Genomic DNA, 56,871 nt, shown 5'->3' with positions numbered 1-56,871 from the left:
TCGCCGACGCCCTCGCCGAGCAGGGCGAGGCCGCCACCCGCCTGCGCACCGACGCCGACCGCGCCTACGACGACGCCATCGCCGCGATCGTCGCCGCCTCGGCCGACGGCACCCTGCTGCGCGGCGAGGTGCTCGCCCGCTGGCAGGAGTTCGTCGGCACCGGCGAGCTGCTCAAGTCCCTGGAGGACAAGGTCGGCTGGTTCCGCGACCGGGTCGTCAACGCGATCAAGGGCAAGCCGCAGCAGGCCGAGCGGGTCACCGTCGCGGTCGAGTCGGGTCTGGAGACCCTGATCCTCGAGCACGCCGAGGCCGCCGCCGAGCGCGCCGAGGCCTCCTGGCAGCAGCTGGCCGCCGGCCAGGGGCTGCTCGCGCAGGCCGACCAGGACCTGGGCCGCGCCTCGCGCGACCTGCGCCGCCGCGCCGAGCGCGCCGTCCGCGACTGGCAGCAGGACGTCCTCGAGATGGTCCGCACCGAGGGCGCCGACAAGCGCACCACCGCCCGCTTCCTCGCCTTCGGCGTCAATGGTCTGTCGGTGGCGCTGATGGTCGTGGTGTTCGCCCACACGGCCGGGGTCACGGGCGCGGAGGCCGGCATCGCCGGTGGCTCCGCCGTGCTGGGCCAGAAGCTCCTGGAGGCCGTCTTCGGCGACCAGGCCGTGCGCAGCCTCGCCGAGCGCGCGCGCCGCTCGCTCGAGCAGCGCATCACCGACCTCTTCCGGGCCGAGCGCGACCGCTACGTCGTGCTCGTGGAGTCCCTGGGCGTCAAGCCCGGGGTGCCCGACCAGCTGCGCGACGCCACGCGTCGCATCGATGACCTCAGGTACGCCGAGTCGAAGAGAGGGGCAGTGTGACCTCCCTGCTCGAAGGAGCCAAGAAGCTGGTCACGCGAGGCACCGACATCGGCGCCCGCATCACCGCGCTCGAGGCCGCCGCCCACGCCGCCCGCGGACGTCTCGACGACGCCCTCGTCGACGAGGCCGCGTCCGCGTCCGGCCGCGCCGCCGGGCGCCTGCGGCTGTCCGCGCGGCACACGGTGGTCGGCATCGCCGGCGCGACCGGCTCGGGCAAGTCGTCGACCTTCAACGCGCTGACCGGCCTGGAGCTCTCGGCCGTCGGCGTACGCCGCCCGACGACGTCGTGGGCCAGCGCCTGCGTCTGGGGCACCGAGGGTGCCGACGAGCTCCTGGAGTGGCTCGGCATCCCGCCTCGCCACCAGACCACCCGCGACTCCATGCTCGACACCCGTCGCGAGGACACCGCGATGGACGGGGTCGTGCTGCTCGACCTGCCCGACCACGACTCGACCGAGCTCAGCCACCACCTCGAGGTCGACCGGCTGGTGCAGCTCGTCGACATGCTGGTCTGGGTGCTCGACCCGCAGAAGTACGCCGACGCCGCGATCCACGACCGCTACCTCAAGCCGCTGCAGACCCACGCCGCGGTGATGGTGGTCGTCCTCAACCAGATCGACACCGTGCCCGAGGACCGCCGCGAGTCGATGGTCGCCGACGTCCGCCGCCTGCTCGACCAGGACGGCCTCGGGCAGGTCCCGATCATCGCGGTCAGCGCCCGGCACGGCATCGGCATGGACGAGCTGCGCGGCGAGATCTCGCGCCGTGTCGCCGACAAGCAGGCCACCCGCCAGCGGCTCGAGGCCGACCTGCGCGGCATCGCCGCGCGCATGCAGGAGGCGTCGGGCTCGGGCAAGACGCGGTCGCTCTCCGACGAGCGGATCGCCGACCTCGAGGACACCCTCGCGGACGCGGCCGGGGTCCCCACCGTGGTCGACGCCGTCGAGCGCTCCACCCGGATGCGAGCGGGCCGGGCGACCGGCTGGCCGGTCGTCGCGTGGTTCTCCCGCCTCAAGCCGGACCCGCTCAAGCGGCTCCACCTCGACCTGGGCGACGCCGCCGGGCAGCTCTCCGGCCGCTCCCGCACCTCGCTGCCCGCCACCACGCCCATCCAGCGCGCCCGCGTCGACACCGAGGTGCGCGCGCTCGCCGACGACGCCTCGGCCGGACTGGGCCGGCCCTGGGCCGAGGCCGTCCGCCGGGCCTCGACCTCGCGCCTGCCCGACCTCAACGACCGGCTCGACCGGGCCGTCGGCGGCACCGACCTGGGCGTCGAGAAGATGCCCTGGTGGGCCGGCGCGGTCCGCGCCGTCCAGTGGGTGCTGATCATCGCGGCCCTGCTCGGCGGCGTGTGGCTGGCCGCGCTGGCGGTCCTGGGCTACCTGAGGGTGTCCGAGCCGGGCACCCCCGACGTCGGGCCGCTGGCACTGCCCACGCTGCTGCTGCTCGGCGGGATCCTGCTCGGGGTGCTGCTCGCCCTCGGGTGCCGGTGGCTGGTCGCGGTCACCGCGCGCCGCAAGGCGCACGCCGCCGACCAGCGACTGCGGGCCGCGGTGCACGAGGTGGCCGACGAGCTGGTCGTCCGGCCCGTCGCGGCCGAGCTGGCGGCGTACACGGAGACGCGCACGCACCTCGCGACCGCGCTGAAGTAGCCAGGGCCCGGGCGACTCCGCGCCACTTCCTGTCCACAGGTAGTTGCTCGGGCAGGCCGCGTGCACAGGGGTACGCCGGTCGCGCCCCGGATGTCGGCGGCGGGGCCCAGCGTCGGGAGGGTCCACAACGGACCCGACCGAGGGAGAGACCGACATGATCAACGAGACCGTGGTGACCCTGCAGGGCTGGCTCGGCGCCGACCCGCAGCTGCGCGAGGCCGGCGGCGCCGTCGTCGCCAGCTTCCGCGTCGCCAGCACCCCGCGCCGCTTCCGGCGCAGCACCAACGAGTGGGTCGACGGCAGCACCCAGTGGTACACCGTCAACGCCTGGCGGGCGCTGGGCGAGCACTGCGGCAGCTCGCTGCACCGCGGCGACCCGGTCATCGTGCACGGCCGGCTCAACGCCCACACCTACGTCAACAAGGCCGGCCAGGAGGTGACCTCCTTCGAGGTCGAGGCCGATGCCGTGGGCCACGACCTGACCAGGGGGGTGACCCGCTTCGCACGGGCTCCCCGGGCCGGTGAGGGCGCCGCGGGAGAGCCCGCAGCGACGCCCGCGGAGGCGACGCCGACGACCGACAACGCCGTCGACGCCGAGGGGGCCGCCGCCTGAGCCGCGCGGGCCCGCGCCCGCGCACCCGTTTGGGCTTCTGCGCCCGCCGCGCCGTAGGCTCGGTGGCATGGCGGAGTATGTGTTCACCCTGCGCAATGTGCGCAAGGCCCATGGCGACAAGGTCGTCCTCGACAACGTGACGCTGTCGTTCCTGCACGGCGCGAAGATCGGCATCGTCGGTCCCAACGGCACCGGCAAGTCGACGCTGCTCAAGATCATGGCCGGCCTCGAGCACGCCAACAACGGCGACGCGATCCTCGACCCCAACGCCACGGTCGGGATGCTCCAGCAGGAGCCCCCGCTGACCGAGGGCAAGACGGTCCTGGAGAACGTCGAGGAGGCCGTCAGCGAGATCAAGGGCAAGATGGCCCGTCTCGACGAGCTCTACATGCTGATGGGCGACCCCGACGCCGACCAGGACAAGGTCGCGACCGAGGCCGGCGACCTGCAGACCGAGCTCGACGCGGCCAACGTCTGGGACCTCGACAGCCGCCTCGACCAGGCCATGGACGCCCTGCGCTGCCCGCCGCCCGACATGCTGGTCGACAACCTCTCCGGTGGTGAGCGGCGCCGGGTGGCGCTGTGCAAGCTGCTGCTCCAGCAGCCGTCGCTGCTGCTGCTCGACGAGCCCACCAACCACCTGGACGCCGAGTCGGTGCAGTGGCTCGAGGGACACCTCAAGAGCTACCCCGGCGCCGTCCTGGCCATCACCCACGACCGGTACTTCCTCGACAACGTCGCCGAGTGGATCCTCGAGCTCGACCGTGGCTCGACGCACCCCTACGAGGGCAACTACTCGACGTACCTCCAGACGAAGAAGGAACGCCTCAAGATCGAGGGCCAGAAGGACGCCAAGCGCGCCAAGATGCTCGACCGTGAGCTCGAGTGGGTGCGCTCCAACGCCAAGGCCCGCCAGACCAAGAGCAAGTCCCGTCTCGCGCGCTACGAGGAGATGGCGGCCGAGGCCGACCGGATGCGCAAGATCGACACCTCGGAGATCAACATCCCCGCCGGCCCCCGGCTCGGCGACATCGTGCTCGAGGCCAAGAAGCTCACCAAGGGCTTCGACGGCCGCACCCTGATCGACGAGCTGTCCTTCTCGCTGCCCCGCGCCGGCATCGTCGGCGTCATCGGCCCCAACGGCGTCGGCAAGACCACGCTCTTCCGCATGATCACCGACCAGGAGGAGCCCGACGGCGGCGACCTGGTCGTCGGGCAGACGGTCAAGCTCTCCTACGTCGACCAGAGCCGCGGCGGCATCGACCCCCACAAGAACGTCTGGGAGGTCGTCTCCGACGGCCTGGACTTCATCAAGGTCGCCAACTTCGAGATGAACTCCCGCGCCTACGTCGCGTCGTTCGGCTTCAAGGGGCCTGACCAGCAGAAGAAGGCCGGCGTGCTGTCCGGTGGTGAGCGCAACCGCCTCAACCTCGCGCTGACGCTGAAGATGGGCGGCAACCTGCTGCTGCTCGACGAGCCCACCAACGACCTGGACGTGGAGACGCTGTCCTCGCTCGAGGACGCGCTGCTCGACTTCCCCGGCTGCGCCGTGGTCACCTCCCACGACCGGTGGTTCCTCGACCGGGTCGCGACCCACATCCTGGCCTGGGAGGGCGACGACGAGAACCCCGCCAAGTGGTTCTGGTTCGAGGGCAACTTCGACGCCTACGAGGAGAACAAGATCGAGCGCCTCGGCGTCGACGCGGCGCGCCCGCACCGGGTGACGCACCGCAGGCTCACGCGTGACTGACGCGTCGCTCGCGGTGCGCTACCCCACCCCGAGCCTGGCTCGGGGACTCGACATCTTCGCCAAGGGCACGATGCTGCTGCTCCTGGTGATGGCCACCATCAGCCCCGAGTGGGGCAACCTCGAGGGCAAGGGCGCCAACGCGCGCACGGTCGGCTACTCCGTGCTGGCGTTCAGCGTGCCGGCCGTCTGGTACTTCTTCTGGCGCGAGCGGGCGTCGTTCCCGTGGGTGGCCGACCTGCTCGTGACGATCACCTGCTTCAGCGACACCCTCGGCAACCGGCTCGACCTCTACGACGCCCTGTGGTGGTTCGACGACTGGATGCACTTCGTCAACACCGGCCTGCTCGCGGCGGCGTTCGTCCTCCTGACGCTGCACTGCAGCGCCACCCTGGGGCGCACGATCGAGCGTGCCCTCGCCTTCGGCGTCACCGCCGCGCTGGCCTGGGAGATCGCGGAGTACTTCGCGTTCGTGAGCAGGTCCTCCGAGCGTGCCGGCGCCTACGACGACACGCTCGGCGACCTCGCCCTGGGCACGCTCGGCGTCGTGATGGCCGCGATGGTCGTCCACCTGATGTGGCAGCAGGGCCGCCTGCGCGACACCGCCCCGCAGCTCGCGGCCGCCGGCCAGGTCGTCTGAGGGTCCCCGCCCGTCGGGGCCGGGGGAGCGTCGCCCGTCTGTAAAGTGCTTCACGTGAACTCTGGGTCCGAGCGCGGCGGCATCACGATCTACGACGTCGCCCGGGAGGCCGGCGTGAGCATCGCCACGGTGTCCAACGTGATGAACAAGCCCGAGCGGGTCGGCAAGGCCACCCGCCAGCGGGTCCTCGAGGTGGCCGACCAGCTCGGCTACGTGCCCAAGGCGCACGCCGCGAGCCAGGCCCGCAAGCACGTGGGACGCATCGGCGTCATCGCGCCGTTCACCGCCTACGCCAGCTTCATGCGGCGCCTCAGCGGCATCCTGACCGTGGCGTCCGCGCGCCACATCGACGTGTCCGTGTTCGACATGGAGTCGGCGGCGACCGCGGCCTCGCCCGTGCTGGAGACCCTGCCGATCCGCGGGTACGTCGACGGCCTCATCGTGATGGGGGAGCCGCTGGAGCCCGCGGTGGAGCGACGGCTGGCCGACCGGGGGATGCCGGTCGTCGTCGTGGACGCCGACAGCGAGCGGTTCAACGTGGTCAAGATCGACGACTACGGGGCCGGGCGCATGGCCGCGCGGCACCTGACCGACCTGGGGCACCGTCGGATCGGTTACCTCCTGGAGGGTCAGGTCTCCGACTACGAGTCCCAGGCCCGACGGCGGCTGGGCGGGTTCCGGGCCGAGCTGGAGCAGACCGCGGGAGTGGACCTGCAGGTGACGCAGGTGAGCGGAACCGTGCCCGCAGCGCGCGAGGCCGCCCGAGCCCTCCTGCAGGGACCGGAACGCCCGACCGCGGTGATGGCGCACTTCGACGACCTGGCCCTGGGAGCGATGCTGGCCGCCAGGGACCTGGGGCTCGCGGTCCCGCACGACCTCTCGGTCCTCGGCTTCGACGACGGCCCGGTGGCCGAGGCGGCCGACCTGTCGACGATCCGCCAGCCCTTCGAGGAGTCCGGCGCCCTGGCCATCCGACAGCTGCTGGAGGAGCTCGAGGCTCCGGCCCAGCGGCGGTTGAGCGTCCTCGAGTGCCACGTCGTCGTCCGCGCCTCGACGGGGTCGCCCGCCTGACCGGCTCTGCTTGTGAAGTGCTTTACAGAAAGTGCTTGACGAAGTGCGACGCCCGTAACTAACCTCACGTCGCCGCCCAGGACGTTTCGCAGGTGACGTCGCCATGAGCGTGCTGAGACCCGAACTAAGGAGAAGCTCGTGACGAAGAAGCTCATCCCGGCGCGACGCGGCCTGGTCGCCCTGGCCGTGCTGGCCACGATGACCGCGACGGCGTGCGGCGCCCCGGGGGAGGACGCCCCGGAGCAGGACGCGTCGTCCGGCGACGTCAGCACCGAGCTCACCGACGAGGACGTGAAGCTCGAGCTCTACCTCGAGACCGGCTTCCCCCTGGTCGAGGAGCTCGGCAAGGAGTTCACCAAGCAGCACCCCAACATCACCTTCGACATCCGCAGCGACCAGTTCGCGACGCTGACCGAGAACGCCTCGCGCGTCATGGCCAGCGACGACGCCCCGGACCTGATCCGCCTGCCCCAGGTGGTCGACGCCGCCAAGGACGGTCTGCTGCTGGACCTCGACCCCTACTACGACGCCTACGGGTGGGACGAGTTCCCCGCCTCCCAGCTCGAGCAGCTCCGGGTGTCCGACGAGGGCACGCGCGGCACGGGGCCGCTGTACGCACTCGGCGTGGGCTACTCGGTGACGGGCGTCTACTACAACAAGGAGATCGCCGCCGAGATCGGGATGGACGCCCCGCCCGCGACGATCGAGGAGCTGGAAGGCGCCATGGCCGACGCCAAGGCGGCCGGCGAGCAGCCGATCATGCAGTTCAACGACATCGGCGGCGTGGCCTTCCCCTTCCAGGCGCTGCTGAACCAGTACGCCGACCCGAGCACGACCGCCGACTGGATCTTCCAGAAGGAGGGCGCGACCATCGACACCCCTGAGGCGGTCGAGGCCGCGCAGCACATCGCCGACTGGGCCGAGAAGGGCTACTTCCCCGAGGACGCCAACAGCCTCGACTACACGGGCATGGTCGGCCGGTTCTCCAAGGGGGAGGGGCTCTTCTCCTTCAACGGCGACTGGGAGTCGGCCAACCTCGACAAGGCGATGGGCGACAAGGTCGGGTTCTTCCTGATGCCGCCGGCCGAGCAGGACGCGGAGCCCGTCGCGATGGGAGCCCCCAACACCTACGTCGTCCCGACGAAGGCCGAGCACGCCGACGAGATCGTCTACTTCCTGAACTGGATCCACACCGACGAGAAGGCGCGCGAGATCGTCGTGCAGCAGGGCGGCGCCGCCCCGGGTGGTCCGACCGACCTCCCGGTCCCCGAGGTCGCCGAGACGTCGCTGACGTTCGAGACGCTGGCGGGCGCCCAGACGATCGGTGAGTCCGGCGTCCTGCTGGACTTCATCGCCAACGCGACGTCGGGCATCTACGCCAACGCCATCCGCCCGGAGCTGCAGTCGCTCCTGGACGGGCGGACCTCCCCGGAGGACGCGGTGAAGGGCATCCAGTCGACGTACGAGGAGGAGCTCTCCTCGTGACCTCGGTCCACCAGGAGGTGGCCCGCCCCGGCGAGGGGCGGGTCACCGCTCCGTCCGGGCCGCGTGGCCGGTCCGGACGGCGGCGTACCAGGCGCTGGTCGCACCTGCTGTTCGTGGCGCCCGCCCTGGCGATGTACGGCTTCTTCGTCCTGCGGCCCCTGGCGACGTCGGTGCAGTACTCGCTCTACGACTGGAACGGGATCAGCGCCTCGACCTGGGTCGGCCTCGCCAACTACCGGAGAGTGCTGACCGACTCCGACCAGCTGCTGACGATCGCCCACGCCTTCGAGCTCATCGTGTTCTTCACCGTCATCCCGGTCTTCCTGGGGCTGGTCGCGGCGGCGCTGATGCACGGGCAGCCCCGAGGCTCCTTCGCCACCGTCTCGCGCACCGTCCTGTTCATCCCGCAGGTCATCCCGCTGGTGGCGGCCGGGATCGTGTGGGACTGGGTCTACTCCAGCAACGGCGTCGCCAACCAGATCCTCACCTGGGTGGGGCTCGGCGGGGTCACCCGCCCGTGGCTGGCCGACTTCGACACGGCCCTGCCGGCGGTGGGTCTCATCGGAGCCTGGGTGATGCTGGGCCTGTGCACGCTGCTGCTGCTCACGGGCATCGGCAAGATCGACCTGTCGCTCTACGAGGCCGCGCGCATCGACGGCGCGGGGCGCGTGCGGGAGTTCGTGCACGTGACGCTCCCCGGCCTGCGACGCGAGATCGGCGTCTGCGTCACCATCACGATGGTCGCCGCCCTGGCCAGCTTCGACATCATCTACATCTCCACCCAGGGCGGCCCCGGTCGCTCCACCATGGTGCCCGGGGTCGAGATCTACCGGCTGGCCTTCACCGAGCGTGAGATCGGGCAGGCCTCGGCCATGGCCGTGATCCTCATGGTGCTCGTGCTGGTCACCATCATCCCCGTGCAGCGACTGACCCAGAGGGCCGACGCATGACGCCCACCGACCGAGGTCCCCTGGCGGGCCGGCTGCTGCTGGTCGTCTTCATGGTGCTGACCGTGATCCCGTTCGTCACCCTCTTCTCGACCGCCCTGCAGCCCGCGGGCAGCATCCCGACCGGGGTGTCGTGGCCGTCAGACCCGCAGTGGGGCAACTTCGCCGATGCCTGGCGCCTGGCCAACCTCACCCCGTTGATCAAGTCCAGCCTGCTCATCGTCCTGGGTGTCGTCCCCGCCTCGTTGGTCCTCGCCACCCTCGCCGGCTACGGGCTCGCCTCGTTGCGGATCCCCTTCGGCAACGCGATCTTCGTGGTGTTCCTGCTCGGACTCACGATCCCCTTCGAGTCGCTCATCACGCCGCTGTACTACCAGGTGGAGGCACTGGGGCTGCTGAACACCCGGTGGGCACTGATCCTCCCGCTGATCGCGCTGTACATGCCGTTCGGCGTCTTCTGGATGCGGGCGCACTTCCTGACCGTCCCGCCGGAGCTGTCAGAGGCGGCCTACATCGACGGAGCCGGGCCCTGGCGGGCCTTCCGGCACATCCACCTCCCGCTCGCACGACCGGCGCTGTCGTCACTCGCGATCCTGCTGTTCCTGTGGACGTGGAACCAGTTCATCCTGGCCTTCGTGATGGTCGACGACCCGTTGAAGCGCACGATGGCGGGAGCCCTCGGCGCCTTCCAGGGTCGCTACGGCACCGACATCGTGCTGCTGTCGGCCGGGGCCCTGCTGATCATGGCGCCGACCGTCCTGGTGTTCGTGATCTTCCAACGGCAGTTCTCCCAGGCCCTGCTCCAGGGCGCCGTCAAGGGCTAGGCCGCCCTCCGCACCCCGGTCCCTGCCTCCTGGCGACCTCCCTCCCCCCTAGGAACCACACCCATGCCCCAGTACGACCTCCCCGAGCACCAGCTCGCCTCCTACCGCACCCGCGTGACCCCGCCGCCCGACCTGGACACGTTCTGGGACGACACGATCGCCGAGGCCCGCGCCGCGTCGTGGGCGCCCAAGACCGAGCTGGTCGACGCCGGCCTGGCGCTGGTGGAGGTCCACGACGTGACCTTCAGCGGCTTCGGCGGGGACCCGATCCGTGGGTGGTACCGGCGGCCGGCCGGTGCGAGCGAGGACCTCCCCGTCGTGGTGCGCTACCAGGGGTACTCCGGCGGTCGCGGGCTGCCGCACCAGGTGGGGGTGTTCCCGCTGGCGGGGTACGCCACGCTCGAGATCGACAGCCGCGGGCAGGGCACGGGCGCCGGCTACGTCGGCGACACGCCCGACCCGCACGGGCACGGGCCGACGTACCTCGGCGGCTACATGACGCGAGGGGTCACCGACCGGCACGACTACTACTTCCGGCGTCTCATCACCGACGCCGTCCTCGCCGTCGACGCCGCCCGGGCTCTGCCCGGGGTGCGCGGCGACCAGGTCGTCGTCCACGGTGCCAGCCAGGGTGGTGGCATCGCGCTCGCAGTGGCCTCCCTGCGCGACGACCTGACCGCCGTCATGGCGGACGTCCCGTTCCTGTCGGACTTCCCTCGGGCCCTGACGACCGCGGGCACCGGTCCCTACCTGGAGCTGGTCGCCTACCTCGCCAGCCACCGCGACCAGGTCGACCAGGTCATGGGCACGCTGGCCTACTTCGACGTGGCGGTGCTGGCCGCGCGGGCGCAGGCACCCGCGCTCGTCTCCGTCGCCCTGATGGACACCGTGTGCCCGCCCTCGACCGTCTACGCCGCCTACCACGCCTACGCCGGCCCCAAGCAGCTCGACGTCCACCCCTTCAACGACCACGAGGGCGGGCAGTTCCACCAGGAGGCGCGCCAGCTGCGCTGGCTCGCGGAGCTGCTCGGGTGAGGTCCGCCGAGCCTTCCGCCGCCGGTCCGCAGCTCATCGCCTACGCCGACCGGCTGGGGGGTGACCTGAGCGGGTTGGAGCGGGTCATGACCGACGAGCTCGGGGACGTCTTCGACGGCGTGCACGTGCTGCCGTTCTTCCGGCCCTTCGACGGCGCGGACGCCGGCTTCGACCCGGAGGACCACGGGCAGGTGGACCCCCGGCTGGGGGACTGGGACGACCTTCGTCGCCTCGCCACCGGTCGCCGGGTGATGGCCGACCTCATCGTCAACCACATGTCGACGGCGTCGGCGCAGTTCCGTCGCTACGTCGCCGAGGGCGACGACGCCGACGTCGCACCGCTCTTCCTGACGCTGTCCTCGATCTTCCCCGACGGCGCGTCCGAGGACGACCTCGCCCGCATCTACCGGCCACGTCCTGGGCTGCCGTTCACGCCCGTCACGATCGGCGGGCGCCGACGGCTGGTCTGGACGACGTTCACCTCGCAGCAGGTGGACCTCGACGTGCGCACGCCGCACTTCTGGGAGTACCTGACCGGCGTCATCGACGCGTTGCTCGCGGGTGGTGTCACGATGCTCCGGCTCGACGCGGTCGGCTACACGGGCAAGGTTGCCGGCACCGACTGCTTCATGACGCCGGAGTCCGGAGAGCTGGTGCGGCGGATCAGCGACTACGCGCACGCGCGCGGGGCGCAGGTGCTGCTGGAGGTCCACGGCCATCACGAGCTCCAGATCGAGCTCGCACGCTCGGTGGACCACGTCTACGACTTCGCCCTGCCGCCGCTGCTCCTGCACGCGCTGACCCGGGGGGACCTCGCTCCGCTCGTGCACTGGCTCGGCATCCGTCCGTCCAACTCGGTCAACGTGCTGGACACCCACGACGGCATCGGCGTCATCGACGTCGCGCGCAGCGACTCGACGCCCGCCCGGCCCGGTCTCCTGACCGACGAGCAGGTCGACCGTCTGGTCACCACCATCCACGCCAACAGCGGAGGGACGAGCCGGCTCGCGACAGGGGATGCCGCCTCCAACCTGGACCTGTACCAGGTCAACTGCACCTACTACGACGCGCTCGGGTGCGACGACGACGCGCTGATCGTCGCCCGACTGGTGCAGCTGTTCCTCCCCGGGATCCCGCAGGTCTACTACGTCGGGCTGCTGGCGGGGAGCAACGACGTGGGGCTGCTCGCGGCCACCGGCGTGGGACGAGACGTCAACCGGACCCACGTGGACCGGACCCGGCTCGACGCGGCGTTGGCCAGGCCGGTCGTACGGCGCCAGCTCGACGCTGTCCGGCTCCGCTCACGGCACCCCGCGTTCGGCGGTGCCTTCTCCTTCGACCACGACGGGGCGGTGCTGACGTTGCGATGGCGCCACGGCCCGGACCAGATCGTCCTCGAGGTCGACGTCGCCAGCCGACGGTACGCCCTGTCGGGACAGGGTGCGACGCCTATCCCGGACCTGCGTTGAGGTCCTCGTAGCCTGACGGGACGAGGTCGTAGAGCCTGACCTCGGAGGCGGGCGACCACGTGATGCGGCCGCCGAGGACGCTGCCGACGGTGGTCGCCCCGAGGTCGACGCGCACCCGGACCGCCAGGCGCCGCTGAGGATCGACGACATAGGTGTGCGTGGCCGACGGGTCGCCGGCCCCGATGGCCGATCCGGGGTCGCGGGTCGGTGCCGGCGTGACGTCGGGGACGAGCTCGAGGGTGAGGTTCCCGTCAGGCTGTGCGCGACCCGGGCTGGACGACGCGACCTGCCACCCGGTCGGGTCGAACAACGGACCCAGCAGGTCGGTCGCCACGAGGGCCCGGAGCCGGGCGGGCAGCCTTGACAGCACCTTGGGGGCCACGCGCCCGTCGTCGCTGGAGAGCCACACCCGGCGTGCGTGGTCCACGAAGGTCGCCCGCCGGGGCTCTCCGGGCGCACCCTGCTCGGCGTAGGTGTAGCGCCCGGTGGTCAGGACGAGGGAGTCTCGGCTGACGGCGATCGTGGTCCGCTCGTCGAAGCCACTGACCACCCTGACCGTGGCGGTCAACGGCTCGGGCCCGTCGACCGCCGTCCGGTGCACCTCGTCGAGGACCCCGTCGGCCGGCAGCTCCTCCAGCGGCGTCGTGGCCGCGGGCGCAGGCGGCGCCTCCTGGCGGTCCGTGAGCTGCGAGACACCCAGGACGCCGACGACGACGGCGGCCACGGCCGCGGCCGCCACCAGCGCGGTCCAGCGCGGCGAGTGGTGGTGGCCGGTCTCGCCTTCCTGTGCCCGGTCGGCGGCGACGCGCTGCAGGGTGTCGCGGCGCAGGGCCGCCCAGTCCGGCTCGCGGTCGGCCGGCGCCAGGGTCTCGCGGGCCTGCTCGAAGGGGTCGGTCATCACGAGGTCCGTTCGGGTCGGGGAGTGGTGGGCGCTGCCGGCTCGGTGGCCGCCAGGGCGGTGCGCAGGCGCTGCCGGGCGCGGTGGACGCGGACGGCGGCCGCCCGGGGGGAGCAGCCCAGGGCCGCCCCGAGCTGCTCGGGGGTCAGCGGGGCCGCCGCCAGCATGGCGACGACCTCCTGGTCGCGTGGCGACAGCGTCGCGACGGCGGCGCGCAGCGCGTCGAGCCGCACGAGCCACGGCGCGTGGTCCGGCTCGCTGGGTCGCGCGGCCAGCTCCGCGCGGGCGACCAGCGCCCGCCGCCGCCGCAGGCTGCGCACCTGGTTGGCCACGACGTTGCGGGCCACCCCGAGCAGCCAGGCCGACGGGTCGAGATCTGCCGGCGGCGTACGGCGTGCGGCGACGACGAACACCTCGGAGACCACGTCCTCGGCGTCCTGCTGCTCCAGGCGGGCACGCGCGTAGCGGTAGACCATGCGGCTGTGACGCTCGAACAGCTCACCGGCGTCGGGGGAGTCCCCGGGGCGGTGCGGCGGCGCGTCCACGAGCGTGAGCTGTCCTTCCATCTCTCCCGACCACACGGACTGGCAGTGTCCGGCTCCGTCGATCCGTTACACCCTCTCGCGTGTGACCTGGCTCATGCGGCCGGGCGGTGACGTGGAGCCGGCTCCGGACACTCCGCTCCTGGACGCCCTGACGGGCAGGAGAGGAAGTCACAGCATGCGAGTACGACACCAGCGGTGGCTCGTCGGGGCGGTGGTCGGCGCCGGCCTGGCCGCGCTCGGCGGCTGCGCCTCGACCGAGGCCGCGGCCACCGACCCGGCGCCCCAGCCGCCGTCCCCCTCCTCAGCCGCGCCGGGGGTGCCCCCCGTGGCTGACGCGGGTGGGACGAGCGGCACGAGCGCGGCGCCGTTCGACCTGACCGCCCACTCCACGACCGACCCGCGCAGCATCTGGGTGGTGGTCAACAAGCAGCTGCCGATCTCGCCGCCCGACTACCGTCCCGACCCGATGGCTCTCGTCGAGGGCTACCAGGTCAGCCCTGCGGCCGCCCCGGCGCTGGAGGAGATGCTCGCCGCGGCGAGCGCCGACGGCGTACCGATGCGGATCACCAGCGCCTTCCGGTCGCGCGACTACCAGGAGGGGGTCCACGAGGCCACGGTCGCGCGGCTGGGGCGGGCCGCGGCGGAGCGGATCTCGGCGCGGCCGGGACACAGCGAGCACCAGACCGGCCTGTCGGTCGACCTCGGCAGCCTGTCCGAGCCGGGGTGCAACTTCGACGCCTGCTTCGCCGACACCGGTGAGGGCAGGTGGCTGGCGCGCCACGCGGTCGAGCACGGCTTCGTGATCCGCTACACCGAGGCGACGACCGAGATCACGGGCTACCAGCCCGAGCCATGGCACCTCCGCTTTGTCGGCCGACCGCTGGCCGCCGAGCTGGCGCGCACCGGCGCCACCCTCGAGGAGACCTTCGGCCTGCCGGGTGGTGACTACCCGCGCTGACGGCCGGTCCAGACTGGGGCCGTGCCACGCGTCCACCCGCCCCGCTCGCGGCGGATGATCACGCTGCAGGTCCTGCGCCGCGAGCCCGTCAGCCCCCACTTCGTCAGGCTGACCCTCACGGGCTCCGGTCTGGAGCACCTCGAGCGCTCCGGCCCCGACCAGGCGGTGCGGCTGTTCTTCCCGCGGTCCGGGCAGTCCCGGCTGGAGATGCCGACCACCTCCAGCCTCGCCTGGATGCCCCAGCTCCGGCTCCTGCCCCAGGCGCGGCGACCGTGGGTCCGGATGTACACCGTGCGTGCCGTGCGCCCCGAGCTGCACGAGCTCGACGTCGAGCTGGCGCTGCACGACCCCGCCGCGCCGGCGGCGGCTTGGGCGCTCGCGGCGCGGCCCGGTGACCCGGTCGGCATCTTCGACGAGGGCTTCACCTACGTCCCCCGACCGCACGCCGAGTGGCAGCTGCTCGTGGGTGACGAGAGCGCGCTGCCCGCGATCTCGGCGATCCTCGAGCGGGCGCCCTCGTCCCTGGTGGCCCGGGTGTTCCTGGAGGTGCCGGAGGCGGCCGACGTCCGGCCCGACGTCGTACGCCCCGACGGGGTCGAGATCCTGTGGGTGACGCGGGAGGGACGCGACGGCCCGCCGGGCGCCGCGGTGCTCGACGCGGTCATGCGGGCGGACCTGCCACCTGGGCCGTCGTACACCTGGGTCGCGGGCGAGTCCCGCCTGCCCACAGGTCTGCGCCGACACCTGGTCGAGGAGCGAGGCGTCGCCAAGTCCGACATCACGTTCGTCGGCTACTGGCGCGAGGGGCGTGCGGCGCCGGGCTGACTCAGCCGTCCCGACGCGGCGCCGCGCGGAGGTGGGCGCGCTCGCCCTGCCTGCCGATGAGGCTGAGGAACTCCACCGGCCCGGCGCTGGTCGCGCCGAACCAGTGGGGAGTGCGGGTGTCGAACTCGGCGGCCTCGCCCGGCCCCAGCAGCAGGTCGTGCTCGCCGAGCACCAGGCGCAGCGTGCCGTCGAGGACGTAGGCCCAGTCGTAGCCCTCGTGGGTGCGCAGCTCCGGCACGGCGTCGTCGTCACCTCGCGGCAGGACGAACTTATAGGCCTGGATGCCTCCGGCGCGACGCGTGAGCGGCAGGACCGTCGAGCCGTCGCCGCCGGGGATCGGGCGCAGGTTGATGCGCGGGTCGCCGGTGGGCGGGGCGTCCACGAGCTCGTCGAGCGTGACGCCGTGCGCGCGGGCGAGGGGGAGCAGCTGCTCGAGCGTGGGGCGACGGAGCCCGGCCTCCAGGCGCGACAGGGTGCTGGTGGAGATCCCGGTCTCCGCGGCGAGGTCGGCGAGGGTGACGTCGCGGCGCACGCGCAGCTGCTTGAGGCGCGGGCCGACGGCGTCCAGCGTGCGGTCGATGGTGTCGTCCATGGACTCAGTTTGCCATTCGGCAACAAAGGTTGCTGATCGGGCGCGGCTGGCGCACGCTCGGGGACATGGACGACGACGCGCAGGCAAGCACGACTCACGACTTCGACAAGGACTACTGGGAGCGCCGCTGGGGTGGCGGGGAGGACGGGGAGGCTGCGGTGATGGGGACCCATCCCGCGAACCCGTACGTCGCGGTCGAGACCGCCGACCTCACCCCGGCGGTCGCGCTGGACGCCGGCTGCGGCGGCGGCGCCGAGGCGGTCTGGCTCGCCACCCGCGGCTGGGAGGTGACCGGCGCCGACATCTCGGCCGAGGCGCTGGCGCGCGCCGCGGAGCTGGCCTCGGATGAGGGCGTCGGCGAGCGGGTGCGCTGGGTCGAGGCGGACCTGGCCACCTGGGATCCCGGCGAGCAGTTCGACCTGGTGATGACCCACTACGCCCACGCGGCGATCCCGCAGCTCGAGCTGTACGACCGGATCGCCGCGTGGGTCGCCCCCGGCGGCACGCTGCTCGTCGTCGGCCACCTGCACACCCACCACAGCGGTCACGACGACCATCACCCCCCGGCGGAGGCCTCGGCCACTGCTGCCGCGGTCACCGCCCGCCTCGACCCGTCGCGCTGGGAGGTCGTCACCGCCGAGGAGTGCGAGCGCGCGATGCCGGGTCGCGCCGGGCACGCCGCCACGCTGCACGACGTCGTCGTACGCGCCGTCCGGCGGAGCTGAGCTCGGCGCGCGAGGCGACAGTTTCCCCAAGGTATGCAGGCCTGGTGTCACTTCCCTAGCGCTGCAACCCGAGGGAAGTGCAGCTTCCCCTGCATACCTTGGGGAAACTGCGCCCCGCGCCAGCGCCCCGACACTCTCGACTTGCACTTCCTATTCATATTGATAATCATTCTCGATTGTGACCACCACGTCGAGCCCCGTCGCCACCTCAGTGACGCCGGGGGAGCCGGCCGCGCTCGTCGCCGTCCGCGCCCTGCGTCGTCGTCAGGGCAGCCTCAACCTGGCGTTGCTGGCGCTGCTGCTCGCGACGGCCACCGTCGCGCTCGGCATCGGACCGGTCGGCGTCGCACCGGGTGACGTGCTCGGCGTCCTCGGGCACCACCTGCTCGGCACGCCGTACGACGGCGGCTGGACCCGCACCGAGGACGTCATCGTCTGGGGGACCCGGGCGCCGCGCGTCGCGATGGCCGTCGTGGCCGGCGCGGCGCTCGGCGTGGCCGGTGCGGTCCTGCAGGCGCTCGTGCGCAACCCGTTGGCCGACCCGTACCTGCTCGGCCTCAACGCCGGTGCGTCCGCCGGTGCGGCGGTGGCGGTCCTGGTCATCGGTGCCGGCAGCGCGCTCGCGCTGTCGGGCTCCGCGCTGATCGGTGCGGTGGGCGCGATCGTCCTGGTCCTGATGCTGGGCGGGGTCGCGGGCCAGCGGGGGCCGCTGCGGCTGGTGCTGGCCGGGCTGGCCGTGGGCTACGCGCTGCACGCCGTCACCAACTTCCTGCTCTTCTGGTCCGACTCGCCGGAGGCGGCCCGCTCGGTGCTGTTCTGGCTACTGGGCTCGCTGGCCGCCGTGCAGCCCGTGATGCTGCTCGCCGCCACCGTCGCGACCGTGCTCGGGACCGCCGCGCTGGTCCTGGTCGCGCCCGTCGTCGACGCGCTCGGCTCCGGCGACGACTCCGCACGCTCGGCCGGCCTGCACCCCGAGCGGGCGCGGTTCGCCGTGATGGCCGGGACCTCCGCGATGGTCGGCGTTGTGGTCGCCGCCGTCGGAGGGGTCGGCTTCGTCGGCCTCGTCGTGCCGCACCTCGCGCGCCGCCTCGTCGGCGGCCGGCACCGTGCCGTCGTCCCCGCCTCGGCGCTGCTCGGCGCGCTCGTCCTGGTCGTCGCCGACACCGTCGCCCGCACCGCCCTCGACCCGCGCGAGATCCCCGTCGGGGTCGTCACCGGGATCGTCGGCGCTCCCCTCCTGCTCGTGCTCCTGCGCCGCTCGGGCGCGCAGTCGCTGTGAGAACCACCCGCCCGTCATCACCCACCGCCCGTCAAGGAGCCACCGTGCTGTCCCACCTCCGCCTGCCCGCCCTCGCCCTCGCGCTCGCGCTGCCCCTCGCCGGGTGCGCCGCGGACGCCGACGACGGCGACGGGTCCGGGTCCTCCGGCCCGGCCACCGCCGTCGAGATCGAGAACTGCGGTCATACCGTCACCGTCGAGGCGCCGCCCGAGCGCGTCGTCCTGGTCAACAACGACCCGGTCGCCAACCTCGAGGCCCTCGGCGCCGTCGACCGCGTCGTCGCGATCACCGCCGACCTCCAGCAGGGGCTCTACGACGAGGCGACCTACGACGCGCTCGGCTCGCTCGACCTGCTCTCGACCGAGACCAACGCGACCGGCGGGTCGGTGGTCTCTCAGGAGGCGCTGCTCGGCGCCGAGCCCGACCTCGTCATCGCCCCCGAGAACGCCGTCGACCGCGCCGCCCTCGCGCGTGCCGGCGTCCCGCTCTACGTGCCGACCGCCTACTGCAACGACCCCGGCCCCGAGCTCAGCGAGACCGCGACCTTCGACCGCGTCTGGAGCGAGGTGCGTGACCTCGGGACGATCCTCGGGGAGTCCGAGCGCGCCGAGGAGGTCGTCGCCGACGGCGAGGCCGGACTGGCCGCGGAGACCGCTCCCGATGCCGGCAGTGCGGCGGCCCTCTACGTCTCCTCCGGCGGCAGCGTGCTCTCGCCGTACGGCGGACCGAGCATGGTCACCCCCGTCTTCGAGGCCGCAGGCCTGACCAACGTCTACGCCGACGCCGACGAGCGCGTCTTCGACGTCAACGTCGAGGACGTGCTGTCGCGCGACCCGGGCACGATCGTGCTGCTCTACTCCGGCGGCGACCCCCAGGAGACGCTCGACGCCTTCGCCTCCGCGCCCGGCGTCGACGACCTCGCCGCCGTCCGAGACGGCCGCGTCGTCGCCCTGCCCTTCTCCTACACCGACCCGCCGTCGGTGCTGAGCCTCCAGGGACCCGCGCAGCTGCGCGAGCTCCTCGCCGGCCTCGGGTGATCGAGCTCCGCGGCCTCACCGTCCGGGCTGGCGCGACGGTGCTGCTGCACCCGACCGACCTCACCGTCCCGACGGGCGCGCTGGTCGCCGTCGTCGGCCCCAACGGCAGCGGCAAGTCGACCCTGCTGCGCGCCGTGGTCCGCGCCGGGCAGCGGTACGGCGGTCGGGTGCTGGTCGACGGCACCGATGTGACGTCCCTGTCGCGCCGGTGCCTCGCCCGGCGGGTCGGGCTCGTCGCCCAGCGCGGCGACGCCGACCCGTCGCTCACGGTCGCCGAGGAGGCCGGCCTCGGGGCGCTGGCCCGCGTCGGCGGACTGGTCAGCCGTCCGCGGCGTACCGACGAGCTCGTCGCGGAGGCCCTCGACCGCGTCGGGCTCGCCGACCGGGCCACCTCGCGGGTCGGGGTGCTGTCGGGCGGCGAGCTGCAGCGGCTCGCGATCGCCCGCGTGCTCGTGCAGGCGCCCGGGCACGCCCTCCTGGACGAGCCCACCAACCACCTCGACCCGCGGCACCAGCTGGAGGTCCTGGGCCTCGTGCGCGACATCGCCCCGACCGCGGTCGTGGTCCTGCACGACCTCGACGCCGCCGCGCGCTGGGCCGACGTCGTGGTGGTCATGGACCACGGCCGGGTCGTCGCAGACGGACCGCCGGAGGACGTGCTGGTGCCGTCCGTGCTCGACCCCGTCTACGGCGTCACCACCGCGGTGCACGCCGGTCACCACCCGCACTTCGAGTTCACCCTCCCCACGAAAGGAACGACATGACCACCACCATCGACACCACGAGGCTCGACACCGCCCGCGACCTGGAGCGCCGCTGGTCGGCCCAGCAGACCGCCTACATCCGCCACCGCTCCGAGCGGTTCGCCACCATCGCCCGCGTCGTCGCCGACGTGTGCGCCGACGTGGCGCAGCCGCGGGTCCTCGACCTCGCGGGCGGTACCGGCTCGCTGGCCGCGGCCGTCCTCGCCGAGGTCCCCGAGGCGCAGGTCGTCGTGGTCGACAAGGACCCGCTGCTCACCGCGATCGCCGAGGACCTCGTCCCCGACCGACCCGGCTCCAGCGTCGCGTGCCTCGACCTGGACGACCCGGCCTGGGTGAGCGACGCCCGGGTCGCCGGTGCGCCGTACGACGCGGTCGTGAGCTCCACCGCCCTGCACTGGCTCCAGCCCGGCGCCCTCGCCCACGTCTACTTCGAGCTCGCCGACCTCGTGCGTCCCGGCGGCATCGTCCTCAACGGCGACCACCTCCTCTACGACGAGGTCACCGAGTCGACGCTCCTCGGGATCGCCGCCCGCGACGACGAGCGCGTGCAGGCCGCCGCCTTCGGCTCCGGCGACGTCGACACCTGGGACGCCTGGTGGGACGCCGCCGAGTCGGTCCCGCACTACGCCGAGGCCGCCGCCCGCCGCCGCGAGACCTGGGGCCAGGAGCTGCACACCCCGCCGCCCAAGGTCACCCTCGGCTTCCACCTCGAGACCCTTCGCAGCGCCGGCTTCCGCGAGACCGGCACCGTCTGGCGCTACCTGGACGACGTGGTGCTGTACGCCGTGCGATGACCGCACCGGCTTTGTTCCTCAACTGTGGACGACCCGTGGAGTGCGCGTTGCCCGCGGCCGCATAGTGTCTTCCTCAGACCCGCCTACGGACCCGAGACCGTAGGCGGGTCTTTCCATTTCCATTAGCTTCTCGGGCGCTGCCCTGGGCGGCTCCGCCGGGACGTAGGGTCACGTGGTCCCCGCCACCCGAGCCGACGACGAGGTCCCGCATGCGCCTGCGCACGATCGCGGCGGGACTGCTGCTGCTCCTCGGCATGGTGGTGACGGTCTCCGGCGTCTCCGAGCTGACCACCGGCTTCGCGATGGCGAGGGCGCCGGTCTGCGCGGAGTCCGAGCCCACGGACGGGTGCCTGCGCTCCTTGCCGGGCACGCTCGACTTCGACCGGCACCAGAGCCGGGGAGGGGCCGACCTCTGGACGCTGACCCTTCCCCGCCGGCCCGCGACGACCGTGACGGTGCTGGACTCCGGTGACCTCGGCGACGGTCCGGTGACCGCCTACCTGTGGGACGGGTCGGTGGTGCAGCTGCAGAGCGACAGGGAGCGGGTCCCGACGCTCGACTGGGGTCCGCGTCGTGCCACCGGCCCGCTGGGCGTGGGGATCGCCGCTCTCGGGGGCGCCCTGCTCCTGGGCTCCCCGCACCGATGGGTACGGCGCACGCGTCCGGTCGGCCTCGGACTCGCCATCGCCGGCGGGACCCTCGGCCTGCTGGGTCTGGCCGGCCGCTGGTGGCCGGCCGCGGTCATGGCCGCGATCGCAGGGCTGGCGGTGGGGTTCGGCTGGGCGCTCGCCCACCCCGCAGGGATCCGCGCGTCGGACGCCGAGGGCGCCGGACCCGCCGCTCGAGCCTGATCCGCCACGACAGGTCAAGATTTCGCGATTCCTGTCCCGCGCACCATCGATGACCCCTAGCCTCGCGAACGACCCGCTGTCACCCGGCGGAACGAACGACGCGAAGGCGAGTCTCACGTGCGCAACAGCTGGGGTGCCGCGCTGGTCCTCTCCGTCGTCACCGCAGTGATGACGCCGGCGGCGGCGGTGCCGCCTCCCGAGCTCACCTCCGCGGTGGCGCAGCCGGAGGTGAGTCGAGCGGCGCCGTCCCCCAAGGCGAGGTGCACGATCCGCGGCACCCGCCGCAACGACGTCCTGGTCGGCACCCGCCGCAACGACGTCATCTGCGGGCTCGGTGGCAGGGACGTGCTCAAGGGTCTCGGCGGCAACGACGTCCTGCGCGGCGGCCCCGGCAACGACGTCCTGAAGGGCGCCGGCGGTAGCGACGTCCTGGTCGGCGAGGCCGGCAACGACCGCCTGGAGGGCGGCCCCGGCGCCGACCGTCTGCTCGCGACCGGGGACCGGGGCTACCGCGACCTGCTCGTCTGCGGCGGCGGCAAGGACCGGGCCGACGCGGACCTCGCCGACACGGTCAAGGCCGGGTGCGAGACGCTGCGCCAGCCGAAGCCGCCCACCCCTCCGGCCCCGCCCTCGCCCCACCACGCCCCGTCCGGCGCCGACCGCACGGTCACCGTCATCGAGGACGGCGCGTACTCCTTCGCTGCGGCGGACTTCGGCTTCACCGACCCGGCCGATGGCGACGGGCTCCTCGCAGTCGTCATCGACTCGGTCCCCTCCGCGGGCTCCGGCGCCCTGGCGCTCGACGGCACGCCCGTCGTCCCCGGTCAGCCGGTCCTGGCCACCCGCATCCCAGGCCTGGTCTTCACGCCGGCCGCTGACGCCCACGGCTCGGCGCTCGCGTCGTTCGCCTTCCGGGTGCGCGACGACGGTGGTACGACGGGCGGCGGGGTCGACACGGACCCGACCGCCGACACGCTCACGGTCGACGTCACCCCGGTCAACGACGCACCCGGCTTCGTCAAGGGCGCCGACCAGGAGGGCGTCGCCAACCAGGCGGCCGGCGGTCAGCCGAAGGCCTACACGCTGGAGGGCTGGGCATCCGACATCTCCGCTGGCCCCGGCGAGGGTGCCCAGGCCCTGACCTTCGAGGTCAGCACCGGCGAGGAGTCCTTGTTCCAGGTGCAGCCGGCTGTCTCCTCCGGCGGCGCACTCACGTTCACCCCCGCCACGGACCAGGTCGGCACGGCCGAGGTCACCGTGCGGCTGAAGGACGACGGTGGGACCGCCGACGGCGGCGACGACACGTCCGACGAGCAGACCTTCAGCATCACGACGGTGGTGCCCGGCCCGGCCCTCACGTCGGTCAGCCCGTCCGCCCTCGTGCCCGGTGCGACCGCCACGCTGACCGGCCGGGAGCTGAGCCCCACCCCGGCCGACAACACCGTCACCATCGGGGGCGCCCCCGCGCCGGTGACGGCGGCGACGGCGACGTCGTTGACCGTCACCGTGCCCTGCGTGCCCTCGGGGGACGTCGCCGTCCAGGCGACGGTCAACGGGACCACCACCAACGCCGTCACCCACCCGCTGCAGGTCGCACAGCGCGACCTCGAGGTCGGCGAGGCCACCGTCGTCGATCCCTCCGAGGCGGCCTGCAACGAGATCGCGTCGGCGGACGGCGCCGCGCGGTACGTCGTGGCGGCGTTCAACACCGCCACGGACCCCGGGTCCTCGTCGGGGATCCGGTTCTCCTCTGACCCCGTCGCCGGGGAGCCGGCGTCGGCGCACCCGCAGCCGCTCGCGCTGGACGGCGACGCTGACGCGCCCGATGAGCTGGGGCAGGCGGAGGACGGCGAAGCCCACCTGGAGCTGCTGAGGCAGAACCGTCGGCAGTACGAGGTGCTGCGCCAGGAGTTCGGGACCGACGGCCTCCCGCGCAAGGGCGTCCAGCCCGACGTCGTGGCGGCGGACCTGCCGATGACGCGCAGCTTCCGCGTCTCCAACATCAACGCCAACAACATCTGCAACAGCTACTACGTCCGCAGCGCGACCCGGGTCTACGCCGAGGGCAAGCTCGTCATCTACGAGGACGACGCGACGCCGGCGGGGCTCAAGGCGGCCAACAACGCGGCCATGGCGGGCTACTACGACAAGATCGGTGACCAGTTCAACGCGGACATGGAGCCGATCATCCGCAACAACTTCGGCGACATCCTGCTCCGCGACGCCGTGACCGACGCCAACGGCGTGATGGTGGCCGTCTCCACGCCACTCATCAACAGCGCGTTCGGCGGAGTGGCGGGGTTCGTCGTCAGCTGCGACCAGTTCCCCAACGACGACGCGAACGCGCCCGCGGTGGGTGGGCCATACACCGGCTCGGGCGTCAACGGCGCCAGCAACTTCGGCGAGTACTTCTACGTCTACCAGCCCACGACCGTCGGCTCCGGCTACAACACCGACACCCCCGACAACTGGTACCGCACGGTGCGCTCGACGTTCATCCACGAGAGCAAGCACGTCGCGTCGATGGCGGCGCGCACCCTTCACAACGCGCCGTACGAGGCGGCCTGGCTGGAGGAAGGGACGGCGCGCATCTCGGAGGAGCTGTGGGCGCGGCAGTCGGTCTACCAGGTGCCGTGGAAGGGCAACACCGGCTACGGCAGCGCGGCGGCGCCGAACAGCCTCTGGTGCGACCCGAGGCCGACCTGGGGCGAGTGCACCGCACACCCGCTGCGCCCGTCGGTGAACATGAGCCGTCACTTCGGCTCGCTCTACACCTACCTGATCGGTCAGAACTCGACCCTCCTGTCGCCGTTCGGCCGCACGCCGCAGGACAACGCCTCCTACTTCTACGCCACGAGCTGGTCGCTCATCCGCCACACGATCGACCGCTACGCCGGCTCCGACGCCGAGTTCCTCACGGCCCTGACGAGCTCGACGACCACCGGCGTCACGAACCTGTCGGACAGGTCCGGCGCCTCGACCTCGCAGCTGCTGGGGAGATGGGCGCTGGCCCTCTCCGTGGACGACTACCCGGGGCTCACCGGCGCGAGCGCCGACGTCCAGATGCCGACCTGGAACTTCCGCAGCATCTATGCCGGCCTCAACGCGGACATCCCGGGGAGCTACGCGCAGGCCTTCCCGAGCCAGCCGACCGGCTACTCGTTCGGCAGCTTCGGACCGGTCGACGTGGGGACGCTCTACGGCGGCGGCGTGAAGCTCTTCCAGCTCTCGGGCACCCAGACGCAGGCTCAGCTGCTGCGCCTGCAGGGGTCCGGCGGCGGCCAGCTCGGGTCGACCATCGGGCTCTCGATCGTCCGGGTGCAGTAGCGGCTCAGAGGGTCGACGTCAGGACGCCGCCGTCCGCTCGGACGGCGGCACCGTTGGTGGCGCTGGCCCGAGGGCTGGCGAGGTAGACCGTGAGGTCGGCGACCTCCTGCGGGTCGAGGAAGCGCTGGAGGAGCGAGGTCGCGTTGCCGGCGCCGATCGCCGCCTTCAGGTCCTCGGCAGGCACCGACTGCGCCTCGGCGACCTGCCTCACGGCCCGGGCGACCCCGTCGGAGTACGTCGGTCCGCCCAGGACGGTGTTGACGGTGACCTCGGTGCCGCGGGTGAGCTTCGCGAGGCCGTTGCTCACGGCGAGCGCCGCGGCCTTGGTCGCGCCGTAGTGGACCATGTCCGCCGGCACGTTGACGCTCGACTCGGTGCCGACGAACAGGATCCGGCCCCAGCCCCGCGCCAGCATGTGGGGGAGCGCGAGCCGGGACAGGCGCACCCCGCTCATGACGTTGACGTCGAAGTAGCGCTGCCAGTCGTCGTCCGTCACGTCCGCGAACGCCTTGACCTCGAAGTGGCCCACGTTGTTGACCAGCACGTCCACCTCGGCGAGGGAAGCCTCGAGCGCGCGGACCTGCGCCGCGTCGGAGAGGTCGGCGACAGCACCCGTCACGTCCGCGCCCGGGACGAGCGAGGTGAGCTCCTCGACCGCGGCGCCCACCCCCTGGGCGTCGCGTCCGTTGACGATGACCGCGGCCCCCTCCTCGAGCAGCCCGCGTGCGATCGCGAACCCGATCCCTCGCGTCGAGCCGCTCACGAAAGTGGTCTTGCCGGCCAGCTGCAGGTCCATGGTCGATCCTTCTCCATCATGTCGGCACTCGGCTGATCACTTGATCAGTCAAGTGAAACGTACGGTGCATGACTTTCCTGTTCAAGTCGAGGCGGTCCTTAGGAGTGACGGGAGGCCCTACTGTGGAGCCATGGCGACGACCCCCAGCGACTCCGGCTTCACTCCCGAGGACCTGGAGACGTGGTCCGCCGTGGCGACGGTGCTGGAGTGGCTGCCCTCCGCGCTGGATGCCCAGCTGCAGCGCGACTCCGACCTCACCCACTTCGAGTACGGCATCCTCTACGCGCTCGACTCCGCCCCCGACCGGGCGCTGCGGATGAGCGTGCTGGCGGGCTACGCCAACAGCTCGCTGTCGCGCCTGTCCCGCGCCGCCGCCCGGCTCGAGACCCGAGGCTGGGTCAGGCGCAGCCCCGACCCCACGGACGGCCGCTACACGATCGCCACCCTCACCGCCTCCGGCCGTCGCCGGGCCCGGCAGGCGACCCCCGGCCACGTCGAGACCGTCCACCGGCTCGTGCTCGACGTCCTCACCCAGCCCCAGCGACGCCAGCTGCGTGAGATCAGCCGGCGCATCACTCAGGCGATCCGCTCCGACGAGGGCTGGACGCCGCCCACGGAGCCGTCGGCCCGGAGGTAGACCGGGCAGACGAGCCCGTCGCGGGCGCTCGGTCTCAGCAGGACTGCCCGGCCGAGACCTTGAACGTCGCCATCACCGGCTTGTGGTCGGAGGGAAAGTCGTCCTGCTTGTCCTTGCCGGGTACGTCGGCGTAGACAGCGCGGGCGTGGGTGAAGAAGATGTAGTCGATCCGCTTCTTGTGGCCGCCGGTCTCGAAGCCGTTGGTGTAGCCGTTGCCCTGGGCGGCCTTGGTCTTCCAGACGTCGTTCATGCGGCTGGTCAGGACGTTGTAGGTCTTGCTGCCGGGCTCCCGGTTCATGTCGCCGGCCAGGAACGTCGCGCAGGACGGCCGCCGGATGACGTTCTTACGCAGGAACCGCGCCTGCTCGTAGGCGACGTCCAGGGTCGTGGGGGCTGCTCCGTCGTAGGGGCACTTCTGGCCCGGTGTCCGGATGTCCAGGTGCGTGGAGCCGACGACGATCCGCTTGCTGCCGATGCCGATCTTGGCCCCGATCACTCCCCGCTCGTAGCAGCTCACTCCCGCCCTCGGCTGGAGACGTGTCTTGCCCACCTTGCCGACGAAGTCGTAGTTCTTCTTGATCAGGATGGCGTTGCCCCTCCAGTGCTTCCCCTCCTTGTGCTCGATGGGGAAGTAGCTGGCCTTCATGCCGACCAGCTTGGCGAGGTAGGTGGCCTGGTTGCACTCCCCGCCCTTGCAGCCGGGCAGGCTCCGGTCGACCTCGTTGAGGAGCACGACGGAGGGCTTGTAGTGGTTGATCACCCCCGCGATCCTGCCCAGGTTCTCGCCCTCCTCCTTCTTGCCGCCGTACTGGATGTTGAAGGTCATCACCCGGACGGTTGTCGCGCTCGCCGCGGCCGCAGGTGCGGGCGCCGCTGCGCTGGTGGGAGTGGGCACGGCGCCGAGGGCCAGGGCCGGGAGTGCGAGAGCGAGGGCGGTCAGGGCGACGCGCAACGGGCGGTTCTTCACGAGCACTCCTCCGAGTCGGATGCGTGATGTGCGGGGTGTGTGAACCTTCTACCCACCTGCCCGCGCCTGAACCCCGTGTCCGCGCGGGGCCACCCGACCTCCCCTGAGCGCCGGGCCGCAGCCCTGCCCCCGGCCTGCGGCCGACGTATGTTTCACCCATGGTCGACGAGGCTCAGCACGAAGCAGGCGGCACGCTGACCCTGCTGAGCGAAGCCGCTGCCCAGGGGAGCTGGGAGCGCCTGGCGGCGATGGTCCCGCCGCCACCGGGGTCTGAGCGCCCCTGGGCCGATCCGCTCGACGGCGTACGCCGGCTGCTGGCCACGCGACTTGCCGAGGAGCCGGCCGACGCTGCTGACCTGGCGTCGGCCGTCGGATGGGGCCTGGCGGAGCAGGGTCGATGGGCGGAGGCGCACGAGTTCGTCCTGGTCGCGGCGCAGGCGTTCGACGGCGTGCGCGCCGAGAAGGGGAGTCCGCGCTCCAGCGCCTGGTTCGACACCATGGCGACGTCCACGCTGGTCGAGTGGCACACGCTCGGCACCACGCGCGCCTTCGACCGGCTCTCCCGCGAGCTCGCGGGGCCCCGGGCTGCCAACAGGATGACCTCCGTCCACGCTCGGGCACTGGTCGCACTGGGACGCGTGCACCTGGGACGGCAGGAGTCCGGGAGCGCCGTGGTCTCGTTCTCACGGGCGCTGCGTCTCTCCTTCGAGGGCACGCTCGACCGGGCGAACGTCGTGGCCGAGCTGGCGCTCGCGCGGTTCCGGCACGGCGACTGGCGAGGCGCCCGACAGGACTCCTCCCTCGCCGCGACGCAGGCGGGCTCGACCCCCTACGTCGCGGGCGCCAGCGCGGGGATGGCGGCCGACGCCATCTGGCCCGCGCTCTCCGGTGACGTGGGCACGGCGCGCGACCTCGTCGACCGGGCCCGGAGAGCCGTGACCGAACGACCGAGCGTGGCCGCGGACATCGTCATCCTCCATGCGCGCATCGCCCTCGCCATGAACGCCGGTGACTGGAAGGAGATGGTCCGGTGCCTCGCCGAGTTCGACGACTCCGGCTACCGCCGCATCTACGACCAGGACGAGTGGTTCGCGCTCAAGGCCATCGCGCTGCGTAACGCCGGATCGACCGACGAGCACCGTGAGCTCCTCCGGCGGTGGGAGGGCACCTCGCCGGGCACGAACGCGGCGTACTACTGGGCGCACCGGGGTCTGGCCGCCCACGACGCCGGGCGCGGCGCGGACGCGTTGTCCGCGGCGGCGCGGGCCGGCACGCTCGTCAACGACGAGCAGGACGCGCTCGGACGAGGGTGGACCCGCATCGTCATCGGGACGCTCACCTCGTTCCACGGGGACCCCACCGTCGGGATGGAGTACTACGAAGCCGCGAGGGAGGAGTTCCGCGGGCTCGGGGCGGACGGGTTCGTCAAGCGCTGCAACGAGATCCTGCTGGCGACGGCGGAGCACCTCGCCAGCCAGTCCACCGACCCGCTGGCTGCGCTCACCGCGAAGCAACGGGAGGTCGCTCGGCTGGTCGCCGAGGGCTACACCAGCGCCGAGATGGCGACCGTCCTGGGGCTCTCGAAGAAGACCGTCGACTTCCACGTGGCCAACATCCTCTCGCGGCTGAGGCTGTCCGGTCGCCGGGAGATCCGGCGTCTGCTCGCCTGACCTCGGGCGCACTGGGACGAAGTACCAGGGCCGTCCGCCTCCCATTCCTCACGTGTCCGGCACGGACCTAGCCTGGCTGGTCACTGCGTGTGGGCGCAGGGCTGAGCGATGAGGCGGAGCAGGGATGACGACGGTTCTCGGGGTGGCTTCCCGCTGGGTCTCGAGGGTAGGTGTGCTCATCCTGACGGCCGCCCTGATGCTGGGCGCAGTGGTCGGGTCGTCACCAGCGGCCCAGGCGCAAACCGCGGGAGTCTCGGTGGCTCTCGAGCAGGGCGATCAGGTCACCGCGTGGGGCACCAACGCCTACGGCCAGAACGACGTGCCGGCCTCCCTGGCCGGCAAGACCGTCACCGCCGTCAGTGGCAGCTACCACTCCCTGGCCCTGACCAGTGACGGCAAGGTCACGGCGTGGGGCATGGACGACGACGGACAGGCCACGGTCCCGGACTCGCTCACCGGCTCGACCGTGACGGCGGTGGTCGCCGGGGGCCGCCATTCTCTGGCGCTGACGAGCGAAGGGACGGTGACGGCCTGGGGCAACAGCACCTACGGGCAGAGCGACGTGCCGGACTCGCTGACCGGCAAGACGGTCACCGCCATCACTGCCGGCGCCTACCACTCCGTGGCGCTGACAAGCGACGGGAAGGTGACCGCTTGGGGGTACCACTACCCCGGGCAGCCCGACGTACCGGACTCCCTGGACGGGAAGGTCGTCACCCTCATCGCGGCCGGGCCCTACCACTCGCTGGCCCTGACCAGCGAGGGAGAGATCATCGGCTGGGGGAACATCGGTGACGGCCAGGCGGACGCGCCGGACTCACTCAGTGGGAAGACCGTGACGGCGCTCGCCGCCGGGCTCCACCACTCGCTGGCGCTCACGAGCGACGGGGTCGTCACCGCCTGGGGGGACGAGGGTTTCGGAGCGATCCAACCACCGGCGTCGCTGAGGGGGAAGACGGTCACCGCGATCGCCGCGGGGTGGTACCACTCGTTGGCCCTCACGAGTGAAGGTCAGGTCACAGGCTGGGGGACCGAATTCTACGGCGAGACCGACGTGCCGGGCTCGCTCGCCGGCAGGAGGGTCACCGCGATCGCGGCGGCCATCTTCCAGTCCCTGGCCGTCAGCTCGGTGTTCGCCGCCGACGCCGCACCGGCCATCGGGGGCGTGCCGCAGGTCGGTGGTGCGCTGACCGCCGTCCCGGGCACCCACAGCATCGAGCCCGACGGCTTCGACTTCGCCTGGAAGGTCGACGGCACCCCGGTCGGGACCGACACCGCGACGTACCGCCCCACGCGCTCGGACGTCGACAAGACGATCACGGTCACGGTGACCGCGCACCGGGACGGTTACCCCGACGTGGTGACCACCTCCGCCCCCACCGGGCCCGTCAGCGGGGGCGGCCAGGTCACGGCGTGGGGTAGCGACTTCTTCGGTCAGACCACGGTCCCGGACAGCCTCACGGGCAGGACGGTGACGACGGTGGCCGCCGGTGAGAGCCACTCGCTGGCACTGACCGCTGACGGGCAGGTCACCGCCTGGGGTGAGGACGGTGGGGGTCTGACGACGGTCCCACCCGGCCTGGCCGGGCGGACCGCGGTCGCGGTGGCCGCCGGAACGGACCACTCGTTGGCGTTGACCGCTGACGGGCAGGTCACCGGCTGGGGTGATGACGGTGGGGGGCAGGCGACGGTCCCACCCGGCCTGGCCGCGAAGACCGTGGTTGCGATCGCAGCCGGCGCCCGGCACTCCTTGGCGTTGACCGCTGACGGGCAGGTCACCGTCTGGGGTGCCAACAACTTCGGTCAGACCGCGGTCCCGCCGGGTCTGACCGGGAAGTCGGTGGTCGCGATCGCAGCCGGCGCCTACCACTCGTTGGCGCTGACCGCAGACGGCAAGGTCACGGCCTGGGGTTGGAACCTGTTCGGCGAGGCCACGGTCCCACCTGCTCTGGCGGGGAAGATCGTGACCGCGATCGCCACGGGCGAGCGGCACTCGATGGCGCTGACCGCGGACGGCGAGGTCATCGCCTGGGGTTTCGACCAGTTCGGTCAGGCCACGGTCCCTCCCGGCCTGGCCGGGAAGGACGTGACCGCGATCGCCGCCGGCGCCTACCACTCGCTCGCGTTGACCGCGGACGGCCATGTCACCGCCTGGGGCGTGAACTCCTCCGGCCAGAACAACGTCCCGGCAGGCCTGGCCGGGAAGAGCGTGACCGCGATCGCCGCCGGCACCTACCACTCGATGGCGCTGAGCGCCGCGCTGAACGCCGACGGCGTCCCCACGATCGCTGGGGACGCGCGGGTCGGCCAGGAGCTGAGCGTCACGGTGCCCGGCTACAACGCGGACCCGGATGCCGTCACCTTCCAGTGGTACGCCGACGGCACCGCGATCAGCGACGCGACCTCGGACACGCTCGCGCTGGGCGCCGCACAACTCGGCACGCACGTCACCGTGACGGTGGCCGCCACCAAGGACGGCTACACCTCGACGTCGACGACCTCGAAGCCCACGGAGCCCGTCGCCGTCGGCTCGTTCACCACCGGGCCCGAGGCCGGGATCAGCGGCACCGCGCAGGTGGGGCAGACGCTGACCGCGACGACGGGCACCCCCGTCCCGGACGCGGACTCCTTCACCTACCAGTGGCTCGCGGACGGTGAGCCGATCGACGGTGCCACCGGCGACAGCCTCGAGCTCACCCCCTCGCTGGTCGGGACCTCCGTCACGGTGGAGGTGACCGCGACGCGGACCGGCTACGCCGATGCGTCCGACCCTTCGGAGGCGGTCGGCCCAGTGGCCGCCGGCGCGTTCACGACGGGTCCGACGGCGGGCGTCACCGGCACCGCGCAGGTCGGGCGGACGCTGACCGCGACGACTGGCACCACCGTCCCGGCCGCAGGCTCCTTCTCCTATCAGTGGTTCGCGGACGGCCGGCCCATCGACGGCGCCACCGGCGACAGCCTCGAGCTCACGCCGGCGCTGGCCGGGACCTCGGTCACCGTGGAGGTGACCGCGACGCGCGTCGGCTACGCGGACGCGTCGGACACCTCGGAGGCGGTCGGCCCGGTGACCGCCGGAGAGTTCACGACCGGTCCGACGGCGGACATCACGGGATCCGCAGTGGTCGGAGGGACCTTGACCGCCGTCACCGGCACCACCTCGCCCGCCGCGGACTCGTTCTCCTACCGGTGGCTGGCTGACGGTGACCCGGTGCCGGGTGAGACCGGTGCCGAGCTCGAGGTGACCGCGGCGATGGTGGGAAAGATCATCAGGGTGGAGGTGAGGGCGATCCGGACCGGCTACGTCGATGCCGTCGATCTCTCCGCCACGGTCGCCGTGATCGGCCGAGCGCAGTTCGCGACCGGTCCGACGGCGGGCATCACCGGCACCGCGCAGGTGGGGAGGACGCTGACCGCGACCACCGGCACCCCCGAGCCGGCGGCGGAGTCCTTCCGCTACGCCTGGTCTGCCGACGGAGTCCCGGTCTTCGGTGCGGAAGGAGCCACGTTCGTGCTCTCGGCCGCGCAGCTGGGGGCGGTCATCACCGTCCGCGTCACGGCATTGCGCGCCGGCTACGTCGACTCCGCCGATGACTCCGACCCGACGGCTCCGGTGGTGAGCGGGGGGTTCACCACCGGACCGTCGGCGTCGGTCAACGGCACCGCCCAGGTGGGGCAGACGCTCACCGCAGGCACCGGGGCGCCGGTGCCCGACCCCGATGCCTACACGTTCGCCTGGTACGCCGACGACACCAGGGTCCCCGGTGCCGAGGCGCCAGAGCTGGTGCTCACGCCGGCGTACCGTGGGCGCCGGATCAGCGTGCAGGTCACCGCGTCTCGAGCAGGCTACGAGGACGCCAGCAGCCGGTCGGCGCCCACCGTCCCGGTGGTCACCGACAGCGCGCCGGGCCTGAGCCTGGTCATCTCGGTCCCGACAACAGGGCAGTACGGCGGTACCGGCGTCACCCCCGACGGCGACCCCACCGCGCGGCGAGGAGCCCGGATCACGATCGCCTGGACGAGTGACCGTGCGCAGGCGTTGCGGGCGAACGCCTCGTTGACCGAGGCCATCGCGGCGAAGTACGCCGGGCGCGCGATCCCCGCGTCCGGCCGGGTCTCGGTCCTTCTGGAGCGGGTCGGCTGGCACCGCTACGGGTTGCAGGCCACCAACGAGGCCGGGACCACGACGGCGACCGCAGGCATCGTCGCCGTGCGGCGACCCACCCGGCTCCACGTCGAGGCCCCCACGCGGGCTCGCGCAGGCAGAGCGGTCCGGATCCGCGTCACCGGACTGGGGTTCCTGGAGCGGTTCTACGTCACCGTCGACGGTGACCGGGTCCGCCTGGGCCAGGCCAACCGGGCGGGCGGCTTCATCCGCCGCATCGTCATCCCGGCCACGACCCGCCCGGGCCCGGCCAGGATCAGGGTCACCGGACGCTCCACCCAGCGCACCGGAGCCGCCACCGTGCGCGTCAGGTGACGACCTGGGCGTCGCCAGGAGAGGCCGCACTCGACGCCCTGGCTACGTCCTCTTCTTCTTGAGGATGGCGGTGCCCTTGGCGGCGGTGCGGTTGCCGGCCCTGTCGAGGCCCGTGGCGGTTCGTGCCCCGCGCTTTGACGATGGTCCCGCACGAGGCGACGCCGGAGTGGGCGTCTGCGGCCGTGCGGGTGACCTTCGGCACCTTCCGGTAGGTGCGGCCCTTCCTGATCCCCTTCACGGTCACCTTCGAGGCCGTGCGGTCGAGCCTCACGACGACCGTCGCCGATCCCGATCCGCCGGCGGCTGCGGCGATCGAGCGGGTGACGGTCGTGCTGCCGGCGGTGACCGTGGCCGCGGCGCCAGCCTCCGGCGTCGCCACGACCTGGGTGACACCGATCGAGGTCGCGGCGAGCAGCAGGGCGGCTGCACGTCGCAGGCGCGTGCTCGTACGGGTTCGGCGGACGCGTGCCATGAGGGCTCCGGGGGCGAGGTGCCGAGAGGGTCCGGCCACGGTGCACTCTCGCCCACGTGGCGGCCGGATGGGGCCGAATCTCCCGATCGCCTGGGTGGTCTGCTCCGTCAGAGGCGGGCTGGCGCGCCGAGCAGGTACCCAGCCGCGCCGGGTCATCGGCCCTCGAGGGACATGGCTCGACCGTCCAGGTAGCCCTGACGTCGTCACATCCTCCCCAGGAGTGTGGTTCATCCACAGATTGGTGTCGGGCCGTAGCGGAAGCGACGTGGCCGGGCTTACCTTCGGCGCAGGAACCTGACTCGGGAACGGGGACCGTCGTGGCGATGACGCAGGCTGATGCGCAGGGTGCTTTGGTCGATGAGCTGGACGAGCACGTGCGCGCGCTCGTCCGCCGCGAGGGCGTGGACCCGCAGCGCGACGCCGTCGTCGTACGGCGCATCGCCGAGGGCGTGGTGCGTGAGCACGACGAGCGGAGCCTGACCGGTCAGGTGGCGCCCGTCGCCGACGCGGGCGCGGTGGTCGGTGAGCTGGTCGCGCGGGTGTCGGGGTTCGGGCCGTTGCAGCCGTTCCTCGACGACCCCGCGGTGGAGGAGATCTGGATCAACGACCCCTCGCGGGTGTTCATCGCGCGGCACGGCCGGCACGAGCTCACCAACCTGATGCTCAGCCAGAGCCAGGTGAGCGAGCTGGTCGAGCGGATGCTCAAGTCCAGCGGGCGGCGCATCGACATCAGCCAGCCGTTCGTGGACGCGATGCTGCCGGAGGGTCACCGGCTCCACGTGGTGCTGGAGGGCATCAGCCGGGGCTTCTCGGCGGTCAACATCCGCAAGTTCGTGCTGCGCGCGGCGCGGCTCTCCGACCTCGTCGAGCTCGGCAGCCTCACGCCGCGGGCGGCGGCGTTCCTCGAGGCGTCGGTGCGCGCCGGCCTCAACGTGCTGGTCGCCGGCGGCACTCAGGCGGGCAAGACCACGATGCTCAACTGCCTGGCCGCGGCGATCCCCGGTGGCGACCGGGTGGTGTCGGCCGAGGAGGTCTTCGAGCTGCGCTTCCCGCACCCCGACTGGGTCCCGATGCAGACGCGCCAGTCCGGCCTCGAGGGGACCGGCGAGATCAAGCTGCGCGACCTGGTCAAGGAGAGCCTGCGCATGCGGCCCAGCCGGATCATCGTCGGGGAGGTCAGGTCCGAGGAGTGCCTGGACCTGTTGCTCGCGCTCAACGCCGGGCTTCCGGGGATGTGCACGCTGCACGCCAACAGTGCTCGTGAGGCATTGGTGAAGATGTGCACGCTGCCACTGCTGGCCGGCGAGAACATCTCGGCACGCTTCGTCGTGCCTACCGTGGCAGCGTCGGTCGACCTGGTGGTCCACCTCGGCATCGACCACCAGGGCGTACGCCGGGTCAACGAGGTGGTCGGCGTGCCCGGCCGGGTGGAGAACGACATCATCGAGACCGAGTCGATCTTCGAGCGCCGTGGCGGCGATCTGCAGCGCGCCAACGGGATGCCGCCGCGCATCGAGCTCTACGAGCGCGCCGGCATCGACGTCCACCGGATCCTGAGCCAGGACCGCTGATGGGCGCGCTGGTGGGGTTGGGCGTCGGCATCGGGCTGATGCTCATCTGGTCGGCTTTCTTCGTCCCCCGCCAGCCGCGGCGTGCGGCGCGGGTCGACGGGCGGGGCGCTCAGCTGCTCGCGCGCGCCGGTCTCGGCGAGGTGTCGCCGGCGGCGTTCGCCCTGCTCTGCCTGGTGTGTGGCGTGGTGGTCGCGTTGGTGATCCAGGTCGTGTCGCGTACGGCGCCGGTCGCCGTGGCGTTCGGGGCGATGGGCGCCTACCTGCCGATCGCGGTGGTGTCGGGTCGGGCGCGACGCCGGCAGCGCGAGTTCGCGGAGGTGTGGCCCGAGGCGGTGGACAACCTCGCGTCCGCCGTACGTGCGGGGATGTCGCTGCCCGATGCCCTGTCGGGGCTGGCGATCCGCGGGCCGGAGCCGTTGCGCGACGCCTTCGATGCGTTCGCCCTGGACTACCAGGTGACGGGGCGCTTCGGCGAGAGCCTGGACCGGCTCAAGGTGCGCCTGGCCGATCCCGTCGGCGACCGGGTCGTGGAGGGGCTGCGCATCGCGCGCGAGGTGGGTGGTGGCGAGCTGGGACGGTTGCTGCGCAACCTGTCGGGCTACCTCCGCGACGACGCGCGCACCCGCTCGGAGCTGGAGTCGCGGCAGGCGTGGACCGTCAACGGCGCCCGACTCGCGGTGGCCGCGCCGTGGCTGGTGCTGCTGTTCATGTCGTTCCAGTCCGAGGTGATCCGGCGCTACTCCTCCCCGGAGGGCGCGTTCGTGCTGGGCGTCGGTGCGGTCCTGTGCCTGGCCGCCTACCGGCTCATGATGCGCATCGGCCGCCTCCCCACGGAGAGGCGGATCCTGTCGTGACGCTGTTGCTGTGGGGCGCGGTCCTCGGCGCACTGGCCGGTGCCGGTCTGGTGCTGATCGGCTCGCGGGTGCGCGTGATCGGCCGACCGCAGCTCGCGACCCGGGTCCTGCCCTACGTGCGCGACCTGCCTCACGTCGGTCGTACGCCGGCGCTGCGGGTCGCGTCCAGCTCGCCGACGTCGGCGGCGGCCGGTGTGTTCGGGCCGGTGCTGCGCTCCATGGCCGACACCGTCGAGAGGGTCCTGGGCGGCTCGGCCTCCGTACGCCGCCGGCTGGAGCGGGCGGCCATCGACAAGACGGTGCACGAGTTCCGCATCGAGCAGGTGCTGTGGGGCCTGGCCGGCCTGGCAGTGGTCGCCGCCTACGGGCTGCTCAAGACCCTGACCGACCCAGGCGGCGCCATCGGCCTCGCGGTCCTGTGCGGCGTTGGCTTCGCACTCGGCGTGATCGCGCGCGACAACCGCCTCAGCGGGCAGGCGACGAGCCGCGAGCGCCGCATCCTGGCGGAGTTCCCGACGGTCGCGGAGCTGCTCGCGCTCGCGGTCGCCGCGGGCGAGAGCCCGGTCGCGGCGCTCGACCGCGTGGTGCACCGCAGCGGTGGTGAGCTGTCGGGAGACCTCGCCAAGGTGCTCGCGGCCGTGCGCACCGGCGAGCCGGTCTCGACCGCCTTCGACGCCATGGCCGCTGCCAGCGGGCTGTCGCTGGTGTCGCGCTTCGCGCAGGGCATCGCCGTGGCCGTGGAGCGCGGCACGCCGCTGGCGGAGGTGCTCCACGCGCAGGCCGCCGATGTCCGCGAAGCGGGCCGTCGTGAGCTGATCGAGGTCGCCGCGCGGCGCGAGATCTTCATGATGGTGCCGGTCGTCTTCGTGGTGCTCCCGGTGACCATCCTCTTCGCCTTCTGGCCCGGCGTCGTGGGCCTCGACCTCACCACTCCTTGATCTCTCGGGAAGGACTCATCATGGAGAACCTCGCAGTGTGGATGGCCCGGCTGCACGCCGCGCTCTCGGCGCCACGGCGGCGCGACGAGCGCGGCGACGTGCCCGGGTGGGTGCTGGTCACGGTGATGTCCGCGGGCATCGTCATGGTGATCTGGGGAGTCGCCGAGGGCGCGCTCTCCCAGATGCTGAGGGACGCGCTCAACTCGGTGAAGTAGTGCGTGCCCACAGGCGTCGTCGGCTGGCGTCGCGCTCGGAGCGCGGCGCGGCCGTCGTCGACTTCGTGCTGGTGCTGCTCGTGCTGGTGCCCCTCTTCCTCGGCATCCTCCAGGTGTCGCTGGTCCTGCTCGTGCGCAACTCGCTGTCGGCGGCCGCGTCCGAGGGTGCGCGGCTGGCGGCCACCGCCGACCGGGATCCGGCGGACGGTGCCGCGCTGACCCGCGAGCAGGTGGAGGCGGCGATCGCGGGCCGGTACGCCGAGGACGTGACAGTCCGTCGCGTGGTCGTCGACGGCGCGCCGGTCGTCGAGGTGACGATCCACGCACGGGTGCCCGCTCTGGGGATCGGCGGGCCCGCGGTCGAGCTGGACGTGCGGGGGCATGCGGTCGAGGAGGCGCCGTGAGCGTGCGCCGTACGCGGGAGGAAGAGGGGAGCGCCGCCGTCGAGCTGGCGTGGCTCGGAATCCTGCTGCTCGTGCCGATGCTGTGGATCGTGCTGTCGGTCTTCGAGGTGCAGAAGGGTGCGTTCGGCACGAGCGCTGCGGCCCGCGCGGCCGGCCGCGCCTATGCCCTCGCGCCCGACGATGCCGAGGGCAGGCGCCGCGCCGAGGCCGCCGCACGGCAGGCGCTCGCCGACCAAGGCCTGGACGACGCGCCGCTGACGGTGACCGTCACGTGTGAGTCGGCGGGCACGAGCTGCCACAGCGGGGGAGCGGTGATCACGGTCCACGTCTCCTCGCGCGTGGACCTGCCGTTGATGCCCGAGGTGCTCGGTGGCGACCGGCCGAGCTTCGCGCTGGACGCGACGCACACGGTGCCGATCGGGCAGTACCAGGAGGTGCAGTGAGCAGCCGCCGCACGCGCGACGAGCGCGGCTCGTCGATGGTGCTGATCATCGGCTTCGCGGCCGTCCTGGCGCTGGGCATCGGAGTCGTCGTCGACGCCTCGGCGGCGTACCTCCAGCGCCAGGGCCTCGACACCCTCGCTGACGGCGCCGCCTTGCACGGCGCCGACCAGGGGGCCACCGGTCGCGACGTCTACGAGGGTGGCGTCCCCGACGAGCGCCTCGAGCTCACCCAGGCCCAGGCGCGCGACGCGGTGCGCGCCTACCTCCGCGACGTCGGCGCCTACCGCACCTACCCCGGTCTCACCTACGACGTCGACGTCGACGACACCCGGATCACCGTCCGACTGCGCGCCCCCGTCGACCTTCCGCTCAGCGTGCCAGGTTCACCCGACCGGCCGCTCGTCGGTGCCAGTGGGTCAGCGGTCATCGAACCCGAGTGACTCGGCCTCGGGTGCGACACGGGTCGGCACCGGGCGCTTGGCACTGCGGCCGTCACCCGACGACCGGCCGCGCAGGCGCCGACCGATCCAGGGCGTGGCGTGGCGCGACCACCACGCGGCCTCGGTCCTGAGCGTCCGCTGCGGCGGGGGTCCGGGCGGCGGGGACTGCCACCCAGACTCGACCTCGACGCCGAGAGCCTCGGCGGCGCCGGTCGCCAGCCGCTCGTGCCCGAGCGGCGAGAGGTGCAGCCGGTCCTCGTCCCAGGCGCGCGGGTCCTCGAAGACGGTGTCCGTCGTCGAGATGAGCGGCACCACCCCTGACTCGTCGCACAGCCGCTGGAAGATCGCGTTGAGGCGCTGGCGGCGCGGAAGCGTCAGCCGCCCGGCCGGTGAGATCTTCGTGATGTCGGGGATCGGGACGAACAGCACCTGTGCCCCCATGGCCTGGAAGGGGAGCACGAGATCGGTGAGCGTCGTCTCGAGCGCGTCGAAGTCCACGCGAGGACGCAGGATGTCGTTCATCCCGGCGGTGATCGTCACCACGTCCGGCGCGAGGGCCACGGCCGCCGCCAGCTGGCGGTCGCGGACCTGGCCCGCCTGGTAGCCGCGGACCGCGAGGTTGGCGTAGTCGCAGGTGGCGTGGTGGTCGGCCAGCAGGCCGGCCAGCCGGTCGGTCCATCCTCGGGCGGTGCCGTCCGGCCACGGGACGTCACCCACGCCCTCCGACAGGCTGTCGCCGATCGCCACATAGGTCACCGCCGTGCTGGTCGTCATGGGAGCAGTGAGCCACCGACGTCAACCGCTCGGCAACCGTGACCCACTGGGGGCAGGGCGGCGGCGCCGTCACGACGTGCCGGAGGCGGCGAATCAAGTGGAACACGGTCGGGCACTCCCGCCCGGGCTGTAGTTGACTGGACCGGTGAGCGAGGGGGCCGGTCAGCAGGCACGTCGCGGGTTCTCCGCGGGGGCCGACCGGGCGACCGTCGTGGCGCGGGCGGGCGAGATGCTCCTCGCGGGGGAGACGATCGACGTCCGCAGGCTGGCCGAGGAGTGCGGCGTCGGGCGCACCACGGTCTACCGGTGGTTCGGGAGCCGCAGCGGCCTCCTGGGCGAGGCGCTCTGGACGTTGGTGGACGGGGCGTGGTCGCATGCGCGACGCACCAGCCCCGGCACCGGCCCGCTCCACGTCCGGCAGGTCGTGGCGACGTTCCTGACGAGTGTCCGTGACTCACCACCGGCGAGCTCCCTGATGGTCGGCGAGCCCCGGCTCGCGGTGGTCTCCATCATGTCGCCCACCGGCTTCGTCCAGCGCCGTGCCGTCGCCAGGACCGAGCAGCTCCTGCACGACCACAGCCACCTGCCCGTGGACGAGGTCCGTGCGGTCGCCGAGATCATGACTCAGGTCGCGATGACGTACGTCTGGGCCCAGCTGCTCACGGGGGCCTCCGCGGACCTCGCTACCCCGCTCGCCATCATCGACCGGCTCCTGCGGCAGACCCGCTGACCTCGCGCAGGTGTCAGTCGACCGAGCCCTCGAGGCCTGAGGCGATGAGCGCGCGCTCGACGTAGTCGGCGGCGGGGGAGCGGGAGCGGCCAGGGACGTAGGCGAGGCCGAGGGTGCGGTCGACCGTGGGGTCGACGAGCTCGGCGGACTCGAGGTTCGCGAAGGCCATCAGCGGCAGGACCTGGGCGGGGGCGGCGGCGACGCCGAGGCCGGCGGCGATGAGGCCGGCGATGACCGCGATGTTCTGCGCCTCGACGGTCGTGGCGGGGGCGACCCCGACGCGGGCGAAGGCCTCGTCGGTCAGTGCGCGCAGGCTGCTGGCGCTGCCGAAGGTGACGACCTGCTCGTCGGCGAGCTCGCGCCAGGTCACCGACGTGCGGCCACGGAAGGCGTGGTCGGAGCGGAAGGCGACGTGGAAGCGGTCCTGGAGGAGGGGTCGGAAGGCGACGCCCTCGGGCAGGTCGTCGGGGACCGTGATCGCGAAGTCGACGCGTCCCGAGACCAGGAGGTCGACGGCGAGGTGGGCGAGGGTGTCGGTGATGTCGACGACGACGCCCGGGTTGTCCTGACGCAGCGCGGCCACCAGCGGTGGGAGGGCCGTGGCCGCGACCGAGGGCAGCGCGGCCACGCGGACGACGCCGCCGAGCCCGTCGCGGAAGAGTGCGAACTCCTGCATGCCCCGCGCGTGGCCGTCGAGAAGCCGTCGCGCGATGCGGACGAGCTCCTCGCCGACCGGGGTCAGCACGACCGAGCGGGTGGTGCGCTCGAAGAGGCGGGCGCCGATGCGTCGCTCGGCGTTGTTGACCGCGCGGCTGAGAGCGCTCTGGGACAGGTGGGAGGCCTCGGCAGCGTCGGTGAAGCTGCGCGCCTCGGCCACGGCGAGCACCAGGTGCAGCTCGCGCAGGCTCAGGTCCGGTCCGTCGGTCACCTCGCTCACATTAATGCGCCAAGCGCATGGGTTGGTGCAAAACGGCCAGTGCGGACACATGAGTCGCCGACCTAGCGTGATGCCCGTCACGGAGTCGTCTCGGCTCCGACCTGCTTGAAGACCCGAGAGGATCCCCATGGCGCAGCAGAGCCCCGCGACGGCTCCGGCCACTCCCACCACGGAGCGGCCGAGCGCGGAGTTCCGTCCGCTGGAGGGACTGCGGGTCCTGGACTTCACCCGGGTCCTGGCCGGCCCCTACGCCACGATGACCCTCGCCGAGCTGGGCGCCGACGTCGTCAAGATCGAGATGCCGGGCGTCGGGGACGAGACCCGCGCCTGGGGCCCGCCGTTCGTCGACGACTCCAGCGCCTACTTCCACGCCATCAACCGCGGCAAGCGCAGCGTCGTCCTCGACCTCACGACCGAGGAGGGCCGCGAGCACGCCTACGGGCTGATGGCGACCGCCGACATCGTGGTGGAGAACTTCCGCCCCGGCGTCACCCACCGCCTCGGCATCGACCCCGAGCTGGTCACGGCCCGCTTCCCGCACCTGGTTTACGCCTCGATCACCGGCTTCGGCACCGACGGCCCCATGGCCGACCACCCCGGCACCGAGGTGATCATCGAGGCCGAGTCGGGCCTGATGGGCGTCACCGGGATCGACGGCGGGGAGCCGGTCCGCTTCGGCGTCGCGATGGTCGACATCGCCACCGGCCTGGCCATGATCAACGGGATCCTCGCCGCGCTGCTCGAGCGCACCTCCACCGGTCGCGGTCGCCGCGTCGACGTCTCGCTCTACGCCACCGCGGTCAGCGCGCTCGGCACCGTCATCGCGAGTACGTCGGCCGGCGGCGGGACGCCCCGCGCCTGGGGCAGCGCCCACCCGTCGATCGTCCCCTACCGCGCCTTCGCCGCGGCCGACGGCCACGTCGTCCTCGGCGCCACCAACGACGCGATGTTCCAGCGGCTTCAGACTGCGCTCGACCTCGACGAGGTGCTGGGCCGCGAGGCCTGGCAGGGCAACGCCGGGCGGGTCTCCGAGCGCGACGAGCTCGAGGCCGCCGTGCAGGAGCGGGTGGCGGGGCTGAGCCTCGCCGAGGTCCTGGAGCGGCTGCGCCGCCACCGCGTGCTGGTCGCGCCGGTGCTGATGCCGCACGACGCCGCCCGCAGCGCGCAGGCGACCGCCCTCGACCTCGTCGACGACGACGACGGCGTCCTGATCACCAGGTCACCGCTGAGCACCAACGGCACCCGCCGGCTGGGCCGGGCCCCCGCGCTGGGGGAGCACACCGCGGAGATCCTCGCCGAGCTCGACGCCACCACCGCCCACCAGGGGAAGGACACCGCCGATGTCGACTGAGAGCCTGTCGAAGACCCCGGCGCCGACGTCGTCGGCGACCGAGGCCGCGCCCGAGCGGACGCCGGCCTGGCGCCGTGCGGCGACCAACCGGCCCGCCATCGCGGTGCTGTTCCTGGTGCTGCTCGTGGGCTACTTCCACCTGCGCCTGCCCGAGACCTACCTGACGAGCGAGAACCTCAAGTCGGTCCTCGTCCAGCAGTCGGTGCTGCTCGTCCTCGCCCTCGGCGTGACGTTCGTGCTCGTGATCGGGGAGTTCGACCTGTCGTTCGCCTCGACGCTGGCGCTCGCCGGCGCGGTGAGCATCCTGCTGATGTCCGACCACGGGCAGTCGCCGTGGGTGGCCGCCGGTGCGGCGATCCTGGTGGGCGCCGGGGTCGGCGTCGTCAACGGCATCGCCGTGGCCTGGGGCCGGGCGCCGGCGTTCATCGCCACGCTCGCCGCCGGCTCCGCCGCGACCGGCCTCGAGCAGCTGATGACCGACAACGAGACGATCGCGGAGAACATCCCGCTCAGCTACCTGGACCTCACGCTGACCGAGCGCCTCGGCCTGCCGCTCTCCACGTGGATCGCGCTCGCGCTGGTCCTGCTCAGCATCTTCCTGGTGTCCTACACGACCTTCGGCCGCAAGCTGCGCGCCACCGGCCTCAACCCGACCGCCGTCTCGCTCGCCGGGATCTCGGTCAGCCAGGTCCGACTGGCGGCGTTCGTCGCGCTCGGGCTGGTCGCCGGCCTCGCGGGGGTCTACGTGACCTCGCAGGGCGGCTCCTACTTCCCCAACAGCGGCGCCGGCCTGCTGCTGCCGCCCTACTCCGCGGTGTTCCTCGGCGCGGCCATCGTCGGGCGCGGCCGCTTCGGCCCGGGCGCCACGCTCTTCGGCGTCGCCTTCATCGCGCTGCTGGAGCGCGGGCTGACGATGATGGACCAGAAGGCGGCGGTCATCCAGCTCATCGAGGGCGCCGTGCTGCTCGCCGCGGTGGTGCTCGCGCGCCAGGAGCGCAAGCAGTGAGCGCCCCCGCCACCGAGGGCGCCGGCCAGGAGCTGCTGCGCGCCGAGGACATCGTCAAGCGCTACGGCCCCGTCACGGTGCTGCGGGGCGCGTCCCTCGACGTCGTCGCCGGACGGGTCGACGGCCTCATCGGCCGCAACGGCGCCGGCAAGAGCACGCTCGTCAACGTCCTCGCCGGACGCGTCCACGCCGACGGCGGCCGCGTGCTCCTCGACGGCCGCGCCGTGGACCTGCGGACCCCTGCCGACGCGCTCTCCCACGGCATCGTCGCCGTGCCCCAGGAGATCGTCATGCCGATGGACATGACCGTCACCGAGGTCGTGACCTTCGGCGCCGAGCCCGGACGCGGCGGCGTGCTCGCCCGGCGTACGGCGGAGCGGCGGGTGCGCGAGCTCATGGAGTCGCTCGGCCTGCCGATCGACGTCCGGACTCGGGTGCGCGACCTTCCCGTCTCCTGGCAGCGCGTCGTGCTGCTCGCCCAGGCGCTGCACCGCGAGGTACGGGTGCTGATCCTCGACGAGCCGACCGCCGCGATGAACGCCGACGACAGCGCCCGCGTGCTGTCGGTCGTGCGCCGCCTGCGCGACCGCGGCCTCGGCATCGTCTTCATCAGCCACCGCTTCGACGAGGTGCAGGAGGCCTGCGACCGGGTCACGGCGCTGGCCGACGGCGCGGTCATCGACGTCATGGACGGCGCTGAGGTCACCCACGACCGCCTGGTCGCCGCCATCACCGGCCCGGAGAGCGCGATGCTCCGCCCACGGGTGCCCGACACCTCGGCGGTCGTCACCCTCGACACCGATCACGCCGTCGCCCTGCAGGTCCGCGAGCTCACGGGCGAGCGCCTCGACGGCATCGACCTCGACGTCCGGCCCGGCGAGGTCGTCGGCATCGCCGGCCTGCCCGGTTCCGGCGTCGCCGAGGTCTTCGAGCACCTCGCGGGCCGGCGTCGCGCCTCCTCCGGCAGCATCCGCGTCGGCGACCGGAGCGTCACCTCCGAGCGCTCCGCGTCCCGCCTCGGCATCGGCCTGCTGCCGGCCTCGCGGCGCTCCGCGGCGATGACCACCGAGCCCGTGCTGGAGAACGTCGCCCTGCCGGCGCTGGCCGCCTGCGGTCGCCGCGGCGTGGTCTCGACCTCGTCGATCCGTCGGCGCTCGGCCGACATCGTCGACCGCCTCTCCCTGCGCCCGGTCGCCGAGCGCCGGATGGGCCAGCTCTCCGGCGGCAACCAGCAGCGCGTGCTGGTCGCGGCCAAGCTGCTCGCCGGCCCCCGCTTCCTCCTCCTCGAGGACCCCACCGTCGGCGTCGACATCGCGGCGCGCGCCGAGCTGCACGCGCTCCTGCGCTCGCTGGCCGCGGAGGGGCTGGGGCTGCTCGTCGGCTCCAGCGAGCCCGAGGAGCTGCTGGAGATCTGCGACCGCGTCGTCGTGCTGCGCCGCGGCCGGGTCGAGCTGACCAGCCGGGCCGAGGACCTGTCCGAGTACGAGCTTGTCGGGGCGATGACCGGGAGTGCCCCTGCCACCACGGGCTGATCGACCGAGACGCCCTATCCATCTGAAACAGGAGATCGACATGCAGGGAACTTCCAGGAGCCGGGTCAGGACCGCGCTCGCAGCACTCACCGCCCTCTCGGCCATGGCGGCGCTCGCCGGCTGCGGCTCGTCCGACGACGGCGGCAGCGGTGGCGGCGACTCCGCAGGCGGCGGCATCGAGGGCAAGACCATCGGCTGGGTCGACGGCACCCTCGCGGGCTCCTACCAGCAGCGGCTCTACCAGGCCGGCGAGGCCGCGGTCGAGCACATCGGCTGGGAGATGAAGACCGTCGACACCCAGGGCGACCCCGCCAAGGCCGCCTCCGGCGTGTCCAGCCTGGTGACCTCGGGCGTCGACGCGATCGTCATGTCCGCCGTCACGCCCTCGACCGCCCGCGCCGGGCTCCTGCAGGCCAAGGCCAAGGGCATCCCGGTGCTGATGGTCGGCTCGGCCGTCGACGACAGCCTCGACGAGGACCTCGGGCTCACCTACATCGGCGAGGACGAGGAGGGCCTGACCGGTCCGCTCGCCGAGCTGATGCTCGAGCAGCTGAAGCCCGGCGACCAGGTCGGCATGCTGACCACCACCGCGCTGGCCTCGGCCGTGCAGCGCACCGAGGCCCTGACCGCCGCGCTCGAGGACGCCGGCGTCGAGGTCGTCGAGCCGCTCGAGACCGGCTTCGACTTCAGCGCCGGGCAGAAGAACGCCGCCACGCTGCTCAACCAGAACCCCGACCTGGCCGCCATCGTCCCGATCTTCGACCTGTGGACCGCCGCCTCGCTGAGCGCGATCAAGTCCGCCGACCGTGAGGACGTGAAGGTCTACTCGTACTACTCCGACGCCATCAGCACCCCGCTGATGCGCAAGAACCCCGACCTGGTGCTCGGCCTCGCCGACGGCGACATGATCTCCAGCCCGTTGGTCGCCATCGACAAGCTGCTCGCCTACTTCGACTCCGGCGAGAAGATCACCGACGAGGGCGCCGAGGACTACGAGTACGTCGTGGTGACCCAGGACAACCTGCCCCCGGGCGAGCAGAACGGCCCGGTCTCCCAGGACGAGGCGATGGCCCCGTTCGTCGAGAAGTGGGCCGACGAGTACGACGTCGCGGCCGAGTGACCCCCCGCGACCAGCCGGGCGGCGTACCGCGCCACCATCAAGCACCGCACTAGGAGGAACGAAGATGACGAGCCGACGACGCATCATCACCGGCCACACGGCCGAGGGGGAGTCCCGGGTCGCGAGCGACCGCCTGGTCGACCCGCTCACCTCGCCCGGGCTGCCGGGCGTCGAGATGCTGTACCTGTGGGGCACCGACGAGCCCCGCACCTACCCCGACGACGGCGAGGAGCCGCGCTGGACGCAGCACTTCCCGCCGGTCGGGGGGCTCCGGTTCGTCACCTTCACCCTGCCGCCCGCGGGCTTCGAGGCGCCGGAGGGCAAGGACTCCGACGAGGCCCAGGCGCACGCCCGGGCCTCCTTCCCGGGGCTGCTCGAGACCTACCGCGAGGACCAGCCCGGCATCCACACCTCCGACACGACCGACGTCGCGATGGTGCTGTCGGGCGAGGTCGTGCTCGGCACGACCGACGGCGTCGAGACGGTGCTGCACGCCGGCGACACGGTCGTGCAGAACGGCACGGCCCACAGCTGGACCAACAAGTCGGATGTCCCGGTGGAGATGCTGTTCGTGCTCTCGGGCGCGCGGCGGGAGGGCGACGCATGAGCGCCGGGACCGGCCGCGCGGCCGTGATGAGCGAGTACGGCGCCGACTTCGAGGTGCGGGAGTTCCCCACCCCGACGGCGTCGGCCGGTCAGCTGGTCGTGGAGATCGAGACCGCGACCGTGTGCGGCTCCGACGTCCACGCCTGGCAGGGCCACCTCGCCCTGCCCGTCGACCCGCCGCTGATCCTCGGCCACGAGATGACCGGCCGGATCGTGGAGATCGGCGACGGCGCCGAGGTCGACAGCGTCGGCCAGCCGCTCGCGCTGGGCGACCGCGTCGTCTGGGCGCACGTGCCGTGCGGCCACTGCCACGAGTGCACCGTCGAGCGCCAGCCGGTGCTCTGCTCGAAGCGCTTCATCGCCTACCTCACCAGCTGCGCGGTGCCGCCGCACTTCACCGGCACCTTCGCCGAGTACGGCGTGGTGCGCGCGGAGGCCGGCCGGGTGCGGGTGCCGGACGCGGTCGAGTCCGGCTGGGCCTCGGCGGGCAGCTGCGCGCTGCGGACCGTCGTACGCGCCATGTCGCTGGCCGGCCCGATCGACACCACCGACACCGTCGTCGTGCAGGGGGCCGGCCCGCTCGGGCTCTTCGCCACCGCGATGGCCTCCCTCCACGACCCGCGCAAGCTCGTCGTGGTCGGCGGCCCCGAGGACCGGCTCGAGCTGGCGCGGGAGTGGGGCGCCACCGACACGGTGCTCGTCGACCCGGCCGGCGACCCCGCCGACCGCATCGAGGAGGTGCTGCGCGTGACCGGCCGCGGCGCCTCGGTGGCCTTCGAGCTCGCCGGCGCGCCCGGCGCCGTCTCCGAGGGCGTGGCGATGATGGCCCGCAACGGCCGCTACGTCGTCATGGGCACCCTCGGCGGCGACCCGCAGCCCATCAACGTCGCCACCCTGGTCACCCGCGGCATCACGATGGTCGGCTCGATGAGCGGCGAGATCGGCGACTACCACGTCGCCATGCAGCTCCTCGAGCGCTACCGCGACCGTTTCGACTGGAGCCGGATGCTCGGCAAGACCTACGGCCTCCACGAGCTGGCCGACGCCATGGCCGCCATGCGGCGCATGGAGGAGATCAAGCCGGTGATCGACCCCAGGCTGCACCCCACGCGAGAGGACGAGAAGTGAGCACGCACACCACGGAGGCGGGCCTCGGCTCTCTCCACGACGCGCTGCAGGACCACGACGCCGCGCTGCCCGAGCGCTTCCCGCTCGACATCGGCGGCGAGCTCCAGGACCCCGAGCGCTGGAACGACGACCTGGACCCGGCCACCACCGACGTCCTGGCCAGCGTGGGCACGGCGTCGCCCGCCGAGGTCGACCGGGCCGTCGCCGCTGCCCGCGCCGCCGCACCCGCGTGGGCCGCGCTGGCGCCGTCCGAGCGCGGTGCCCGGCTCCGTCAGCTGGGCGCGCTCGTGCGCCGCGACGCCGAGGTGCTGTCGCGCCTCGAGACCCGTGACACCGGCAAGCCGCTCGCCCAGGGCCGCGCTGACATCACCGCGGCCGCGCGCTACTTCGAGTTCTACGGCTCCGTGATCGAGGGCTTCCTGGGCGACTCCATCCCGCTCGGGCCGCGCTCGCTGGCCGTCGTGGAGCGTGAGCCCCACGGCGTCACGGCCCACATCGTGCCGTGGAACTACCCGGCCCAGATCACCGCCCGCTCCGTCGGCGCGGCCCTCGCGGCCGGCAACGCGACCGTCGTCAAGCCGGCCGACGAGGCACCCCTGGTGGCGCTCGCCTACGCCCGGCTGGCGCGCGAGGCCGGCATCCCGGCCGGCGTGCTGAACGTCGTGCCCGGCGGCGCCGAGGCCGGCTCCGCCCTCACCGCCCACCCGGACGTCGACCACGTGTCCTTCACCGGCTCGGTCGCGACCGGGCGCGCCGTGGCCCGCGCGTGCGCCGACCGCGGTCGCCCGTCCCTGCTGGAGCTGGGCGGCAAGTCCGCCCACCTGGTGCTCGAGGGTGCCGACGTCGAGCGGGCCGCGCCGGTCATCGCTCGCGCGCTGCTCCTGCACGCCGGGCAGACCTGCACGGCGGGCACCCGCGTGATCGTGCACGAGTCGCTGCACGGCGAGCTCGTGCGCGCGCTCACGCCGTACTTCACGGACGCCACGATGGGTCCCGGCCTCGGCGACCCCACCGTGGGCCCGGTCGTGTCGGGCCCGCAGGCCGAGCGCATCGGCGGCTTCGTCGAGCGCGCCACCGGCGCCGGCGCCCGGATCATCGCGCAGTCCCCGATGGTCGACGGGCTGCGAGGCTACTTCGTGGCGCCGACGCTGTTCGACGAGGTCGCCCAGGCCACCGAGCTGTTCTCCGAGGAGGTCTTCGGGCCGGTGCTCGCGGTGACCACCGTCGGCTCCGACGTCGACGCCGTCACCGCCGCGCACCACAGCCGCTACGGCCTGTCGGGCGCGGTCTGGTGCCGCGACATCGACCGGGCGATCCGGACGGCGCGCTCGCTCGACGTCGGCCAGGCCTACATCAACGGCTACGCGCCCGGCGGCGGCGTCGAGCTGCCGTTCGGCGGGTCGCGCGACAGCGGCTACGGCCGGGAGAAGGGCGTGGAGTCGCTGCGCGAGTTCACCCGGACCCGCACGCTGTTCGTGGACGTCGCCGCGCCGTGAGCGACGTCCTGGCTCTCGGGCTCCCCAGCGTCACCGGCGAGCCCGGGATGCCGGGACGGGTCGACGTCTACGAGGTGGGGCCGCGCGACGGGCTCCAGGCCGAGTCGCGCGTGGTGCCGGCCGCCGACAAGGTGCGCTTCGTGCGGGAGCTGGTCGCCGCCGGGCTGGGGACCGTCGAGGCGACGAGCTTCGTCTCTCCCCGGTGGGTGCCCCAGCTGGCCGACGCCGCCGAGGTGATGTCCGGGTTGGGGGACGACCTCGAGCGGCACCCCGTCCTGGTCCCGAACCTGAAGGGCCTCGACCGCGCCGTCGAGGCCGGCGCGAGGTCAGTGGCGGTCTTCGTCAGCGCCACCGACACCTTCGCCCGGCGCAACCTCGGCATGGACCGCGACCAGGCGCTGCGGACGGCCGACGAGGTCGTCGTCGCGGCTCGGGCGCTGGGACTGCGCGTGCGGGGCTACGTCTCGATGTGCTTCGGGGACCCGTGGGAGGGTCCGGTGGCGGCCGAGACTGTCGCCGAGGTGTCGGCCCGGCTCGTGCAGGCCGGCTGCGCTCAGGTGTCGCTCGGCGACACCATCGGCGTGGGCACCGCCGGCCAGGTCGGGCGGCTCGTCGACGCGCATGCCTCGGCGGGCGTGGGCGCCGACCTGCTGGCCCTGCACTTCCACGACACCTACGGCCAGGCGCTCGCCAACGTGCACGCCGGGCTGCTGGCCGGCGTCACCTGCTTCGACTCCTCGGCGGGCGGCCTCGGCGGCTGCCCGTTCGCCGGCTCCGCCACCGGCAACCTCGCCACCGAGGACCTGCTGTGGATGCTCGCCGGACTCGGCATCGAGACCGGCGTCGACCTGCCCGCGGTCGTGGCCGCCGGTCGCCGCATGTGCGACCTGCTCGGTCGGCCGCTCTCGCGGGTGGCCGCCGCGCTGACCTGACCGCTCAGAGCCAGCCGTTGTCGTCGGCGATGCGGACGGCCTCGGTGCGGTTGGCGGCCAGCGTCTTGCCGATCGCTCCGGACAGGTGGTTGCGGACGGTGCCCTCGGAGAGGTGGAGCTGGCGGGCGACGGCCGCGACGGGTGCGCCGCCGCGGGAGGCGCGGAGCACCTCGGCCTCGCGGCGGCTGAGCGGTGACTCGCCGGCAGCGAGGCTGTCGGCGGCGAGGGTGGGGTCGACGACGCGGAGGCCGGCGTGCACCCGGCGTACGGCGTCGGCGAGCTGTGCCGCGGGGGTGTCCTTGACGACGAACCCGGACGCGCCGGCCTGCATCGCGCGGCGCAGGTAGCCCGGTCGGCCGAACGTCGTCACCACGAGCACCCGGGTGCTGGGCAGCGCGATGCGCAGGGCGGCGGTGGCGGCGATGCCGTCCATGCGCGGCATCTCGACGTCGAGCACGGCGACGTCGGGGCGGTGCTCGAGGGCGGCCGGGACGACCTCGTCGCCGGCGCCGACCTCGGCGACGACCTCGAGGTCGGGCTCGAGCCCGAGCAGGGCGGACAGCGCGCCGCGCACGAGGGCCTGGTCGTCGGCGAGGAGGAGCCGGATCGTCGCGCTCATGCCAGCACCACCTGGAGCGAGAAGCCGGGGGAGAGGCGGCGGGTCTCGACGGTCGCGCCGATCGCGGCGGCGCGCTCGCGCAGGCCGAGCAGTCCCGAGCCCGGGCCGTCGGCGGCCGGGCCGTCGCCCGCGCCGTCGTCGCGCACCTCGGCGCCGGTGGCGGAGAGCCGGACCTCGCAGGTGCGGGCGCCGGAGTGGCGCACGACGTTGGTGACGCCCTCGCGCACGGTCCACGCGAAGAGCTCGCGGGCGTCGGTCGGCACGTCGTCGACGGAGCCGGGGAGCACCGCGTCGATGCCGGCCGCCTCGAGCACCATGCGCGCGCGGCTGAGCTCGCCGGGGAGGGTGACGTCGCGGTAGCCCGTCACCGCACGCCGTACGTCGGCGAGCGCGTCGCGGCTGAGGCGCTCGAGGTCGGCGACCTCCGCGCGGGCCCGGTCGGTGGCGGCGGGCGAGTCGTCCTGGAGCAGGCGGCCGGCGAGCTCGGCCTTGACGGTGATCACGGTCAGCGAGTGGCCCAGGATGTCGTGGAGGTCGCGGGCGAAGCGGCTGCGCTCGTGGTCGACGGCGAGGCGGGCGTTCTCCTCCTGGGCGCGCAGGAGCTCGTAGTTGCGCGAGACGACGGTGCGCACGCCGAGCACGGCCACCGACGCGGCGAGCAGGCCGAACAGCAGCCCGGCCGGGCTGCCGGCGTCGGTGACGTGGAAGAGCACGAGGTCGGCCACGACGAGGGCGCCCACGACCGGCGCCGCCTGGCGCAGGGGCAGGACCATGATCGCGCCGACCGCGATGAACGGTGAGCAGGCGGCGCCAATCGGCCCGATGAGGGCGACCATCGCCACCCCCAGGATCATCAGCGCCCCGAGGTAGACCAGCGCCCGCGACAGCCCCGGACGCCCGCGCATCTCGCGGCCGTCACGGGCGCCCAGCCACAGGGCGAGGTAGACCAAGGCGAAGACCAGGGTGGTGAGGATGCCCAGCATGCCCCGCAGCTCGTCGCGGTGGTCCCAGGCCTCGGTCAGCGGCTCGAGCAGGAAGAAGAGCCAGATGCCGGCGAAGAACGGAGCCGCCCGCCCGATGTGGGAGCCCGGGGGCGCCGGCTCGGTCGTGCTGCTCACGCTCGTCACCGTAGTGCCGCTCAGACCCGCGCGGTGTCGCGGCTCATGCGCCACGCCGCCCCGACCACGAAGATCACCAGCCAGCCGACCGCGTTGGGCACCGCGCCCCAGGCCAGGTCGCCCGTCAGCGGGGCGCGGCTGATCTCCGCGACGCCGAACATCGGGGTCCACTCGGCGATCTTGTAGACGACCGAGCCCTCGTCCATGGGGATGAACACGTTGCCGAGGAAGGCGAGGATCGCCAGGCCGGGGCCGAGCACCTGCATGGCGTTCTCGCCGGGCACGAGGTAGCCGACGAAGACGCCGAGCGCCGCGAACACCAGCACGCACAGCAGGGTCAGGGCGCCGCAGGCGACCCAGGTGCCGAGCGCCATCGACGGCTTGCCCTGCGCGACGCCCACCAGGTTGACCGTGGTGATGGCGACCGCGCCGAGCGCCAGCGCGACCAGCGCCTTCGTCACGACGTACGCCGCCGGGTGCAACGGCGTCAACCGCAGCTGGCGCGACCAGCCCAGGGCCCGCTCGGTGGCGACCGTCGCGCCGCCGGCGGCGGCGATCAGCGCGGCGCCGTAGAGGGCCATGGAGACCATGACGTAGGCGGCGACGTTGCCGTTGCCGACGCTGTGGTCCCAGTCGGACTGGCTGCCGAAGGAGAGGAACAGCGCCGCCGGGAAGACCAGGGCGAAGAAGAGCGTGCGCCGGTTGCGGAGCATGCGCCGCAGCTCCAGGCCCAGCACGGTGGTGTTGAAGCCGCCGAGCGGCGGGACGCGTCGGTCCGTGATGGCGGGGCCGGTGCGAGGGGGAGTGGTGAGGCTCATGCGGGACGCTCCTGGGTGAGGGTGAGGAAGGCGTCCTCGAGGCCGCGGGCGGTGATCTCGAGGTCGCGGGCGGGGGTGTGGGTGAGCAGGTGGCGGGCGACGGCGTCGCTGTCGTCGGCCTGGACGAGCACGTGCTCGCCGCGGACCTCGACCGAGTCGACCCCGGGCAGGTCGCGCAGCGCGCTGAGCTCCGCCAGCGAGGGCGCGGGCAGGGTGGCGCGGACGGTGCGGCCGGAGGCCAGCGCCCTCACCTCGGCGCTGGTGCCGTCGGCGACGATCCGGCCCTGGGCGACGAGCACGATCCGGTCGGCGTACTGGTCGGCCTCCTCCAGGTAGTGGGTCGCGAAGACGACCGTGCGCCCCCGCTCGGCGTCGCGGCGCACCGTCGACCAGAAGGAGCGCCGCGCCTCGACGTCCATGCCGGTCGTGGGCTCGTCGAGGAGGAGCAGGGCGGGGTCGGGCAGCAGGGCCAGCGCCACGCGCAGCCGCTGCTGCTCGCCGCCCGAGCACTTGGCGACGACGCGGCCGGCGATCGCGGTGATGCCGGCGTCCTCCATCACGGCGTCGACCGGCCGGGAGTGGGGGAACAGGCTGGCGACGTACTGGACGGTCTCGCGCACGGTCAGGTCCTTGAGCAGGCCGCCGGACTGCATCACCGCGGAGACGAGCCCCCGGGAGACCGCCTCGCGCGGCTCCAGTCCGAGCACCTCGACCGTGCCGCTGGTGGGCCGTCCGAGGCCGAGCACCATGTCCAGGGTCGTGGTCTTGCCGGCGCCGTTGGGGCCGAGGAACGCGACGACCTCGCCGGGCTCGATGCGCAGGTCGATGCCGCGGACGGCGTGGACGTCACCGAAGCTGCGGGTGACGCCGGAGAGGAGCAGCGCGGCGCGGCCGGGCTCGGTCGTGGGGGGCCGGGCCTCGCCGGCGAGGGGGGTGGTGGTCATGCCTCCAGCGTGGTCGCGACGGGGCCCCGTCGCCTCGCCTGCGCGTCACGGGTGCGTCGTGACAATTGTCAGGAGGCTCAGCCCAGGAGCAGGTAGGTGGCGAGCCCGAGGCCGGCGAACCCGATGCCGATCCGCAGCGGCTTCTCGGGGAGCACCCGCACGAGCTGCGGGCCGATCCAGCCGCCGACCAGCGAGCCGCTGGCGAGCGCGGCCGCGGCGGCCCAGTCGACGGGCGCCACGACCATGTAGGCGATCGCGGCGACGAGGTTGGCGGTGCTGGTGGTGACGTTCTTGACGGCGTTGGTGATCGCCAGCGGCTCGGTCGTGCGCAGCGCCAGCGCGGCCAGCATGATGATGCCGGCGCCCGCGCCGAAGTAGCCGCCGTAGACTCCGATCGAGGCGACCACGAGGTGGCCGCGCCACCGGCTGGCGGCCGTGGGCTCCTTGCGCCGGGCGAGCGACCAGGCCCGCAGCCGGTCGCCGAACAGCAGCAGCAGCGCGCCCAGCGCGACCAGCCACGGCACGACCGCCTCGAAGACCGACGGGTCCGTGACCAGCAGGAGCGTGGCGCCCACCGAGCCCCCGGCGCCGCACAGGACCATCAGCGTGCGCAGGCGCCGCCACTGCCCGACCAGCTCGCGCCGCGAGCCGATCGTGGTGCCGACCGCGTTGCCCAGCATGGAGGTGGTGTTGGTGACGTTGGCTGCCAGCGGCGGCAGGCCGGTGGCCAGCAGCGCGGGATAGCTGATCAGCGACGCCAGCCCGGCGACGGACCCGGTCAGCCCGGCCCCGACCCCGGCGAGCGCGACGAGCAGCGCCTCGCCGGTGCTCACCCGCGCGTGGTGGGGGCGAGCAGCTCCGGCACGGGCGTGAGGAGCTCCCCGCGCGCCATCCAGCTCTCGAGGTTGTCGAGCGTCAGCCGGACCATGGCGGCCCGGGTCTCGACGGTGCCGCTGGCCAGGTGCGGCAGCAGCACCACGTTGTCCAGGTCGAGCAGGGCCTGGGGCACGTGCGGCTCGTCGGCGAAGACGTCGAGCCCGGCGCCGGCCAGACGGCCGGAGAGGAGAAGGTCCACGAGAGCATCCTCGTCGACGACCGATCCGCGGGCGACGTTGACCACGAACCCGTCGCTGCCCAGCGCCTCCAGCACGGCGCGGTCGACCAGGTGCGTCGACGCCGGCCCGCCCGAGGTGGCCACCACCAGCAGGTCGACGGCCTCGGCGAGGGCGACCGGCGTCGCCAGGTAGGGGTATGGCGAGCCGTCGAGCTCGTGCCGCGAGTGGTAGCTGATCGCGCAGCCGAACCCCTCGAGCCGCCGCGCGATGGCGAGGCCGATCCGGCCCAGCCCGAGGATGCCGACGCGGGCGCCGGAGATCCGGCGGGTCAGCGGGTAGTCGCCGTCGGTGGGCCACGCGCCGCGACGGACGTACCGGTCCGCGGCGGACAGCCCGCGCATGGCGTCGATCGCCAGGCCCACGGCGGTGTCGGCCACGCAGTCGGTCAGCACGTCGGGGGTGTGGGAGACCGCGATCCCGCGCTCCACGGCGGCCGCGACGTCGGTGGTGTCGTAGCCGACGCCGAAGCTCACGACGGCGCCCAGGGCCGGCAGCCGGTCCATCAGCGCCCGGTCCACGCCGAACCGACCCGAGGTCACCACCGCCGTCACCTGGCCGCCGTGCTCAGCCAGGTAGGCCTCGCGCTCGGCCGCCGCCGTGGGCAGCACGCCGGCGTCGTACGTCGCCGCGAGCTGCTCGGCCAGGGCGGGCTTGAGCGCGCCGACCTGAAGCACGCGCGTCATGCGCGCACGAGGCAGGGCCGCTTGGGGTCGAAGGTCCAGCCCGGCACGAGGTACTGCATCGCGATCCCGTCGTCGCGCGCCCCGAGGCCGTGCTCGCGGTAGAGCTCGTGGGCGGCGGCGACCTTGTCGCGGTCGAGCCGGACGCCGAGGCCCGGCGTCGTCGGCACCTCGATCGCGCCGTCGCGGATCTGCGGCGGCTCCTGGGTGAGGCCCTGGCCGTCCTGCCAGATCCAGTGCGTGTCCAGGGCGGTGATCTCGCCGGGGGCGGCGGCGCCGACCTGGGTGAACATCGCCAGGGAGACGTCGAAGTGGTTGTTGGAGTGCGAGCCCCAGGTGAGGCCGAAGTCGTGGCACAGCTGCGCGACGCGCACCGAGCCCGCCATCGTCCAGAAGTGCGGGTCGGCGAGCGGGATGTCGACGGCGTCGGTGCGGATCGCGTGCGCCAGCTGGCGCCAGTCGGTGGCGATCATGTTGGTGGCGGTGCGCAGGCCCGTGGCGCGCTTGAACTCCGCCATCACCTCGCGACCCGAGTAGCCGCCCTCGGCGCCGCACGGGTCCTCGGCGTAGGCCAGGACGTGGTCCTGGCCCTTCAGCAGCCGCACGGCGTCGGCGAGCAGCCAGCCGCCGTTGGGGTCCAGCGTGATCCGCGCGTCCGGGAAGCGCTCGTGCAGGGCCGTGACCGCCGCCACCTCCTCCTCGCCGGGCAGCACGCCGCCCTTGAGCTTGAAGTCGGTGAAGCCGTAGCGCTCCTGCGTGGCCTCGGCCAGCCGGACGACGGCCTCGGGGGTGAGCGCCTGCTCGCGGCGCAGCCGCTCCCAGTCGTCGGCGCCGTCGGGCTCGCGCAGGTAGGGCAGGTCGGTGGCGTCGGGGTCGCCGACGTAGAAGAGGTAGCCCAGCATCGGCACGTGCGTGCGCTGTTGGCCGTCGCCGAGCAGCTCGGCCACCGGCACGCCCTGCTCCTGGCCGGTCAGGTCGAGCAGCGCAGACTCCACCGCGGTCACGGCGTGCACGGTGGTGCGCAGGTCGAAGGTCTGGAGCCCCCGTCCGCCGGAGTCGCGGTCGGCGAAGCGCCGGGCGACCTCCCGCAGCAGCGAGCGGTACGTCGCCACCGGCCGGCCCACGAGGAGCTCGGCCGCGTCGACGACGGTC

The 56,871-nt window shown here is 73.0% G+C and carries 54 protein-coding genes (2 of these 54 only partly in view); 39 read left to right on the top strand and 15 right to left on the bottom strand.

Features of this window, described 5'->3' with window-relative positions:
• The 11 genes from E4622_RS14340 to gtfA all read left to right on the top strand — a co-directional run.
• Positions 1-851, top strand: the final stretch of a protein-coding gene (locus E4622_RS14340; protein WP_245156038.1) for a dynamin family protein. 871 nt of this gene lie to the left of the window's left edge; 851 of the gene's 1,722 nt are visible here — the last part of the coding sequence; its start codon lies beyond the left edge, outside the window; it ends in the stop codon at positions 849-851.
• Positions 848-2,503, top strand: a complete 1,656-nt coding sequence (locus E4622_RS14335; protein ID WP_134740921.1) for a YfjP family GTPase — start codon at positions 848-850, stop codon at positions 2,501-2,503. Before E4622_RS14340 ends, E4622_RS14335 begins: the two co-directional genes overlap by 4 nt.
• A gap of 154 nt (positions 2,504-2,657) precedes the next feature.
• The gene (gene ssb / locus E4622_RS14330; protein ID WP_134740920.1) at positions 2,658-3,116 is read left to right on the top strand and encodes a single-stranded DNA-binding protein; all 459 of its coding nucleotides are present in this window, start codon (positions 2,658-2,660) and stop codon (positions 3,114-3,116) included.
• A gap of 67 nt (positions 3,117-3,183) precedes the next feature.
• Positions 3,184-4,866, top strand: a complete 1,683-nt coding sequence (gene ettA, locus E4622_RS14325; protein WP_134740919.1) for an energy-dependent translational throttle protein EttA — start codon at positions 3,184-3,186, stop codon at positions 4,864-4,866.
• A complete protein-coding gene (locus E4622_RS14320; RefSeq protein WP_134740918.1) occupies positions 4,859-5,503 on the top strand; it encodes a hypothetical protein in 645 nt (214 codons plus the stop codon). Before ettA ends, E4622_RS14320 begins: the two co-directional genes overlap by 8 nt.
• A gap of 54 nt (positions 5,504-5,557) precedes the next feature.
• Positions 5,558-6,574 carry a LacI family DNA-binding transcriptional regulator gene (locus E4622_RS14315; RefSeq protein WP_209021954.1) on the top strand — a complete coding sequence of 339 codons (1,017 nt, stop codon included), beginning with the start codon at positions 5,558-5,560 and terminating at the stop codon, positions 6,572-6,574.
• A 138-nt stretch (positions 6,575-6,712) separates the two neighbouring features.
• Positions 6,713-8,059, top strand: coding sequence for an extracellular solute-binding protein (locus E4622_RS14310; RefSeq protein WP_209021953.1), 1,347 nt, complete (start codon positions 6,713-6,715; stop codon positions 8,057-8,059).
• Positions 8,056-9,009, top strand: a complete 954-nt coding sequence (locus E4622_RS14305; protein WP_209021952.1) for a sugar ABC transporter permease — start codon at positions 8,056-8,058, stop codon at positions 9,007-9,009. Before E4622_RS14310 ends, E4622_RS14305 begins: the two co-directional genes overlap by 4 nt.
• Positions 9,006-9,830: a carbohydrate ABC transporter permease gene (locus E4622_RS14300; protein ID WP_134740917.1), complete on the top strand. Its 825-nt coding sequence runs from the start codon at positions 9,006-9,008 to the stop codon at positions 9,828-9,830. Before E4622_RS14305 ends, E4622_RS14300 begins: the two co-directional genes overlap by 4 nt.
• A gap of 63 nt (positions 9,831-9,893) precedes the next feature.
• Positions 9,894-10,865, top strand: coding sequence for an acetylxylan esterase (locus E4622_RS14295; protein ID WP_134740916.1), 972 nt, complete (start codon positions 9,894-9,896; stop codon positions 10,863-10,865).
• A complete protein-coding gene (gene gtfA / locus E4622_RS14290; protein WP_134740915.1) occupies positions 10,862-12,334 on the top strand; it encodes a sucrose phosphorylase in 1,473 nt (490 codons plus the stop codon). The genes E4622_RS14295 and gtfA overlap by 4 nt, the downstream gene beginning before the upstream one ends.
• On the opposite strand, the gene E4622_RS14285 is transcribed toward gtfA, so the two are convergent.
• Both E4622_RS14285 and E4622_RS14280 read right to left on the bottom strand, forming a co-directional pair.
• On the bottom strand, positions 12,315-13,232 hold the full coding sequence (locus E4622_RS14285; protein WP_134740914.1) for a hypothetical protein: 918 nt from the start codon (positions 13,230-13,232) through the stop codon (positions 12,315-12,317). The genes gtfA and E4622_RS14285 overlap by 20 nt on opposite strands.
• Positions 13,232-13,798, bottom strand: coding sequence for a sigma-70 family RNA polymerase sigma factor (locus tag E4622_RS14280; protein WP_134740913.1), 567 nt, complete (start codon positions 13,796-13,798; stop codon positions 13,232-13,234). The genes E4622_RS14285 and E4622_RS14280 overlap by 1 nt, the downstream gene beginning before the upstream one ends.
• Before the next feature lie 154 nt (positions 13,799-13,952).
• Here E4622_RS14280 and E4622_RS14275 point away from each other — a divergent pair, with 154 nt between their 5' ends.
• Together E4622_RS14275 and E4622_RS14270 are read left to right on the top strand one after the other, a co-directional pair.
• Positions 13,953-14,735 carry a M15 family metallopeptidase gene (locus E4622_RS14275; protein ID WP_134740912.1) on the top strand — a complete coding sequence of 261 codons (783 nt, stop codon included), beginning with the start codon at positions 13,953-13,955 and terminating at the stop codon, positions 14,733-14,735.
• A 21-nt stretch (positions 14,736-14,756) separates the two neighbouring features.
• The gene (locus E4622_RS14270; protein WP_245156036.1) at positions 14,757-15,560 is read left to right on the top strand and encodes a siderophore-interacting protein; all 804 of its coding nucleotides are present in this window, start codon (positions 14,757-14,759) and stop codon (positions 15,558-15,560) included.
• A 1-nt stretch (position 15,561) separates the two neighbouring features.
• On the opposite strand, the gene E4622_RS14265 is transcribed toward E4622_RS14270, so the two are convergent.
• The gene (locus tag E4622_RS14265) at positions 15,562-16,152 is read right to left on the bottom strand and encodes an XRE family transcriptional regulator (protein WP_134740911.1); all 591 of its coding nucleotides are present in this window, start codon (positions 16,150-16,152) and stop codon (positions 15,562-15,564) included.
• A gap of 65 nt (positions 16,153-16,217) precedes the next feature.
• On the opposite strand from E4622_RS14265, the gene E4622_RS14260 reads away from it, so the two are divergent.
• The 7 genes from E4622_RS14260 (at position 16,218) to E4622_RS14230 (ending at position 24,929) form a co-directional block, all read left to right on the top strand.
• Positions 16,218-16,877, top strand: a complete 660-nt coding sequence (locus E4622_RS14260) for a class I SAM-dependent methyltransferase (protein ID WP_134740910.1) — start codon at positions 16,218-16,220, stop codon at positions 16,875-16,877.
• A 178-nt stretch (positions 16,878-17,055) separates the two neighbouring features.
• Positions 17,056-18,156 carry an iron ABC transporter permease gene (locus E4622_RS14255; protein WP_209021951.1) on the top strand — a complete coding sequence of 367 codons (1,101 nt, stop codon included), beginning with the start codon at positions 17,056-17,058 and terminating at the stop codon, positions 18,154-18,156.
• 44 nt (positions 18,157-18,200) lie between these two features.
• Entirely contained in the window at positions 18,201-19,193 is a 993-nt protein-coding gene (locus E4622_RS14250) for an ABC transporter substrate-binding protein (protein ID WP_167736094.1), read from the top strand.
• Positions 19,190-19,957, top strand: a complete 768-nt coding sequence (locus E4622_RS14245) for an ABC transporter ATP-binding protein (RefSeq protein WP_134740907.1) — start codon at positions 19,190-19,192, stop codon at positions 19,955-19,957. The genes E4622_RS14250 and E4622_RS14245 overlap by 4 nt, the downstream gene beginning before the upstream one ends.
• Positions 19,954-20,751 (top strand): class I SAM-dependent methyltransferase, encoded by a 798-nt coding sequence (locus tag E4622_RS14240; RefSeq protein ID WP_134740906.1) that lies wholly within the window; start codon positions 19,954-19,956, stop codon positions 20,749-20,751. The genes E4622_RS14245 and E4622_RS14240 overlap by 4 nt, the downstream gene beginning before the upstream one ends.
• Before the next feature lie 209 nt (positions 20,752-20,960).
• Positions 20,961-21,602 (top strand): hypothetical protein, encoded by a 642-nt coding sequence (locus tag E4622_RS14235; RefSeq protein ID WP_134740905.1) that lies wholly within the window; start codon positions 20,961-20,963, stop codon positions 21,600-21,602.
• A 117-nt stretch (positions 21,603-21,719) separates the two neighbouring features.
• Positions 21,720-24,929, top strand: a complete 3,210-nt coding sequence (locus E4622_RS14230; protein WP_134740904.1) for an IPT/TIG domain-containing protein — start codon at positions 21,720-21,722, stop codon at positions 24,927-24,929.
• A 4-nt stretch (positions 24,930-24,933) separates the two neighbouring features.
• On the opposite strand, the gene E4622_RS14225 is transcribed toward E4622_RS14230, so the two are convergent.
• Entirely contained in the window at positions 24,934-25,725 is a 792-nt protein-coding gene (locus E4622_RS14225; protein WP_134740903.1) for an SDR family NAD(P)-dependent oxidoreductase, read from the bottom strand.
• 130 nt (positions 25,726-25,855) lie between these two features.
• On the opposite strand from E4622_RS14225, the gene E4622_RS14220 reads away from it, so the two are divergent.
• The gene (locus E4622_RS14220; protein ID WP_134740902.1) at positions 25,856-26,362 is read left to right on the top strand and encodes a MarR family transcriptional regulator; all 507 of its coding nucleotides are present in this window, start codon (positions 25,856-25,858) and stop codon (positions 26,360-26,362) included.
• 34 nt (positions 26,363-26,396) lie between these two features.
• Here E4622_RS14220 and E4622_RS14215 read toward each other — a convergent pair whose 3' ends face one another.
• Positions 26,397-27,329, bottom strand: a complete 933-nt coding sequence (locus E4622_RS14215; protein ID WP_134740901.1) for an endonuclease/exonuclease/phosphatase family protein — start codon at positions 27,327-27,329, stop codon at positions 26,397-26,399.
• A 158-nt stretch (positions 27,330-27,487) separates the two neighbouring features.
• On the opposite strand from E4622_RS14215, the gene E4622_RS14210 reads away from it, so the two are divergent.
• The gene (locus tag E4622_RS14210; protein ID WP_134740900.1) at positions 27,488-28,999 is read left to right on the top strand and encodes a LuxR C-terminal-related transcriptional regulator; all 1,512 of its coding nucleotides are present in this window, start codon (positions 27,488-27,490) and stop codon (positions 28,997-28,999) included.
• A gap of 256 nt (positions 29,000-29,255) precedes the next feature.
• Complete coding sequence (locus E4622_RS14205; protein ID WP_167736093.1) at positions 29,256-33,476, top strand: RCC1 domain-containing protein; 4,221 nt, start codon at positions 29,256-29,258, stop codon at positions 33,474-33,476.
• On the opposite strand, the gene E4622_RS14200 is transcribed toward E4622_RS14205, so the two are convergent.
• Positions 33,469-33,948 (bottom strand): hypothetical protein, encoded by a 480-nt coding sequence (locus tag E4622_RS14200; RefSeq protein WP_134740898.1) that lies wholly within the window; start codon positions 33,946-33,948, stop codon positions 33,469-33,471. The genes E4622_RS14205 and E4622_RS14200 overlap by 8 nt on opposite strands.
• Positions 33,949-34,271: 323 nt before the next feature.
• Here E4622_RS14200 and E4622_RS14195 point away from each other — a divergent pair, with 323 nt between their 5' ends.
• Genes E4622_RS14195 through E4622_RS14165 form a run of 7 tightly spaced genes read left to right on the top strand, consistent with a single transcriptional unit; the run spans position 34,272 to position 38,813 of the window.
• Positions 34,272-35,519, top strand: coding sequence for an ATPase, T2SS/T4P/T4SS family (locus tag E4622_RS14195; protein WP_134740897.1), 1,248 nt, complete (start codon positions 34,272-34,274; stop codon positions 35,517-35,519).
• The gene (locus tag E4622_RS14190) at positions 35,519-36,373 is read left to right on the top strand and encodes a type II secretion system F family protein (RefSeq protein ID WP_134740896.1); all 855 of its coding nucleotides are present in this window, start codon (positions 35,519-35,521) and stop codon (positions 36,371-36,373) included. The genes E4622_RS14195 and E4622_RS14190 overlap by 1 nt, the downstream gene beginning before the upstream one ends.
• The gene (locus E4622_RS14185; RefSeq protein ID WP_134740895.1) at positions 36,370-37,311 is read left to right on the top strand and encodes a type II secretion system F family protein; all 942 of its coding nucleotides are present in this window, start codon (positions 36,370-36,372) and stop codon (positions 37,309-37,311) included. Before E4622_RS14190 ends, E4622_RS14185 begins: the two co-directional genes overlap by 4 nt.
• 20 nt (positions 37,312-37,331) lie before the next feature.
• On the top strand, positions 37,332-37,526 hold the full coding sequence (locus tag E4622_RS14180) for a hypothetical protein (protein WP_134740894.1): 195 nt from the start codon (positions 37,332-37,334) through the stop codon (positions 37,524-37,526).
• Entirely contained in the window at positions 37,526-37,930 is a 405-nt protein-coding gene (locus E4622_RS14175) for a TadE/TadG family type IV pilus assembly protein (RefSeq protein WP_245156035.1), read from the top strand. The genes E4622_RS14180 and E4622_RS14175 overlap by 1 nt, the downstream gene beginning before the upstream one ends.
• Positions 37,927-38,373 carry a hypothetical protein gene (locus tag E4622_RS14170; protein WP_134740893.1) on the top strand — a complete coding sequence of 149 codons (447 nt, stop codon included), beginning with the start codon at positions 37,927-37,929 and terminating at the stop codon, positions 38,371-38,373. Before E4622_RS14175 ends, E4622_RS14170 begins: the two co-directional genes overlap by 4 nt.
• Positions 38,370-38,813, top strand: coding sequence for a Tad domain-containing protein (locus E4622_RS14165; protein ID WP_245156034.1), 444 nt, complete (start codon positions 38,370-38,372; stop codon positions 38,811-38,813). Before E4622_RS14170 ends, E4622_RS14165 begins: the two co-directional genes overlap by 4 nt.
• Here the strand turns inward: E4622_RS14165 and E4622_RS14160 are convergent.
• The gene (locus tag E4622_RS14160; protein WP_134740892.1) at positions 38,790-39,587 is read right to left on the bottom strand and encodes an SGNH/GDSL hydrolase family protein; all 798 of its coding nucleotides are present in this window, start codon (positions 39,585-39,587) and stop codon (positions 38,790-38,792) included. The genes E4622_RS14165 and E4622_RS14160 overlap by 24 nt on opposite strands.
• Before the next feature lie 145 nt (positions 39,588-39,732).
• Between E4622_RS14160 and E4622_RS14155 the strand changes: the two genes are divergently transcribed.
• Positions 39,733-40,317, top strand: a complete 585-nt coding sequence (locus E4622_RS14155) for a QsdR family transcriptional regulator (RefSeq protein ID WP_134740891.1) — start codon at positions 39,733-39,735, stop codon at positions 40,315-40,317.
• 13 nt (positions 40,318-40,330) lie between these two features.
• Here the strand turns inward: E4622_RS14155 and E4622_RS14150 are convergent, their stop codons facing one another.
• A complete protein-coding gene (locus E4622_RS14150) occupies positions 40,331-41,245 on the bottom strand; it encodes a LysR family transcriptional regulator (protein WP_167736092.1) in 915 nt (304 codons plus the stop codon).
• A 136-nt stretch (positions 41,246-41,381) separates the two neighbouring features.
• Between E4622_RS14150 and E4622_RS14145 the strand changes: the two genes are divergently transcribed.
• From E4622_RS14145 to E4622_RS14110, 8 genes are all read left to right on the top strand, one after another.
• Positions 41,382-42,605: a CoA transferase gene (locus E4622_RS14145; RefSeq protein ID WP_134740889.1), complete on the top strand. Its 1,224-nt coding sequence runs from the start codon at positions 41,382-41,384 to the stop codon at positions 42,603-42,605.
• Complete coding sequence (locus E4622_RS14140) at positions 42,595-43,611, top strand: ABC transporter permease (RefSeq protein WP_134740888.1); 1,017 nt, start codon at positions 42,595-42,597, stop codon at positions 43,609-43,611. Before E4622_RS14145 ends, E4622_RS14140 begins: the two co-directional genes overlap by 11 nt.
• Positions 43,608-45,143: a sugar ABC transporter ATP-binding protein gene (locus E4622_RS14135; protein ID WP_134740887.1), complete on the top strand. Its 1,536-nt coding sequence runs from the start codon at positions 43,608-43,610 to the stop codon at positions 45,141-45,143. Before E4622_RS14140 ends, E4622_RS14135 begins: the two co-directional genes overlap by 4 nt.
• A gap of 40 nt (positions 45,144-45,183) precedes the next feature.
• Positions 45,184-46,263: a sugar ABC transporter substrate-binding protein gene (locus E4622_RS14130; RefSeq protein WP_134740886.1), complete on the top strand. Its 1,080-nt coding sequence runs from the start codon at positions 45,184-45,186 to the stop codon at positions 46,261-46,263.
• Positions 46,264-46,327: 64 nt separating this feature from the next.
• Positions 46,328-46,870, top strand: coding sequence for a cupin domain-containing protein (locus E4622_RS14125; protein ID WP_134740885.1), 543 nt, complete (start codon positions 46,328-46,330; stop codon positions 46,868-46,870).
• Positions 46,867-47,997, top strand: coding sequence for a zinc-binding dehydrogenase (locus E4622_RS14120; protein WP_134740884.1), 1,131 nt, complete (start codon positions 46,867-46,869; stop codon positions 47,995-47,997). Before E4622_RS14125 ends, E4622_RS14120 begins: the two co-directional genes overlap by 4 nt.
• A complete protein-coding gene (locus E4622_RS14115) occupies positions 47,994-49,493 on the top strand; it encodes an aldehyde dehydrogenase family protein (protein ID WP_209021950.1) in 1,500 nt (499 codons plus the stop codon). Before E4622_RS14120 ends, E4622_RS14115 begins: the two co-directional genes overlap by 4 nt.
• Positions 49,490-50,425: a hydroxymethylglutaryl-CoA lyase gene (locus E4622_RS14110; RefSeq protein ID WP_245156033.1), complete on the top strand. Its 936-nt coding sequence runs from the start codon at positions 49,490-49,492 to the stop codon at positions 50,423-50,425. The genes E4622_RS14115 and E4622_RS14110 overlap by 4 nt, the downstream gene beginning before the upstream one ends.
• Before the next feature lie 4 nt (positions 50,426-50,429).
• Here E4622_RS14110 and E4622_RS14105 read toward each other — a convergent pair whose 3' ends face one another.
• The 7 genes from E4622_RS14105 to E4622_RS14075 all read right to left on the bottom strand — a co-directional run.
• A complete protein-coding gene (locus tag E4622_RS14105) occupies positions 50,430-51,044 on the bottom strand; it encodes a response regulator transcription factor (RefSeq protein ID WP_134740883.1) in 615 nt (204 codons plus the stop codon).
• Positions 51,041-52,162, bottom strand: coding sequence for a sensor histidine kinase (locus tag E4622_RS14100; RefSeq protein ID WP_209021949.1), 1,122 nt, complete (start codon positions 52,160-52,162; stop codon positions 51,041-51,043). Before E4622_RS14100 ends, E4622_RS14105 begins: the two co-directional genes overlap by 4 nt.
• A gap of 20 nt (positions 52,163-52,182) precedes the next feature.
• The gene (locus E4622_RS14095) at positions 52,183-52,980 is read right to left on the bottom strand and encodes an ABC transporter permease (protein WP_134740882.1); all 798 of its coding nucleotides are present in this window, start codon (positions 52,978-52,980) and stop codon (positions 52,183-52,185) included.
• On the bottom strand, positions 52,977-53,924 hold the full coding sequence (locus E4622_RS14090; RefSeq protein ID WP_134740881.1) for an ABC transporter ATP-binding protein: 948 nt from the start codon (positions 53,922-53,924) through the stop codon (positions 52,977-52,979). The genes E4622_RS14095 and E4622_RS14090 overlap by 4 nt, the downstream gene beginning before the upstream one ends.
• Positions 53,925-54,001: 77 nt before the next feature.
• Positions 54,002-54,757: a sulfite exporter TauE/SafE family protein gene (locus E4622_RS14085; RefSeq protein WP_134740880.1), complete on the bottom strand. Its 756-nt coding sequence runs from the start codon at positions 54,755-54,757 to the stop codon at positions 54,002-54,004.
• On the bottom strand, positions 54,754-55,722 hold the full coding sequence (locus E4622_RS14080) for a 2-hydroxyacid dehydrogenase (protein ID WP_134740879.1): 969 nt from the start codon (positions 55,720-55,722) through the stop codon (positions 54,754-54,756). Before E4622_RS14080 ends, E4622_RS14085 begins: the two co-directional genes overlap by 4 nt.
• Positions 55,719-56,871, bottom strand: partial view of an enolase C-terminal domain-like protein gene (locus E4622_RS14075; RefSeq protein WP_134740878.1) — the 3' portion only. The gene runs 173 nt beyond the window's last position; the window shows 1,153 of its 1,326 coding nt (coding positions 174-1,326); the start codon falls outside the window, past its right edge; it ends in the stop codon at positions 55,719-55,721. Before E4622_RS14075 ends, E4622_RS14080 begins: the two co-directional genes overlap by 4 nt.

Origin of the sequence: Nocardioides sp. 503 (assembly GCF_004522095.1) — a bacterium.
Classification (GTDB): domain Bacteria; phylum Actinomycetota; class Actinomycetes; order Propionibacteriales; family Nocardioidaceae; genus Nocardioides.
Note: the sequence above shows the minus strand (reverse complement) of the source record. Positions and strands in the feature narration are given on the sequence as shown.

Excerpts from the sequence above, each read along its gene's own strand:
- ssb (WP_134740920.1), top strand. The coding sequence starts at position 2,658 with ATGATCAACGAGACCGTGGTGACCCTGCAGGGCTGGCTCGGCGCCGAC.
- ettA (WP_134740919.1), top strand. The coding sequence starts at position 3,184 with ATGGCGGAGTATGTGTTCACCCTGCGCAATGTGCGCAAGGCCCATGGC.
- E4622_RS14300 (WP_134740917.1), top strand. The coding sequence starts at position 9,006 with ATGACGCCCACCGACCGAGGTCCCCTGGCGGGCCGGCTGCTGCTGGTC.
- E4622_RS14295 (WP_134740916.1), top strand. The coding sequence starts at position 9,894 with ATGCCCCAGTACGACCTCCCCGAGCACCAGCTCGCCTCCTACCGCACC.
- E4622_RS14285 (WP_134740914.1), bottom strand. The coding sequence starts at position 13,232 with ATGACCGACCCCTTCGAGCAGGCCCGCGAGACCCTGGCGCCGGCCGAC.
- E4622_RS14280 (WP_134740913.1), bottom strand. The coding sequence starts at position 13,798 with ATGGAAGGACAGCTCACGCTCGTGGACGCGCCGCCGCACCGCCCCGGG.
- E4622_RS14275 (WP_134740912.1), top strand. The coding sequence starts at position 13,953 with ATGCGAGTACGACACCAGCGGTGGCTCGTCGGGGCGGTGGTCGGCGCC.
- E4622_RS14265 (WP_134740911.1), bottom strand. The coding sequence starts at position 16,152 with ATGGACGACACCATCGACCGCACGCTGGACGCCGTCGGCCCGCGCCTC.
- E4622_RS14260 (WP_134740910.1), top strand. The coding sequence starts at position 16,218 with ATGGACGACGACGCGCAGGCAAGCACGACTCACGACTTCGACAAGGAC.
- E4622_RS14240 (WP_134740906.1), top strand. The coding sequence starts at position 19,954 with ATGACCACCACCATCGACACCACGAGGCTCGACACCGCCCGCGACCTG.
- E4622_RS14235 (WP_134740905.1), top strand. The coding sequence starts at position 20,961 with ATGCGCCTGCGCACGATCGCGGCGGGACTGCTGCTGCTCCTCGGCATG.
- E4622_RS14225 (WP_134740903.1), bottom strand. The coding sequence starts at position 25,725 with ATGGACCTGCAGCTGGCCGGCAAGACCACTTTCGTGAGCGGCTCGACG.
- E4622_RS14220 (WP_134740902.1), top strand. The coding sequence starts at position 25,856 with ATGGCGACGACCCCCAGCGACTCCGGCTTCACTCCCGAGGACCTGGAG.
- E4622_RS14210 (WP_134740900.1), top strand. The coding sequence starts at position 27,488 with ATGGTCGACGAGGCTCAGCACGAAGCAGGCGGCACGCTGACCCTGCTG.
- E4622_RS14200 (WP_134740898.1), bottom strand. The coding sequence starts at position 33,948 with ATGGCACGCGTCCGCCGAACCCGTACGAGCACGCGCCTGCGACGTGCA.
- E4622_RS14195 (WP_134740897.1), top strand. The coding sequence starts at position 34,272 with ATGACGCAGGCTGATGCGCAGGGTGCTTTGGTCGATGAGCTGGACGAG.
- E4622_RS14190 (WP_134740896.1), top strand. The coding sequence starts at position 35,519 with ATGGGCGCGCTGGTGGGGTTGGGCGTCGGCATCGGGCTGATGCTCATC.
- E4622_RS14180 (WP_134740894.1), top strand. The coding sequence starts at position 37,332 with ATGGAGAACCTCGCAGTGTGGATGGCCCGGCTGCACGCCGCGCTCTCG.
- E4622_RS14160 (WP_134740892.1), bottom strand. The coding sequence starts at position 39,587 with ATGACGACCAGCACGGCGGTGACCTATGTGGCGATCGGCGACAGCCTG.
- E4622_RS14145 (WP_134740889.1), top strand. The coding sequence starts at position 41,382 with ATGGCGCAGCAGAGCCCCGCGACGGCTCCGGCCACTCCCACCACGGAG.
- E4622_RS14140 (WP_134740888.1), top strand. The coding sequence starts at position 42,595 with ATGTCGACTGAGAGCCTGTCGAAGACCCCGGCGCCGACGTCGTCGGCG.
- E4622_RS14130 (WP_134740886.1), top strand. The coding sequence starts at position 45,184 with ATGCAGGGAACTTCCAGGAGCCGGGTCAGGACCGCGCTCGCAGCACTC.
- E4622_RS14125 (WP_134740885.1), top strand. The coding sequence starts at position 46,328 with ATGACGAGCCGACGACGCATCATCACCGGCCACACGGCCGAGGGGGAG.
- E4622_RS14120 (WP_134740884.1), top strand. The coding sequence starts at position 46,867 with ATGAGCGCCGGGACCGGCCGCGCGGCCGTGATGAGCGAGTACGGCGCC.
- E4622_RS14105 (WP_134740883.1), bottom strand. The coding sequence starts at position 51,044 with ATGAGCGCGACGATCCGGCTCCTCCTCGCCGACGACCAGGCCCTCGTG.
- E4622_RS14095 (WP_134740882.1), bottom strand. The coding sequence starts at position 52,980 with ATGAGCCTCACCACTCCCCCTCGCACCGGCCCCGCCATCACGGACCGA.
- E4622_RS14090 (WP_134740881.1), bottom strand. The coding sequence starts at position 53,924 with ATGACCACCACCCCCCTCGCCGGCGAGGCCCGGCCCCCCACGACCGAG.
- E4622_RS14080 (WP_134740879.1), bottom strand. The coding sequence starts at position 55,722 with ATGACGCGCGTGCTTCAGGTCGGCGCGCTCAAGCCCGCCCTGGCCGAG.